Genomic DNA, 56,288 nt, shown 5'->3' on the forward strand with positions numbered 1-56,288 from the left:
AATATTCACTGAGAACGGATAATTTGAATGTCTCGCTGAACATTCTTCTGGGCTTTCTTTTTTTCATTTCTATACTTTTGTAAGACCCAAAAGGTGTCAAGCTATTTCAGTACAAGACATTACGGTTCAAACCCGGCAAAAACCGAATTGCTATATATAGAAAAACAGGCAATCATTGTATAAGTCAAAAATCATAAATCTTTTTACCTTTGCAGGCAATAAAGTAGAAAACTGAATGATCGATCAACCTACCATAGACCGGATATTGGATGCCGCAAACATTGTGGACGTTGTTTCCGAATTCGTTACCCTTCGGAAACGAGGCATAAACTATGTAGGATTGTGTCCTTTCCATAGCGACAAGTCGCCCTCTTTCTATGTGTCGCCGGCAAAGAATATCTGTAAATGCTTTGCCTGCGGCGAAGGTGGTACGGCTGTTCACTTCATTATGAAGCATGAGCAGCTTTCTTATTATGATGCGCTTCGCTTCCTTGCCAAAAAATACAACATCGAAATACAGGAGCGGGAACTGTCGGAACGCGAAAAACAGGTGCGCAGCGACCGCGAAAGCATGCTGATCGTCAATAGCTGGGCGCAGAAATACTTCACGACCCAGCTCTACGAACACCAGGAAGGCAAAGCCGCCGGCTTGCGCTACTTTGCCGAACGTGGTTTCCGGGAAGATACCATTCGCAAATTCCAGTTAGGCTATAGCCTCGACCAACGGGATGCCCTGTATAAAGCGGCTACAAAGAGCGGTTACAAAAAAGAATTTCTCGAAAAGACAGGTTTGGTGATCGCCTACGACAACGGCGGGGTAAACGACCGTTTTCGCGGGCGTGTCATTTTTCCGGTCCATACGCTCAGTGGAAAAGTCGTCGCTTTCGGAGGACGCGTCCTGAAGAAAGACGAAAAGACCGCCAAATATGTCAACTCGCCCGAAAGTGAGATTTACCATAAGAGTAACGAGCTTTACGGGATCTATTTCGCCAAACAGGCGATCGTAAAGGCTGACCGTTGCTTCTTGGTGGAAGGCTACACGGATGTGATTTCCATGCATCAGGCAGGGGTTGAGAACGTGGTCGCCTCATCGGGTACGGCCCTCACGCAAGGACAGATCCGCCTGATACACCGCTTCACCACTAATATAACGGTCTTGTATGACGGCGATGCAGCCGGTATCAAGGCGGCCTTGCGCGGTATCGATCTGCTGTTGGAAGACGGAATGAACGTGAAAGTGGTGCTTCTTCCAGACGGAGAAGATCCCGACTCCTTTGCCCGCAAACACAACGCGAGCCAGTTTGCCGAGTTTATCAGGCAGAACGAGACTGATTTCATCCGTTTCAAAACGCGCCTGCTAATGGACGACGCAGGAACGGACCCGATCAAACGGTCGGCGCTGATCTCCGACATTATCCGGACGGTGGCTATCATCCCCGACAATATCGCCCGCTCCCTTTATATCCGGGAATGCAGTGCTATGATGGAAATAGACGAGATGCTCCTGTTGAACGAAGTAAACAAAATCCGTCTCAACAAGGAAGAAAGGCAAGCGAACACTCCGTCCTCCCCCATCCCGGCTGCCCCCGTCAATATCCCCGAATATCCGGATATTCCCGGTTACCAGCCCTACCCGGAAGAGACGCTGGCAGAACAACCGCAGGAAAGCCCCCTGCCCCCTGACAATACGATTCCGCCACCGCCGCCGGAAGAATACGGCCCCGATGACGGAGGAAGTAGCATGCCACCGCCAGCACCTTTCACACCGCCGGTAAACATTCCGGTCGGGCCGAAGCGTTCGCCCTATGAGGCATACGAAGTTGCCCTGCTGCGCTACATCGTGCGTTACGGCGAGCGTATCCTATTCCAATATACGGACGAAGAGACGAACGAGGAAGTCGTGATCCGCCTTTCCGAATATATCCGTTCCGAGCTGGAACGTGACGACCTGACCTTTTATACACCGCTCTTCAAGAGTATGATGGATGAAGCAGCCGATCGCTGCCAGTCCGAAGGATTCATCGCGAGCCGGTATTTCCTTGCCCATCCCGATCCGAACGTGAGCCGCCTTGCCGCCAACCTGATCAGCGAAAAATATCAGCTAAGCAAGTATCACACCAAATATCGGGAACTGGAACAGGAAGAAGACAAACTCGACCAGTTGGTAATCCGGGAACTGTATGCTTTCAAAGATGCCTATGTACTCTCACAAATCAAAGAGATACAGGCACAGATCAAGAGTATGCAAAACAACGAAGACATGGATCAGGTTTTCGAGTTGATGAAAAAGCTCACACGCCTGAACGAAATAAAGAATGTATTAAGTAAAGAATTGGGAGAAAGAATCATATTAAAAATGTAATGCCTATGAATTTTTTAGAAACGGAAGACGTGGTAAAACAATATGCCAACCACCTCGCCCTCGACAAGGTCAGCATCCAAGTTCCCGAAGGGAAAGTCTTCGGCTTATTAGGGCCGAACGGAGCCGGCAAAACCACACTGATCCGTATCATCAACCGCATCACGGCCCCCGACAGCGGTCTTGTCCGTTTTAACGGACGTGAATTTCAGCCGGAAGATATCTACCAGATCGGTTACCTGCCGGAAGAACGCGGCCTGTATAAAAAAATGAAAGTCGGTGAACAAGCCATCTACCTGGCGCAGCTAAAAGGGCTCTCCTACCAGGAAGCCCGCACACGGTTGATACGCTGGTTCGAAAAATTCGATATCATGCCTTGGTGGAACAAGAAACTGGAAGAGCTGTCCAAAGGGATGCAGCAGAAAGTACAGTTCATCATCACCATCATCCACGAACCGAAACTGCTGATCTTCGACGAACCGTTCAGCGGATTCGACCCCGTGAATGCCGAACTGCTGAAAAAAGAAATCCTCGAACTGAAAGATGCCGGACACACGATTATCTTTTCCACACACAACATGTCGTCCGTTGAAGAGATTTGTGACAATATCGCCTTGATCAACCGTTCGCAGGTTGTGCTTTCCGGCAATGTGACAGAAGTGAAAAGCCGTTTTCGGACAAACAATTTCACCATCCGTTTCCATAGCGAATCAGGAAAGTTGCAGCCCATCCCGGAGATGTTCAGCCAGTTGACGGAAAAAGACCTGGCCGGAACAAGCGAAGTGCGCATCCACAAAGAGCCGGGCATTACCAACTCCGCCCTCCTTTCCGCACTGGCGGGACAGACCGAAATCATCTCCTTCACGGAGGAGATCCCTTCGATGAACGACATATTTATTAACACCGTCTCCGGTACAAATACTACGCAAGCATGAATAAGATAGGACTTATAATAAAAAGAGAATACCTCCGCCGTGTCAGCAAAAAATCGTTTCTGCTGCTGACTTTCCTGACGCCGTTCCTGTTTGCCGCCCTGGTATTCGTCCCGCTTTGGTTATCCACCATCAAAGGAGATGAAGCCAAGCAGGTAGCGATTATCGACGCGACAGGCAAATACGCCCCGCTGTTCAAAGACACGGAGGAATATGCCTTCATCGCCGAAAAAGGTTCCAGCCTGGAAGAATATCGTAAAAATCCGGACAAGGAGATATTTGCTTTCCTGAATATAACAGACGATTTGCTGCAAAATCCGACCGCCGCAACACTCTATTCGCAGAAGCAAATTCCTATGGGATTGAAAAACACAATCGACAAAACGCTGTCCGAATATCTGAAAGACGAGAAGCTCGCCTCTTACAATATCGACAACCTGAAACAAATCATTGAGGAGAGCAAGATCAATTTCAATATCAAGACCATCAAATGGGACGAAGACGGAAGCGAGAAAAGCACTTCGGCCGAGGTCGCCTCTATCTTAGGCATGATATTGACTTTCATCATCTATATGTTTATCATCATGTACGGCGGGATGGTCATGCAGGGAGTGATGGAAGAAAAGACGAACCGTATCATCGAAGTGATGATTTCGTCTGTCAAGCCGTTCGACCTGATGATGGGAAAAATCATCGGCATCGGTTTCGTCGGCCTGACACAGGTATTCCTGTGGGGAATCCTGACAACCGTATTGGTATCGGGAAGCCTTTTCTTTTTCGGTGGCAGCACGTCGCCTGAAGACATGATGACAGCACAGATGGCGGCACAAGGTGTAAGCGATGTGGCTGCCGGTTCTTCAAATATCAGCATCCAGGTGCAGGAAATCATCAATTCGATCAACTTCGGGATGATCGGTATCTGCTTCGTTCTTTATTTTATCGGAGGCTATTTATTGTATGCGGCTCTATTCGCAGCTATCGGAAGTGCCTTGGAACAGCAGGAAGACGCCCAGCAGTTCATGACTCCGATTATGCTTTTGATGGCGTTCAGCTTGTATGCCGGAATCTACAGCATGAATAATCCCGACGGCCCGCTGGCCTTCTGGTGCTCGATGATTCCGTTCACCTCTCCTATCGTGATGATGGTCCGCTTGCCGTTCGACATTCCGGTATGGGAATTGGCGCTCTCGTTCGCCTTGTTGTTTGCCACAGCCATACTTATCATCTGGTTCTCGGCCAAAATTTACCGTGTTGGTATTTTAATGTACGGAAAGAAACCGAGCATCAAAGAAATGATCAAATGGGTAAAATATAAATAAAACAGTCAGGGCGATTTTAACGATCGCCCTGGTATCGTAAAAGATATGTACAAAAAAAGCCTGTCACTCAAGAGAATGACAGGCTTTTTGTTGTTCAACCAGGGCTCGAACCTGGACTAACAGGACCAGAATCTGTTGTGCTACCATTACACCATTGAACAATTTCCGTTCAACAAAGATGACAATTCATTATTTTCGTTGTTCAACCAGGGCTCGAACCTGGACTAACAGGACCAGAATCTGTTGTGCTACCATTACACCATTGAACAATTTCAATCAAGCTTGTCAACTCTTTTGTTGTTAGCGAGTGCAAAAGTACATACTTTTTCAAAATAAACAAACGATACGGTAATTTTTTTTCATTAATAAACTTTTTTCTTTTCCTGCTTGTTTTGATTTTGCAAGTATATACATATATTAATAGAGGGAAATCACCCACATAATAAATATAAGAAGTATATTTGCGACTTCGAATATTACTCAATAAAAAATAGATGGATCAAACAGAAGCATTAGTTAAAACGATTGTAGAAGGCCTACAGGAAAAAAAAGGCAAAAACATTGTAACCGTAGACTTAACCCAATTATCCGGCTCGATCTGCCAATACATGATAATCTGCGAAGGAAGCACTCCTACCCAGGTTTCCGCATTGTCTGATTCGGCTTGGGATTTTGCCCATCGTGAGGCAGGTGAAAAACCGCTTTCGATAGACGGGGCACAGCGTGCCGAATGGATCGGGATGGACTATGGCACGGTTCTTGTACATATATTTTTACCGGAACTTCGCGAGTTTTATAACCTGGAAAATCTTTGGTCGGATGCCAAAGTGACTCAGATTGCCGACCTCGACTGATGGCCGATCTTACATAGTATAGAGATAATCACATATGGAAAATAAAAACGACATGTTTAACAAAGCGCCGAAGAATAATAAGCAAAAGATGTTCAAGTTCAATCTTTATTGGATGTACGGGCTCATCTTTATAATGCTTTTTGCATTGTATCTGACAAACGACTCTTCGGCATCTAAAGAATTAGGCTGGACCGAGTTCCAGAAATTAGCACAGGAAAATGTATTCGACCGGATGGTTGTCTACAACAAAAAGAACCTGGTTGAAGCAACCGTAAAAGACGGACAGAAAGGTTTGGTATTCAGAAAAGACAGTGCGGCATTGGGTACAAACCCGAAGGTGTATGTCAAAATACCGTCGGCCGACAAATTCTCGGACTTCTATGATAAGGCCGTTGCCGAAAATCATATCACTACGCAGGTCAGATTTGAAGAAGGCGACGATGCGATCTGGAATTTCCTTGTTTCGTTCGGTCCGATCCTGCTGATCATCGTCGTGTGGATCTTCCTGATGCGACGCATGTCAGGTGGCACAAGCGGCGGCCCAGGCGGAGTATTCAGTGTGGGAAAGGCAAAAGCACAGCTTTTCGACAAAGACAACGACCGGAAAGTGACATTCAAGGATGTCGCCGGACTTGCAGAGGCAAAACAGGAGGTGGAAGAGATCGTTTCCTTCTTGAAAAGCCCCGAAAAATATACGGAATTAGGAGGTAAAATACCTAAAGGCGCCTTACTCGTAGGCCCTCCCGGAACCGGTAAAACATTATTGGCCAAGGCTGTAGCCGGAGAGGCAGACGTTCCGTTCTTCTCCCTGTCCGGTTCGGACTTCGTAGAAATGTTCGTCGGCGTAGGTGCTTCCCGCGTACGTGACCTGTTCCGCCAGGCAAAAGAGAAAGCTCCTTGTATCGTGTTTATCGACGAAATCGATGCTGTCGGTCGTGCCCGTGGCAAAAATGTAAATATGAACAGCAACGACGAACGCGAAAACACGTTGAACCAGTTGCTTACGGAAATGGATGGTTTCGGCTCCAACAGCGGTGTTATCATCCTGGCGGCTACGAACCGTGCCGATATCCTGGACAAGGCGTTGCTTCGTGCCGGACGTTTCGACCGACAGATTCATGTGGAATTGCCCGACCTGAACGAGCGTAAGGATATATTCGGAGTGCATCTGCGTCCGATCAAAATCGACGAAAGCGTCGATGCCGAATTTCTGGCACGCCAGACTCCCGGTTTCTCCGGTGCCGACATCGCCAATGTCTGCAATGAAGCCGCTTTGATCGCTGCCCGTAATGGTAAAAAATTTGTCCAGAAGGAAGACTTCATGAATGCGGTCGACCGTATCGTCGGTGGCTTGGAGAAACGTACTAAAATAACGACTGCGGATGAACGTCAATGCATAGCTAACCACGAAGCAGGTCATGCCACTTTGAGCTGGCTGTTGGAACATGCCAATCCGTTGGTTAAGGTGACGATCGTTCCGCGAGGCAAGGCATTAGGCGCCGCCTGGTATCTGCCGGAAGAACGTCAGATTACTACCCGCGAACAATTGCTGGATGAAATGTGTGCAACTCTGGGCGGACGGGCTGCCGAAGAACTTTTCTTGGGAAAAATCTCTACCGGAGCATCCAATGACCTCGAACGGGTGACTAAACAGGCTTATGCGATGGTCGTCTATTTCGGCATGAGCGACCGCCTGCCGAACTTGAACTACTACGATTCAAGCGGACAGGACTGGGGCTTCACCAAACCGTACAGCGAGGAAACAGCCCGGATGATCGACCAGGAAGTACAGGCCATTATCAACGAACAATACAAACGGGCCAAAAGTATCCTGAAAGAACACACATCGGGACACAATATGCTGGCTCAGGTATTGCTGGAACGTGAAGTTATCTACACGGAAGATGTCGAACACATCTTCGGTAAGCGCGCCTGGGTTTCCCGCTCGGAAGAGATTCTGGAACTGCAAGAGAAAGCAAACGGTCAAAAAGCCGAAGAAGCGAAAGTTGCCGAAGCCGAAAAGCAAAAAGATGACACAAATGTCACGACATCCGACAGTAAGACAGTAAACGTATAACTGTCCGCACAATAAATAATAATTCCATGCCCACGAAATTTGAAACAGATGGGCATGGAATTTATTTTTTAATTATATTTGTACCTGAATAAATCAATAAAAAAACACTATCGTCTTGAAAAATTTGATTATACGGGCGTTAACCGGCATTATATTCGTCGTGGTACTGGTCAGTGCCATTTGCATCCATCCGATTTTTTTCCTTATTCTTTTTTGTATTATAACAGGATTGACGCTTTGGGAATTCGGAGGTCTGGTCAAGCATTATGAAAATGCGAATCTGCAACGGGCCGTGAATGTGCTCGGAGGAGTATATCTGTTTATCGCCACTTTCGTTTATGCCAACGGATTGACGGACGGAAAGATCTTCCTCCCCTATTTGCTGTTTATCATGTTGTCAATGATAGCCGAACTTTATTATAAGGCTCCGAACCCGATCAACAACTGGGCATTCACGCTCTTTGCCCAGGTTTATTGTGCCGGCTCCTTCTCCATGCTGAACTTTATCGGTGCAGAGCCGGGAACACCCGGAGTCATGAGCTACACGCCGCTCTTCATCATGGCAATCTTTATTTTTGTCTGGCTGGACGATACCGGAGCCTATCTGGTTGGCTCCCTGATCGGGAAAAGGAAATTATTTGAACGGATCTCTCCTAAGAAATCTTGGGAAGGCTTCTTTGGCGGGTTGATCCTCGTTTTGGCTTCCTCGCAGGCATTCGCCTGGTTCGCTCCGGAAATAAGCCGGCTTAATTGGCTGGGACTGGCAGCTACGGTCGTCCTGTTCGGGACTTGGGGAGACTTGATCGAATCCCTGCTGAAACGTACGCTCGGAGTAAAAGATTCCGGAAATGTATTGCCGGGTCACGGAGGAATGCTGGACCGCTTCGACAGTGTTATGCTGGCTGTTCCGGCCAGCTACATCTATATCGAACTCTTTATTCGAAATTAAAGGTGAGCGTCACCATCCGGGAAGTCGCTTTGGACAAGGAGTTCGGATATTTGATCAAATCCTGATCTGTCAGGTCACCCCGGTCTTTCTCCAGCAGGTCTACCAGACCGAAACTGAACTTAAGTTCCGGGCATAATTTAAAAAACGGAAGATAAATATCACATCCGATACCGAACTCAACACCGAAATCCGTTCCTTTCAACAGGATCGGATTCCCTTTTTTACGCCCCAGGTCGAGAGCGCCGTAAATACCGCCAATCAGATAAGGACGATAGTTATTCACACGGAAAGCACTGTACTTCACATCGAGCGGGAATGTCAGGTAGTTGGAACGGACAGAAGTGGAATACATGCTTACCACCGGATTTTCATCCGTACCCTCCACTCCTTCCATTTCGGGACGGCGAAACACAAATTTCTTATCCCCGAAATGGATAGTCGGCGTAAAACGCAGGTTGAAATAAGGATTCAGGTACATATCCCCGATAACCCCGACACTAAAACCAGGTGAATAACTCGGAATCTCGGCATACCAGGTTTCACCGTTTGTTGCGACACCGGTATTAGTCAATATCAAATCCTGTGCATGCAAACCCACATGAAATCCCAGATGAAACCATTTCAAATCCGCATAGGGCTGATTTTTCACCTTTTCTTTCTGTGCCACTACAGCAGTTACAGACAGAAAGAATACACATATAATAAATAGTAGACGTCTCAATTCTTTTCACAATTTTGAATTTATAACGGGAAAGGGCCCGACTTATTGCAAAAGAGCATTTATTTGTAAAAAAAAGAGGGAGTTCTTTTTTTAATTCAAAGAAAACTCTATTTTTGCACGAACTAATAGTTATCAATTTAAACGTTTAAAAAAATGGCTTACGTAATTAGTGACGATTGTATCGCTTGCGGTACTTGTATTGATGAATGTCCGGTAGGAGCAATTTCAGAAGGCGACAAATACAGCATCGACCCTGAAATGTGTACAGATTGTGGAACTTGCGCAGATGCTTGTCCTACTGAAGCAATTCATCCGGCATAATAAAACCGCAACACCGATAGGTTCCTTCAACAGGACCTATAAAGATAAGGGGCTGTTTCCTTTCGGAACAGCCCCTTATTATTTTCTCACTCTTTGCCGACTTCGTCAAAATTCGATATTCAGTTTGATCTCATCCGAGTCATCCTCCTGCCGATCTTCTTCCGACGCCGTCTCCGCCGGCCTTTCACCGGCTCTACATTGCTTAATGTAACTGATTACATCATTCATTCCATCCATGAACTTGTCAAAGTCCTCTTTGTACAGGAAAATCTTATGCTTTTCAAAAGAAACCTGCGTACCATTCTTCGGCTGCACCTTCTTACTTTCCGTCACAGCCAGAAATAAATCGTCCTTCAGATTCTTCTTTACATCCAGATAATAGATTCTTTTTCCTGCTTTAATGGTTTTAGAGTATAAAATCTCTTTATCACCACCTTCAACCTGCATTTTCTTCACCGAGTCTTCCATTATAGCAAACATTCGTTAAACACCCACCCATTTATCATAACTTGCTTCAAATATGTGCATTTTTTTTTAAACAACAACTATTTTAACGCATGAAAATGCGTATAAAGAATCGGAATATTATGAAATAATAAATAACACACATAAAATTAAGCGAAGCGGCTAACTTTTATCAAAAGAATGACTACCTTTGCAGCCAAATTTATAACAAGTAGTTCCTTCAAACGATGATCAACAGAATTTTAATCCGCATTAAAGTTTTACAGATAGTATATTCTTACTATCAAAACGGAAACAACGACCTCAAAGTAGCGGAAAACGAATTGCTATTCAGCCTTAGAAAGTCTTATGACTTATATCATTATTTCCTTCTCCTAATTGTCGACGTCACAAACTTACAAAGACGCATCCTGGATGCCCGTAAGAACAAGTATATGCCGACAGAAGCGGAATTGAACCCAAACACTCGCCTGATAGACAACCGTTTTGCTGCACAAATAGGCGAAAACGAGGTGCTTCGGAAGTATGTGGCCGAACAGGGCCTTTCATGGGACAACGACGAAGATTTCATCAAGATGGTGCTCGACCTGATCTTATCGTCCGAACAGTACGCCGAATATCTGAACAACGAAAACGATTCATACGAAACAGACAAGGAATTCTGGCGCATCGTATTCAAGAAACTGATCTGCGGCAACGAAGCGATCGACGACTACCTGCAAGACAAAAGCATTTACTGGAACGACGACATCTCCATCGTCGAAACATTTACGCTGAAAACGATCAAACAATTCGAAGAAGCAGCCGGAAGCAAACAAAAATTGTTGCCGATGTTTAAAGATCTCGAAGACCAGTCTTTCGCCATCAAATTATTCCGCCAATCTTTGATGAAAGGGAGCGAATTCCGTGAACGTATCAACAAGCATATGAAAAACTGGGAAACCGAACGCATAGCCAATATGGATCTTATTATCATGCAGGTTGCGCTGGCTGAAATCATGACGTTCCCGACTATCCCCATCAACGTGACGCTGAACGAATATATCGACACGGCTAAATATTACAGTACCCCGAAAAGCGGAACGTTTATCAACGGTATTTTAGATTCTGTAGTCAGCGAGTTAAAAAAAGAAAAGTTATTGCTCAAAGATTAATTATTATCCTTACATTTGTGTCAGTATCGAATTGATATTAACTTATTAATGTTTATAGTTATATGAGCTTACTTACTATTTTACTTCAGGCCGCCGGCGGAAGCCAGCAATGGTCTGGTATTTTGATGATGGTTGTTATTGTTGCGATCTTCTATTTCTTTATGATCCGTCCGCAACAAAAGAAACAAAAAGAAATTCAGAAAGCCCGTGAAGCCTTGAAAGCGGGAGACAAAGTGATCACAGCCGGAGGTATCTACGGAAAGATTAAAGAAATCGGTGACACATATATGTTGATTGAAATTTCTGATGGCGTACGCATCCGTGTAGACAAAACATCTGTGTTTGCATCTGCAGAGGACGCACAGCAAAAATAAACAACGGAACATATGTCACGACTTGGACAAATCAAACAAACATTCAAGTCTGTCCGGATAGAGATTAAGGCTTTTCTTCGCCGTCAACAGTGGAAAGAAGCCTTGATCTTTTTCTGTTTTATACTGTTGGCCTTCGGCTTCTGGCTCCTCCAGAGCCTGCAACAGGAGTATGAAATAGATATCAAGATTCCGGTCAAATACAAGAATGTGCCGCCGGATATATCTTTCACAGAAACGCCACCCGAAGCCATTACGGTCAAAGTGAAAGACAAAGGGAGCGTGTTGCTGAACTACTCCTTCGGTCGGTCGTTTGCCCCGATCGAGGCCAATATGAAAACACAGCCGGAAAAGGCCGGCAAACTGGTCATCAGCCGGAAAGATATCGAAAGCGATATTAAGAAACAGCTGATTGCGACTACTTCCCTGCTCGGCTTCGAGCCCCAGCATATCGACGCGGCCTACAGCAAACGCATCAAAAAGGAGATACCGGCCGTGTTCGAGGGAACCGTCCAGACGAAAGCCGGTTTCAAAGTGTCAGGCGACATATCCATTACTCCCCGTAATATCAGCGTTTACGCCAGCGATGTCGTTTTAGATACCTTGAAAGAGATAAAAACGGTTTATACCGAGATCAAGAAAGGGAGCAAAACCGTCACGCGCACCGTCCAACTGGAAAAAATCGACGGAGCCACTCTCGAACCGACAAGTGTGACCGTTACGGTCCCGATAGAAGAATATACGGAAAAGACGCTGGAAATACCGGTTATCTGTACCAACCTGCCGCGCCGTTATACCTTGCGCACATTCCCGTCTGTCGTGAAAGTGAGCTGTAGCGTTCCCCTTTCACGCTTCAAGGATGTCTCGGCAGATGATTTCGAGATACGGATCTCTTTTACCGACCTGGAACAAAATGCTTCGGGAACATTGTCTTTGCAACTGAACAAGAAACCGAGTTGGGTGGATGTCGCCACAATTTCACCGGACCGGATCGAATTTATACTGGAACAAACAAAATCAAATGATTAAGATAGGAATCACCGGAGGAATCGGAAGCGGCAAATCAGTGGTAGCCGCCTTGTTGGAGCTGTCGGGCATTCCCGTGTACATCGCCGATACGGAAAGCAAGCTCCTGACAGCCACATCGCCCGTTATCCGGGAAAAGCTGGTTGCCTTGTTCGGCGAGGAACTTTACACGGCTGACGGTTTGGATAAGAAACGCCTCGCCTCTCATATCTTCGGTAACCCGGAACGGCTTGGACAGGTAAATGCAATCATTCACCCGGAAGTAAACCGCCATTTTCTCGCTTGGGCGGAGAGGCAGAATGCTCCGGTATGCGCTATCGAATCCGCCATCCTTTTCGAATCGGGCTTTAACCGGGTTGTCGATACGACACTGATGGTCTATGCTCCAATGGAGATACGCATCAGGCGGGCGCTCGAACGCGATGCCGTTTCCCGCGAAGAGATCATACGCCGCATCGAAAGCCAGTTGCCGGACGAAGTGAAGAAAGAGAAATCGGACTACGTGATCTTCAACGACGGAGAACAGGCTTTGCTTCCGCAGATAACCGCATTTCTTGCCGGTCTACGTTCCAAATAAGGAAATATTAATTCACCATATCATGAAAAAGACCTATTTGCTGCTCACCGTAGCAGCCTTTTCCTCGTTAAGTATGGCTCCGCCCCCAAAAAGCATTTATCACAACGGGTGGATAGATTTCAACAAGAACGGAGTCAAAGATATCTATGAAGACCCGTCACAACCGGTCGAAAAACGGATCAAAGACCTGCTCGGACAGATGACGCTGGAGGAAAAGACCTGCCAGCTCGCCACCTTGTACGGATATAAGCGAGTGCTGAGAGACGAACTTCCCACACCGGAATGGAAAAATGCGATCTGGAAAGACGGAATCGCCAACATAGACGAACACCTGAACGGACTGAAAAAGACAGAATGGTCCTATCCATACAGCAAACACGCCGAAGCGATCAACATCGTACAACGCTGGTTCGTGGAAGAGACACGCCTCGGCATTCCGGTCGACTTTTCCAACGAAGGCATCCACGGGCTGAACCATGACAAGGCGACTCCCCTGCCCGCTCCGATCTCTATCGGAAGCACCTGGAACAAAGCATTGGTCCGCCAGGCGGGACAAATCGCCGGACGCGAAGCCAAAGCCCTGGGCTACACGAATGTCTACGCCCCGATCCTCGACGTGGCACGTGACCCGCGTTGGGGCCGCGTATTGGAATGCTACGGTGAAGACCCCTATCTCGTCACCGCCCTCGGACAACAGATGGTGGAAGGGATACAGGAAAACGGCGTCGCCTCGACACTGAAGCACTATGCCGTTTACAGTGTTCCCAAAGGCGGCAGGGACGGGAATGCGCGTACCGATCCGCATGTCGCCCCGCGTGAAATGCACGAACTTTACCTGTTTCCTTACCGGAAAATCGTACGCGAATCGCATCCGATGGGTGTAATGAGCAGCTACAACGATTACGATGGCGTGCCGGTCAGCGCAAGTTACTATTTCCTGACCGAACTGCTCCGCCAGCAATACGGTTTCCGGGGATATGTCGTTTCGGACAGTGAGGCCGTCGAGTTCGTCCATACGAAACACCGCGTTGCCGACACACCGAAAGAAGGAGTCCGCCAGGTAGTGGAGGCCGGCATGAACGTAAAAACCAATTTCACACCGCCTGAAGATTTTATCCTGCCTCTCCGCGAACTGGTCCGGGAAGGGAAAGTATCGCAAGAGACCCTCGACCGGAACGTTGCCAACGTGCTCCGTGTAAAATTCCAGTTAGGACTGTTCGATTCTCCCTATGTGAAAGACACGAAGGCCGCCGACAAGATCGTGGCATCTCCCGATACGAAAGAATTTGTCAGGCAGATGGCACGCGAATCGCTTGTCCTGCTGAAGAACGAGAACCAGCTCCTGCCGCTGAAACTGAACAGCTTGAAACGCATTCTCGTAACAGGCCCGTTAGCGATCGACACGACCGCCTATGTCAGCCGTTACGGCCCCCAGCACATCGAAGTAACCAACGTACTGGAAGGAATCCGGGATTATGCAGGCAAACAGTCGGAAGTCACCTATGTGAAAGGATGCGAAGTGATAGACGCCACCTGGCCGGAAAGCGAAATCATCCCGACCCCGCTCACAGACACCGAAAAAGCATCTATCGCCGAGGCAGTGGAGCAGGCCAAGCAATCAGATGTCGTGATCGCCGTATTAGGTGAAGACGAAGCCCGTTGCGGGGAAAGCAAAAGCCGCACGGGACTGGGACTTCCGGGCCGCCAGTTGCAACTTTTGCAGGCTTTGCAGGAAACAGGCAAGCCGGTCGTCCTGATCCTCATCAACGGACAGCCGCTCACGATCAACTGGGAGAACCGTTATATCCCGGCGATCCTTGAAGCCTGGTTCCCGAATGCCGAAGGAGGGCACGCCATTGCCGAAACCCTGTTCGGTGGCTACAATCCGGGAGGAAAACTGACTGTCACGTTCCCGAAAACGATCGGGCAGATCGAGTTGAACTTCCCGTTCAAGCCCGGTTCGCACGCCGGACAGCCGGGAGACGGCCCGAACGGATATGGAAAAACAGCCGTTTACGGCGCGCTTTATCCTTTCGGATACGGTCTCAGCTATACGACCTTCGGCTATTCGAACTTAATTGTCAAACCGGAGACAGGCCGTACACAAGGGAACATACAAGTGTCTGTAGATGTCAGCAACACAGGATCTTTAGCCGGAGACGAGGTCGTCCAGCTCTATATGAAAGACCTCTACAGCAGCGTGACGGTCTACGAATCCCAACTGAGAGGATTCGAACGGGTCCATTTGGAACCGGGAGAAACAAAAACCGTCCGCTTCACCTTGAAACCGTCCGATCTGGAGCTTTTGAACAAAAACATGGAATGGGTAGTCGAACCCGGTGATTTTCAAATCTGTATAGGCAGCAGCTCCGAAGATATCCGGTTGAAAGAGATGTTTACGCTTAGTGAATAATCATTAGAAACAAGAAAATATGCTCAAAACTGCCGGAAATTCCCGGCAGTTATACTACATTTGCAGCACAAAAGTTAAACACTATTAGAAAAACAAAGTATTATGTTGAAGACGATTTTGTCTATCTCGGGTAAACCGGGATTGTTTAAATTGGTTTCCCACGGGAAAAACATGCTGATTGTAGAGTCGTTAGCAGACCAGAAAAGAGTTCCTGCATACGCAAAAGATAAAGTAATTTCTCTGGGAGACATCGCTATCTACACAGATGAAGCAGAAGTTCCCTTGCACGAAGTTCTGACCAGCGTCAAAAATAAAGAAAACGGACAGCAAGCATCTGTTTCCACATCCGCCAAACCGGACGAACTGCGTGCTTATTTTGCAGAGATTCTTCCTAATTTCGACCGCGAACGCGTATATCCGAGCGACATCAAGAAATTGATCTCCTGGTATAACATCCTGATCGGCGCCGGCATCACAGACTTCACTCCCGAAGAACCGGCAACAGAAGAGGCGCCGGCTGAAGAAACGAAAGAAGAGGCTTAATCGATTACAGTCGAATCAGTATAATAAAAAAGAGATGTACGGGACTATCCGGTACATCTCTTTTTTTATTAATTAAACTGCCTCCTGCCCAGACAGAAATACAACAAACGATCCCTGCCTGAACTATCTTTGCAAGCTTCATATTTTCAGCTTCACCAGCCATTATTTTGTAATCGGCGCCGCTGATTATAAAATCACCGGCGGCAATTATATAATCAGCGGCGCCGATTACATAATTGCCGGCAGTGATTACAAAATAGTAAGGCTATAAAATACTTTTATATGCGGTAAGAGAATATTATTCAGAAGCGATGGCAAGAAAAATCCCTGTAAAGGTGATTCCGACTCCGGTACATCACCATTACAGGGATTATATGTAGAAAAACGTTTTTATCTTTAGAACAACGGATTAGCCACCTTTTCCTTCAACAAGGCCAGATCGACCACCTGGCGGATATCATCCACATAGTGGAAAGTCAGTCCTTTCAGGTAGTCGGGCTTGATCTCTTCGATATCTTTCTTATTCTCCTTGCAGAGGATCAGTTCCTTGATTCCGGCACGCTTGGCCGCCAGTATCTTTTCCTTGATGCCACCCACCGGAAGGACTTTGCCGCGCAGCGTGATCTCGCCGGTCATGGCCAGGTTGCTGCGCACCTTACGTTGCGTAAAGGCAGACACTAATGAAGTGACCATCGTGATACCGGCACTCGGACCGTCTTTCGGAATCGCTCCCTCAGGCACATGGATATGGACATTCCAGTTTTCAAACATGCCTTCGTCGATACCGAACAGCCCGGCATGCGAATGAATGTATTCGAGTGCCAACATGGCAGATTCTTTCATCACGTCACCCAAGTTACCTGTCAAAGTGAGCTTCGAACCTTTTCCCTTGCTCAAACTGGATTCCACAAACAGGATCTCACCGCCGACAGCCGTCCAGGCAAGTCCGGTCACGACACCCGCATAGTCATTTCCCTGATATTTATCACGGGTATATTCGACAGCTCCCAGGTAATCGTGCAGATCTTCGGGACGTATCTGTGCTGGAAGCACCTCGTCGGACGCTAACTTGCGGGCCAGCTTACGCATGATCTTGGCAATCTTTTTGTCCAACTCACGCACACCGCTCTCGCGGGTATAGGATTCGATAATCGCTTGCAACGTCTTTTTCGGGAACTTCACCTTACCTTTCGGCAGACCGTGAATCTCCAACTGTTTCGGGACCAGATGGCGGGCTGCGATTTCCACCTTCTCTTCCATGATATAGCCACTCACCTCGATCAGTTCCATACGGTCCAGCAACGGTTGGGAAATCGTATTCAGGTTATTGGCGGTCGCAATAAACATAACTTTGCTCAAGTCATAATCTATGTCCAGGTAATTATCATGGAAAGCATTGTTCTGCTCCGGGTCCAACACCTCAAGCAAGGCGGAGGCGGGATCGCCCTTGAAATCATTCGTCACCTTGTCGATCTCGTCAAGGATAAACACCGGATTTGAAGTTCCGGCCTTCTGGAGGTTCTGGATGATACGTCCGGACATCGCACCGATATAGGTACGACGATGGCCGCGTATCTCCGCCTCGTCATGCAGGCCCCCCAACGAAACCCGTACATACTTGCGATGCAAGGCTTCTGCCACCGATTTACCCAGCGAAGTCTTACCGACTCCCGGAGGTCCGTACAGGCAGACGATGGGCGACTTCATGTCCCCTTTCAGTTTCAGCACCGCCAAGTGTTCGATGATACGCTCTTTCACCTTCTCCAGTCCGTAGTGATCGCGATCCAGGACTTTCTGGGCATGGGCAAGATTGAAATTATCCTTGCTGCATTCGTTCCAGGGCAGATTGATGATCGTCTGCACATACTGCGTCTGGATGGAGAAGTCCGGAGATTGCGGATGCAGGCGTTCCAGCTTGCGCACCTCTTTCTCAAACGTTTCGGCCACGGCCGGCGACCATTTTTTCTTGGCTGCTTTCTCGCGCAGTTCCTTTATCTCCAACTCATTGATATTGCCTCCCAGTTCTTCCTGGATTGTCTTGATCTGCTGTTGGAGGAAGTATTCCTTCTGCTGCTGGTTAATATCCTCGTGCGTCTTCATCTGGATGGACGTTTTCAGTTCCACCAACTGATACTCCCGGTTCAGGATGAACAAAAGACGGTACGCACGGTCTTTCAGGTTGCCGATCAACAATAAATCTTGTTTTTCAGACGATCCGTTGGGGACATTGCTACAAGAGAAGTTGATCAGGTAAAGGATATTTTTATTATTCCTTATTGAAAATATCAAGTCGCGGGGCGGCTCGGAGGCGGCTCCGAGCATCTTGATCGTCAAATCCTTGATAGTCGAGACAAGCGCTTCGAACTCACGGTCGGACTTGTCCGGCATGACGTCTTCGAGCAATTTGATCTTTCCGGTCAGGTAAGGATCGTCTGCAGAAAGCTCTTCCAACTGGAAGCGCTTCTTGCCTTGCAGGATCACGGTTGTCGTTCCGTCCGGCATTTCGAGCACGCGGACAATATCGGCTACGACTCCTGTCGTGTACAGGTCTTCCAACTTCGGATCTTCCGTATTCATATCCTTCTGGCAAACCACTCCGATCAGACTTTTCTTATGGGCAGCCTCCTTGATCAGGCGCATAGATTTAGGGCGGCCTATCATGACCGGCATAGCTACGCCCGGAAACAACACCATGTTCCGGAGCGGAAGAATGGGCAATTCCTCTCCCACTCTCTCTATCCCTTCGGTAAAGTCTTCATCAACATCACAATCTGTGAGGATAGGCATTACAATACCAATATTATCATCCAAGTCGTTGTACGACTCCTCGGCAAACATCGTTACTTTATCTTTCTTCATATATTCTTTGTCATAGTTGCGGAATATTCCTTTTATCGCCCGCAATTCTATTTTATACAATAAACGTGCCAAAGTTACTATTTTTAACTCAAATCTGACTACTTTTGCACTAAACAATCTATTTTCAATTTATAGTTGCCATGTCAAATCCCTTTTTCCAATTCAAACAGTTTACCATCCGTCATGATAAATGTGCGATGAAAGTAGGAACCGACGGTGTTCTGCTCGGCGCATGGGCCGGAACAGAATCGTGCAACCGCATACTGGACATCGGGACAGGAACCGGACTGATCGCCCTGATGCTGGCACAACGCAGCAAGGCGGTTATCGACGCCATCGATATAGATGCCGATGCCTGTCTTCAGGCACAGGAAAATGCAGAATCCTCCCCTTTTGCCGGACGGATAAATGTCCGGCATTGCGCCTTGGCTGATTTCGCACAAGCCACCACGAACCTATATGACCTGATTGTATCCAATCCTCCTTATTTCGTCGATTCATTGAAATGTCCCGACCGGCAACGGAACACGGCGCGCCACACCGATACGCTGACATTGGAAGATTTGTTGCAGGACAGCCGCAAGCTGCTTGCCCCGCAGGGACGCATCGCCCTCATCCTGCCCTACGACCAGAAAGAGCGTCTTGCGGATTGTATCCGAACGCAAAACCTGTTTCTTTCGAAAGAAATCTCCGTCATACCCGTGCCCGGCGCCGAACCGAAACGGCTGTTGGCCGAACTAACGGCAGAACCACCCGCTTCTCCCGCATTCACCGGCCAGTTGACCATCGAGATTGCAAGACATCAATACACTGACGAATATATCAGCCTGACCAAAGATTTTTATCTGAAAATGTAAGGGAGTTTCTTATCGAAGAAACGGGTTACTTCGCCAAACAGGTTCTGCACCTCTTCCGTAAAAGAAACAGTTTCCGGTGTCAACACGTTCAATGATTTAGGAAGAACGGAGATTTCGATCCGGCTGTCCGCCATGACCGGCTCGCCGTCCAGGTGCATGACTCCCGGCTTCTGGCGGATGATCGTCACCTCTTTCCCCTTGAATGTCTTGATCTTGCTGTTACGGTCGATCTGCTTCGTAAACAACTGGATAGCCAACGGCGCGATATCCAGCGGACCGAAAGGGGAAAGGATCGTAATATCCATTTTGCCGTCCTGGATATTGGCATGGGGAGCGATAAACGCATTGTTCCCATACTGGGAAGCATTCCCGCAAGCCACCAAAAACGCCTTTTCCTTGACCGTCTGGTTGTCGATCAAGAGTTCATAAGGTTCGGGCTGGTAGCTCAGATATTCCTCCACCGTGTTTTTTATATAAGTAAGCGACCCGCGACGTTTCTCCCCGGCAAACTTCTGGCTGACCGCCGCATCAAAACCGACTCCGCAGGTACAGAAAAAGATACGTCCGTTCGCCTTGCAACAGTCGATTGTCGAGACGTGCCCCTTTATGATCAGGTCGATCGCCCGGCGTACGTCCATCGGAATATGCAATTCACGCGCCAGGCCGTTGCCGGAACCTTTCGGGATAATCCCCAGCACGGCATCCGAACGGAGCATGGCGCGGGCAATCTCGTTCACAGTCCCGTCTCCTCCGACGGCAATCACGCAATTGGCTCCTTTATCGAGGGCTTGCCGCGTCAGTTCGCTGGCATGTCCGGGATATTCCGTGAAAGAAATTTCCACACAACAATTTCCGCCCGCAAAGGCGCTTTCAATCATTTTCGGAATCTTTCTTTTCGAACCGACACCCGAAATAGGATTTATAATGACCTGTATGTTGATTGTTTGTCCCTCCATTCTTACTGCTACTTACTTTGAGAGGACAAAAATAATGCTTTTGTAAAACTTTTAAAGCATTTCGGCTACTATAAGTTATTTTTTTACTACTTTTGCGGCTGTATTTGCCGAGACATAGATATTATGTAGTAAGCAAATCTGGGTTCTTTTAGAATAACAACGTAGCGAGAAAATCATTCTCTGTTAATTATAATATGAAACTTTTACAAGAGAAACTATCAAAGTACGATGCACCTCAGCGGGCTATGGCCGCAGGAATTTATCCATACTTCAGAATGATTGAAAGTGATCAGGATACGGAAGTAATGATCAGTGGTAAAAAAGTCCTGATGTTTGGTTCTAACGCCTATTTAGGCCTGACAAACCATCCGAAAGTAAAAGAGGCGGCAATTGATGCCATTAAGAAATATGGTACGGGTTGTGCCGGTTCGCGTTTCCTGAACGGAACGCTGGATTTGCACATTCAGTTGGAAAAACGTCTGGCCGAATTTGTCGGAAAAGAAGATGCCATTGTTTATTCTACGGGATTTCAGGTAAACTTAGGTGTCGTATCCTGCCTGACAGGACGTGAAGACTATATCATCTGGGACGAACTGGACCATGCATCTATCATAGAAGGACACCGTCTTTCCTTCTCTACCAAACTGAAATACAAGCATAACGATATGGAGTCCTTAGAAAAGCAGCTCCAGAAATGCGAACCCGACAAGGTGAAGCTGATCGTTATCGACGGCGTGTTCAGTATGGAAGGCGACATTGCCAAATTACCGGAAATCGTTGCGTTAGCCAAGAAGTATAATGCAAGCGTAATGGTAGACGAAGCCCACGGCCTGGGTGTTTTAGGCGATCACGGTCGCGGGACCTGCAACCATTTCGGCGTGACTGACGATGTAGACCTGATCATGGGTACATTCAGCAAGTCGCTTGCTTCTATCGGCGGTTTCATCGCTTCGGATAAGGAGACGATCAACTATCTCCGCCACAACTCCCGCTCTTATATATTCAGTGCGAGTAATACTCCCGCCGCTACAGCAGCAGCCGGCGCAGCACTCGATATCATGCTGAGCGAACCGGAACGTATCGAGCATCTGTGGAAACTGACTCACTATGCATTGGACGGATTCCGTAACATGGGTTGTGAAATCGGCCATACCGCAACACCGATCATTCCGTTGTTTATCCGCGACAACGACTTGACATTCCTGATCGTAAAAGAATTGTTCGAAGCCGGTATCTTCGTAAATCCGGTCGTATCTCCGGCTGTTGCGCCTGAAGATACACTGATCCGCTTCTCGCTGATGGCGACCCACACGATCGAACAGCTCGACTACGCACTGGAAGCAATCCACAAAGTATTTAAAAATCACGGTCTGGTTAAGTAAATCAGCACGGACAACGATATCGAAAAGGGCAAAACGGAGCATTCTGTTTTGCCCTTTCTCTTTATAATTCATTCTTCATTTGCTACGAACCAAATATTTTGACTATTTTTGCGTAATTGTACGCACTATAAATACATTATATATACCTGACAAATGGATTTTAAATTAAATACAGGAAGTTGCTGCATGGGTAAAAAAGGATGCAGCAAGATACAAAATAATAAACTGAACACCTATGACTGGCTTTGCGACGTGCCCGATTCGGCAAACGCAACCGATTACGTGGAAGTGCAGTTTAAAAACACCCGTAAAGGGTATTACCTCAACAGTTCCAAGATACCTCTGGAAAAAGGAGATTTAGTCGCAGTGGAAGCCAGCCCCGGACATGACATCGGGACTGTGACACTGACCGGCAAGCTGGTCCTTCTCCAGATGAAAAAGAACAATGTCCGCACCGGCGAAGGCAACGAGCCTAAAAAAGTATATCGCAAAGCCAAACCGACCGATATCGAGAAATACGAAGAGGCGAAAGCTAAGGAACATGCCACGATGATCCGTTCGCGCCAGATTGCTGCCGACCTGGGACTGAATATGAAGATCGGGGATGTGGAATACCAGGGTGACGGCAATAAGGCTATCTTTTATTACATTGCCGACGAGCGTGTCGACTTCCGCCAACTGATCAAAGTGCTCGCCGAAGCCTTCCGGGTCCGTATCGAAATGAAGCAGATCGGAGCCCGCCAGGAAGCCGGGCGTATCGGAGGTATCGGCCCTTGCGGACGCGAATTATGCTGTTCAAGCTGGATGACGAGCTTCGTATCGGTGGCCACCGGAGCCGCCCGCTATCAGGATATATCCATGAATCCCCAGAAGTTGGCCGGCCAATGCGCCAAGCTGAAATGTTGCATCAACTACGAAGTGGATGCCTATGTGGAAGCACAAAAGCGCTTGCCGTCCCGCGAAGTGGTGCTGGAAACAAAAGAGAATACCTATTATCACTTTAAAACGGATATCTTCAAACGGGAGATCACCTACTCTACCGATAAATCGTTCGCAGCCAATCTGGTTACGATCTCTGCCAACCGTGCCTTCGATGTGATCAACATGAACAAGAAAGGCATGAAGCCCGTTACGCTCGAAGCAGATACCAAACCGCAGCCGCCCAAACGCGATGCGCAGGATATCCTGGGCCAGGACAGCGTTACCCGTTTCGATTCTTCCCTGAAAAAGAAGAAAAAGAAACGCAATGGAAACGGCAACAAAGAAAATAACGGCAACAAGGAAAACCAGCCGAAAGAAGCCGCAGCCAACGCCGGCAGCGAAGGAAGCAGCAAACCTTCCAACGGAGAAAAAGCGAACGGCAACAACGGCAACGAAAATAAAAACGGAAAAGGAAACGGTAACAAGAACGGAAACCGCAACCGCAACAACGGGAACCGGGAGAATAACAACCGGGAGAACAACCGCGAACGGGAGAACCGTGACAACAACCGCGAAAATAACCGGGAGAACAACCGTAACAGACCGCGTCCGAACCGAGTAAATAACGATAAGCAACCGAATAATGACAAACCTCAGCAACAAGCCAAGCCTGCTGCCAAACCGGACTCCAAGCCGGAAAGCAAGCCGGACACAAAGCCGGAAGCTTAAAGGAATCATTGCCGCACTGACTTGTTCCCTGTTCTTTTCCTGCGAAACCCCGGCCTTATACGACCAGTATCAGGCGATCAACAATATCACGTGGGAAAAGGACAAGGAATACTATTTTACCTTCGAGGTGAAAGATATATCCGTTCCTTACGACCTGACACTGGAAGTAAGGAACAATAACTTGTACCCCTATCAGAACTTATGGCTTTTCTGTAGCGAAGAGCAGCCGATCGGCCCGCTTCGCCGGGACACCATCGAATGTATGCTTGCCGACGAATTCGGCAAATGGCACGGACATGGCATTTCCTTATATCAAAGCAGTTTTCCCATTCATTCGCAATATAAGTTTCCACATGCCGGACAATATACGTTCAGTTTCCGCCAGGGGATGCGTGACGATGCTCTGAAAGGAATACAGGAAATAGGCTTCTCGGTCCGTCCGGCCAAGTGAGCCTACCGTTCCCTTCTGGAGGCATCTAAGCGAAGAAAGATAAAAAGCAGGATCGTGAATCCCCAAAGGGAAGAGCCACCATAGCTAAAGAAAGGCAGCGGAATGCCGATCACAGGTGTAAGCCCCGTCACCATCCCGATATTAATGGCCAAATGGAAGAAAAAGATAGAAGCGACACTATAGCCGTACACCCGGTTGAAAGTGGAACTTTGCCGCTCCGCCAGCACGATCAGGCGCAGGATCAGGAATCCGAACAACAACAGGACTACCGAGGCTCCGATGAACCCTTGTTCTTCACCTACCGTACAAAAAATAAAGTCGGTATCTTGCTCAGGTACATACTTCAGCTTGGTCTGCGTACCGTTCAGAAAGCCTTTTCCGGTGAGCCCGCCCGAACCGATCGCGATCTTCGACTGGTTCACATTATAGCCGGCACCGCTCGGATCGTCTTCCAATCCCAATGAAACCTTGATGCGTATCTGTTGATGCGGTTCTAAGATATCGGTAAACACATAATCCACCGAATACATAAAAGCCAGCGATCCCAATGCAAAGACAGCTATCAACACATAATGCCACACCCAGTTGCGGACAGAAAGGAAAATCAGATAGCAGGCGGACAGCAATACCAACCCGATCGATATCAGGGAATAATCGACCGGCATAAAGAAAGAAGCGGCATACCCTCCTAAATAGGCAACACCTGCAGCACCCAATATCACCTGTATCGCACGGGTATCTTTCCTTTCGATCCGTATCAGGATAAGCGTGATCAACAGGATCAAAGAAGAAACAAGCAACTCTCCCATCGCCGTAGCTTCCGCCGTTACATCCGAGAACTTCATGCTGACGACAAAAAAGACAACTGCACAGACTCCCGACAAAAGAATATATCCCGACATCCCCTCCCGGTATAACATCAGGAAGAAAGCCAGGTAAACCAGCGCCGATCCAGTCTCCTGCTGCAACAGGATGCAAACCATCGGCAGGAATATCAGCAACAAGACGAGCATGAAGTTTTTAGGAGTAGTCAACTTGAAACCATACGTATTCATCAGCTTCGCAACAGCAAGCGCCGTTGCGAACTTGGCAAACTCCGCCGGCTGCAACCTGACAGGCCCCAATACGAGCCACGAATGGGAACCTTTGATATTAGGAGCTAAGAAGATCGTAGCGATCAGCAACACAATGACACCGGCATATATCAGATAGGCAAAAACATCAAAAAACTCACTCTCCAACATCAGGATCACAAAGATCAACCCTACAGACAATCCCATCCACATCAACTGCGAACCGGGACGGCCCGACGGGTCGAACAGCCCCACGTTATCAAATTCATAACTGGCACCGCAGATGCTGAACCAACCGGCAACGATCAACACCACATAAAGGATGATCGTCAACCAGTCAACTGTCTTCCATATTTCTGTCTTCCTATAACTCACGATTCGGTAAAGATAAAACGTTTGGCGATACAACCGCATTCGACATGGTCTCTTCCAGCAACTTATTCTCTTCCGAGATCTCGCCCTTCAGATACTTCTCCATCATCAACTTGCCGATCGGCACACCGTAGGTCGCACCGAAACCGCCATTCTCCACATACACGCAGATGGCCACCTTCGGATTCTGATAAGGAGCAAAACCGATAAAAGCCGAGTGGTCTTTCCCATGCGGATTTTCGGCCGTACCAGTCTTGCCGCAGACTTCGATACCCGGAATAGCCGCCCCCCGGCAAGTCCCGCCTATAACGGCATTCCGCATACCTTCGGCTACGATTTCATAATTTTTGCGCTCCACCATCGTGTACCGTTTATCCGTATAAAGGGAATCCAACGGGGTGTCCTGCACTTCCTTCACGACATGCGGAGTAATAAAATATCCCCGGTTGGCAATGGTCGCCGCCAAATTGCAAATCTGCAAAGGCGTAGCTAACACTTCACCCTGCCCGATCGCGATAGAGATGATGGTACTCGAACTCCAACGCCTACCATGATATTTGCTATAATACTCGCTGTTCGGAAGGAAACCTCTATTTTCCCCAGGCAAGTCAATCCCCAACTTATAGCCATACCCCATTGACACCAGATAGTTCTTCCAGACTTCAAACGCCTCTTCCACACTCGAATAACGCCTGCGGCTATCGATCATATCACGCAAACCCCAACAAAAAAAAGAGTTGCAGGAAGTTGCCAACGCATAGATCACATTTAAAGGAGAAGCATGGCCGTGGCAGGCCGGTTTACCGTTCCGGGCTCCTGTATATCCATGTGCACAGGTGTACATGGTCTCTGTCGTAATCACCCCCTCCTGAAGGAAAGTCAATGCCTGCGTCGGCTTGAATGTCGAACCCGGAGGATAACGGCCCATGATGGCACGGTCCAACAAAGGTTTATCCGAATTTTTCGACAGCATGATATGGTTCTTCCCCCGCTGGCGGCCAACCAACAAGTTCGGATCGTAAGAAGGCGAAGAAACCATGCACAGAACCTCCCCTGTTTCCGGCTCGATCATGACAATACTGCCCCTCTTGTTCTGCATCAGCTTCTCACCCAATGCCTGTAAATCCATATCGATCGAAAGCGTCAGGTTCTTGCCGGACACGGGAGCCACATCGTGACGGCCTTCTTCATACCGTCCTTTTATACGTCCATGCGCATCACGCAACAGGATCTCCACGCCTTTCACACCGCGTAAAGCCTCTTCGTAAGACAACTCCACGCCTGAACGTCCGGCATTATCTCCCTGCACATAGTAGGGATCTTTTTCTATATCCCCCCGGTTGACCTCCCCGATATTACCCAACAGATGGGCGCCATAGGGATATTCATATTCCCGTATCGTACGGTTCTGAATATAAAAGCCGGGGAATTTATACAACTTTTCCTGCAAAACGCCGCATTCCTGTGCAGAGAGGTGATTCATAAACACCTGCGGGACATAGGAAGAATAGCCGGGATTCAACCGCCTGTTCTTAATTTCGGCTATACGTTTCACAAACAGTTCTTTTGTAATGCCGAGGATATTGCAGAAGTCGAGCGTATCGAACGGTTGAATCTCGCGCATGATCAGCATGACCTCATAAGAAGGCTGGTTATAGACCAGCAATTTCCCGTTGCGGTCATAAATGATACCCCTGGAAGGGATCAATGTCTTTTTCTGAAACGCATTGCTGTCAGCCCACGCTTTATAGTCGCTGTCCACCACTTGCAGGAAGAACAGACGAATGATAAAGATGAGAACCAGCAGAACAACGGCGCCGCCAATCACGAAACGCCTGTTCTCAAGAGTATACTTCGTATTAATCTCCACTTTTCTGGGACTCTATATTGAATGCTTCTATTGTACAAATTAATAAAGTCGTAGTCACCACGCTTGCCGCAATGCGGATCGCCAGGAACAGCGGGTCGAAAAGCGTCAGCGACTCGATCAAAAACAACGCTACATGATGAATCACGACAAAGAGCAGCGTATAGCGGAAGAAACCGCCATATCCGAACGTTTTATAAGAAGGATAAATTCCTTCCGGCAGGTCTTTTCCCATCAACAACTGAATCAACGGGTGACGGATAAAACCGGCCAGCGTGCAGGCAAACGCATGCATTCCGGGCGTATTTGAAAATATATCGATCACCAACCCGATCAGAAAAGAGAAAAACACCACATTCGTGCGGGATATTCCTACCGCCAACTTCAGTATGAAATAAAGATACAAGAACGGCGTGGCCACACGCAGGAAATGGATATTGTTCAGGATCAAGACCTGGGCCAACACCAGCACCACAAAATAGATGAAGCCTCGCAGTATACTGTTAATCATTCTTTTTTGCCTCCCGCTCTGTATTTTTTTGCTCCGCCTGACGGTAATTCTTTATGATACGCACATTGTTCAAAGCTTGGAAATCAGTAGCCAGTTCCACTTCAAGCGAATAGAAGTTATCATCATGCTGTTTCTCGAAATTCACAACTTTACCCACAATAATCCCGGACGGGAAAATAGCGGAATAACCGCTCGTCACGATCGTATCCCCTTTCTCAAACTCCACATGGCGCGGCAATTCGTCCAGATTGGCAAAACGCGCGTTACGCCCGTTCCAGCTCAATGTTCCGAAATAACTGCTCCCCAACACCTTGCAACTCAGTTTAAACTTCGGGTTCAACAGCGGGATTACAACGGAAAAATGGTCGGAAACCGTCGACACGATTCCCACGACACCCCGTTCGGACACAACCCCCATATCCGGCTCCACTCCATCCTTACGGCCTTTGTTTACCGTGATATAATTGGATAAATGCGTAACACTGTTGTTCACGACATCCGCCGTCACAAAACTATACGGGAACTGTTCGGTCGAGTCGGATGCAAAACCGGCAAACAATGCCGTGTCGGCCCGCATCATCTCCAACTGGTCCTGCAATTCGAGCAACTCCATTTCAAGTTGCCCGTTACGTTCCAGGAGCTCCCGGTTTATGTCACGCAGGTTCAGGTAGGAAGTCACAAAGCCGGAGACAGAAGCAATATGTCCGGTTATCACATTTGCCGAACTGAACATGATGTTCCGTTGATACGCATTATTGCGATAAACCAGTGTCAACGATATGACCTCAAGCAAAATGAATAAGAACCAATGCCTCTTTCTGACTAAAAAATCCAGGAGTTTACGCATAATCAGTTGAAAATTGAAAGTTGAAAGTTGAAAGTTGAATAATCGGCAAGTGTGCCACCCGTTTACATTCAACTTTCAACTCTCAACTTTCAACTTATATTTACCGGATAAGGAAATTAAATTTGTCGATATTCTTCAACGCAATCCCCGTACCTCTGGCAACAGCATGCAAAGGATCGTCCGCCACATGGAATTCGATACCCATCTTGTCGCGCAGACGTTTGTCGATGCCACGCAGCAAAGCGCCGCCACCGGCCAGATAGATGCCGTTTTTCACGATATCGGCATACAATTCGGGAGGCGTCTGTTCCAACGCGCTCAGAACGGCTGCTTCAATCTTGGAGATCGACTTGTCCAGACAATGCGCGATCTCCTGGTAGGAAACAGGCACTTTCATCGGCAGAGCCGTCATCTGGTTCGGACCGCATACTTCAAAATCTTCGGGAGCGTCTTCGAGGATACTCAAAGCGGAGCCGACATTGATCTTGATACGTTCCGCCATACGTTCGCTGACGCGTATATTATGCTGGCGGCGCATATATTCCACGATATCGTTCGTCAGGTCATCGCCCGCCATCTTGATAGACTTGTTGGAAACGATACCACCCAGCGAAATCACTGCGATCTCGGTCGTACCGCCACCTATGTCGACAATCATGTTTCCTTCCGGAGCAAGCACATCCATGCCGACCCCGATAGCGGCAGCCATCGGTTCGAAAACCATATATACTTCACGGCCACCGGCGTGTTCGGCAGAGTCGCGTACGGCACGGATTTCAACTTCCGTACTACCTGACGGGATACCGATCACCATACGTAGCGAAGGAGCGAACCAACGTTTGCGTCCGCTGGCCATTTTGATCAATCCACGCATCATCTGCTCGGCAGCGTAGAAGTCAGCAATGACGCCTTCGCGGAGCGGACGGATCGTACGAATATTCGGATTGGTCTTTTCGTACATCTCACGTGCCTGGCGTCCTACCGCCAGCACCTTTTCCGAACGAGCATCCAGAGCGATTACGGAAGGCTCATCCACTACCATCTTATCATTGCAGGTAATAATGGTATTGGCAGTCCCCAGGTCCATTGCCAATTCTTGTGTAAAAGAAAATAATCCCATTTTAATTAATGTTTAAAGTGACGAATACCCGTCTTGACCATAGCCAAGCCATGTTCGTTGCAATAATCAACGGATAGCTTGTCGTTAATAGAACCTCCCGGCTGAATAACGGCAGTGATACCGGCCTTGTCGGCTATTTCCACACAGTCGGCAAACGGGAAAAACGCATCCGAAGCCATAACGGCGCCATTCAGGTCGAAATTGAATGAAGCGGCCTTCTCAATAGCTTGTTTCAGAGAGTCCACACGTGAAGTCTGTCCGATACCGCTTGCACAAAGCTGTTTGTTCTTCACTAACGTGATAGCGTTAGACTTGCTGTTCTTCACGATCTTGTTGGCGAACAACAGGTCTTCCACTTCCTGAGCCGTCGGTTTCTTTTCCGTCATCGGTTCCAGATCGGCTTCACCCTGAATGCTAAGGTCTTTTTCCTGCATCAGCACGCCGTTCAGCAACGAACGGAACTGCATCGGACAAGTCTTGCATTCCTTGCGGACCAATATGATACGGTTTTTCTTTTGTTTCAGTACTTCAAGTGCATCGGCATCATAAGCCGGAGCGATGATCACTTCGAAGAAAATCTTATTGATCTCTTCCGCCACTTCCTTGTTTACGGTCGTATTCGTGATCAGGATTCCGCCGAAAGCAGATACCGGGTCGCCGGCCAAAGCATCTTTCCATGCTTCGACCACGTTGCCACGAGATGCGATACCGCAGGCATTGTTATGCTTCAGGATGGCGAACGTCAGTTCGTCGAACTCGTCAATCAGATTTACAGCAGAGTCGATGTCGAGCAGGTTGTTATAAGAGATTTCCTTACCATGCAACTGGTCGAACATATTATTGAACTTGCCATAGAACTTGGCAGCCTGGTGCGGGTTTTCACCGTAGCGCAGGTGCATCGGATCGTCTACGGCAGCACGGAAATGCGAACCCTGGCGATCGTCGAAGTAGTTGAAGATAGCAGAATCGTAGCCTGAAGAAACGGCAAACGCTTCTTTGGCAAACCATTTGCGGTCTTCGATAGAAGTTTCCGCACCTTTTTCGTTCAGCAACTGCATCAACGGCTGATACTGGGCTTTGGATGCTACGATCACTACATCTTTGAAGTTCTTTGCGGCGGCACGGATAAGAGAAATACCGCCTATATCTATCTTTTCGATAATTGCCTGTTCTTCCGCACCGGAAGCGACTGTTTCCTCAAACGGATACAGGTCGACAATCACCAAGTCTATTTCAGGAATTTCATATTGGACGATCTGGGCCTGATCGCCTTCGTTGTCACGACGGTTCAAAATGCCGCCGAACACTTTCGGGTGAAGCGTCTTCACACGTCCGCCCAGGATAGAGGGATAGCCGGTCAGGTCCTCTACCGCATCGCACGGGAGTCCTAAGTCTTCTATAAACTTCTGAGTACCACCTGTCGACACAAAACTAACACCTTCGCGGTGGAGCTTCTTTAAAATTTCATCTAATCCATCTTTATGGTATACCGATACCAATGCACGTTTAATACGTTTTGTTGCAGCCATCTTCGTTGGGTTTATTTTAATGTTTTAGAGCACAAAAGTAGGGATTTATTTTCAATATGTATATAAGGTATGAAAATAATTTCCCGTCACCAACTATTAAAGAGTGCTACATAAAGCGAAAACCCGGCTGTCCGCAAACTTACGAAACAGCCGGGAACAAATTACTTATCCTGAGACGTTTTCAACGATTCTTCGATAATCTTCTCGTTTTCATCCGCCTTTTCAATCGTTTCGTCCAATTTGGTTACATCATGAGCCGTGTAATCATCGGACAAGACCGGACGCGGGGTAAGTGTTTCATCTTCCAGTTCAGAACTTTCGTCCCACAAAGTGTTCATTATTCCAGCCATAATTATCTGTGTTTTATTTGTTAATACGGAGATAGAACAAACTGGAAGACTAAATTGTTGAACCCGAACGCGACAAGTCTTTCTTTTCATCATACTCGGAAAACTGCCTCAACAAATATCTGACATTCTGATAATGACGATTATAAGTCATAACCAACGAGGCCAAAACATCTTTGTTTACCAATATATTGGAAACACCTTGCATGGTTTGCACCACCATCTTACCTGTAACCAGACGGTTTTCACCTGAAACAGAATCGGCTACCATCAACGGCAGACAAGCTGCTTGCAAATCAATCATTGTTTCGCTCCACGGGAACTGAGTTAGTTTGGAAAGGAATTGCAAAATCTTTTTCTGCTTTTTCAAAAGGATGTTCAGTAACTCGAATTCGGTACGGTTGGGCGTGCAGGCATGGCGGTCTGTCAAATAAGCTTCTTTCAGATAGTAGGCTTTCATCTCTTCGTCCGAAATATTAAACGCAGGGATTGTCACACACTCCATACCTCCGACTGCCGGGAAATTACTTTGATTTGTCTCCATAATAGATAAATTTAATGGTGAATACTATGGGAACAGTTTGGAAGAGCAAATATAAAAGCGATTCCGCCTGTCCCGTTGCTATTCACCAAAAGGTATTGGGTGCATTAACACTCCATACGGGGGTGCGGAACCGCCATATGAAGTGTATCACAAACAGACATAAAAATGGCCGTCGTGAAAAAATAATGGCAGGATTCCCTACCTTTTGGTAAAAATAGCATTGCAAATATACGATTAATATCGGAATATATTGCCAACTGGAACAATTATTTAAGGCAACCACCCAAATTCACATTCAACATTGCCAAAAGATGAGTCTGATAGACGCAAATATAATTTTGACGCGGATTTCGCGAATAACGCGGATAAGAAATATGTATCAGGTGTTTAATTCGCCTTATCCGCGAAATCCGCGTCAAAAAATCCTGTTTATTTATTTTAATCTGCGTCTATCAGACTCAAACCTCGTATGTGAAGTTGTTCCTATAGATGCCTGTCGCTTCCCGAAAAGGTCGGTATCGGTTGCCGAATGGATGCCTACCTTTTTCCTGCTACCCTATAGGCTTTTCCCGGACAGGCTAAAGGCTGTATTTTTTAGCCTATAACCTATATTTTATGGGACAGGAAGCAATCAGATCCCTTATATAATAAAACTGAAAACAGGGTTCACAGCCGGTAAAAGAACTGATGGACAGCGACTTGTTGTGAAGGCAGTGAACCCTGTTTACGATCAGCCGATCCTATCGGTCAATCCCGCCTTTTTTTATCCAGCATTCACAGGGTTCACAGCAACATGCTGATCTACAGCTTTTTTCAAACAGTGTGAACCCTAATTAAATAAAAACAATCAGGGAGTATTTAGAGGATAATCCTTATCCTAAAGAATGATGCCAAACAAGATTAAAGATGTAACTGCAATCCCAAAGAAACAGGATGCACTTTCGGGCCTTTATCTTTTTCGAACAGGCCGAAAGGAGAATATTTGGCATAGAAACCGATGCAACCGACACCTGCCTGAAAAAGAAAATCCATTGTTACCGGACGAAGGTTCATGCCCCGGTCCATCTTTTTCTTACGTTTTTCGCCATCCGCATCATGATAGACGATTTTGGAAGAAGAAATGGTTTTAATCACACCTACGACACCACCGGAGACAAAAAAACGCGGAGACTTGCGGCGATGTTTCGGCGACTGCCATTCAAGCAGAACAGGGATCGTCAGGCTGGTGATATTCAACTTGCTGGCATTATAGACGATACCTTCGGGAGCGGGGACCAACTGCGTCACGCCGTCCACTTCCTGAAAATGTGCATTCATATCCAGCCGATAACGGCTCCAGCGCATACCGGCCCCAGTCACGACCGCCCATCTATGACGGGAGAAGGGGAAACTGAACTCCATAAAATTCAAATTATATTCCAATGAATTACCGCTACGAAGCGAAACACCGTCCACATCGTTGATCCCGTCGCTACCGGAAAAGTTGGCGAAGCCCATGCCAAAGCCGGCCCAGTGCGGGTCGAAATCCTTGTCCCAGGAAGGGATCGGGATATTGATCGACTTGATATGTTTGCGCCGTTCGTAACTCTGTCCGTCCCGGTAATGCCCCTCGAAGACCATTTCACTGTCTATCGAATCACCTTCTTCGGTCAGTTCATACACCTTCACTTTCATCCGTTCGCCGTTGTCCTTCACTACGATACGTTTGTTTTCCAACCGGATGACCGTATCGGTCGGCATCGGTTCAACATCTGCAGCCAGCAATCCGATGGCAGGAAAGCATGCGGCTATGATCAGTAGAAATCTTTTCATATCATTTCTTGTTTATCAGTTTATAAATCTTTTTTGGTAAATAAAAGAGTGATCAGGTCGTCACTGTCCAACTCGCCTTCGATGTAGACCAGCGTGATCGTTCCTTTGGAGTTGACTTTGAACAGGACAAAGCGGTTCACGTCTGGGTCTTTGCCCGGAAGCTGGTAATAAGCGGAAACCACTCCCCCGTCGTCCGTCACCTCCTTGATCTTGCGTGCTCCCCGTTGATCGGCTTCCAGGCATTGGCGGGTAAAGCGAAGAGCTTCCGGATCGTTCTTGATCGTAATGCTCTTATAACGCGTCATACTGTATGTTTCCAGCATTTCATTGGAAAGCTCCACCATCGTGACATTCTTCTTTTTCCCGTAGCGGGTAAAGACATCCTGTATCTTCAGGTCTTTCTGCGCTTCGGCAGCTCCCAGACCGGCCGGCAACAACATCAAGGCTGCCAACATTATTAATAATCTATATCTCAACTGTTTCATCTTGATATTCTTTTATTCGTCCTCACTAAAAAGACTACCTAATTCTTTTAATTGATTATCTATTATTCGGCGGTCCGCCTCATCCTTATCCATCTCCGGGAAGTAATCATCGGCAGGAGTGGCCACCTCCTGCAACGCTTCGATCGCCAGTGAACGGACTTTATGGATATCGGTATAGCAACGGCCGTTTATCACGACATAGTTGTCGGAACAGAAACAGGGATCGGCGGGATACAGCAGACGGGTAAGACTCAACAGAGCCAGCACGCAGGCAGCCACGCCGGAAAGGATGTAAAGGGCTGCGCGTTTCCTGTTCTCTGGGCGGAGCGGAACAGATACCGGTTCGGATTCCAAATCCGGTTTGTCACCTCGCGCTTCCGCGTTACGTCCTATTTCTTCGTCAAAATAGGCGAACAGGGGAGCATAGGCGGCCAGATGCTCCGGCACTTCCCCCGAAGCAAAAAAGGCACGGATCAGCTTTTCTTCCGCGGCAGAAGTCTCACCTTCGAAATACCGTTCCAGCAGCTCTTCTATCATATGTAGATTCCTCTTTTCCATAAACCTTTAATTATAAATCACATTTCCTTCATCAACTGTTCCCGTATCTTTTTCCGGGCTCTCGAAAGATTCACCCGGACCGCTTCGACCTGAGTGCCTGTTATCTCCGCTATCTCCGCCAACTCATATCCTTCGACGTCTTTCATCCGGATAATGGTTTGCTGGAGCGAGGGCAGCTTACTTATCAGCCAACGGATACGGTCAACCGTATCGTGCTGTTCCAACTCTTCCGCCGGGTTCCTTGTTCCCGAATCGAGCGAAAGCAAGGCGACATCCGTCCCTTCCGGCCGGTGCTGTTTCAGTTTGTCCAGCGCCAGGTTCTTAGCCACCTGTACAGCCAGCGCCTCGACACTGTTATAGCCGTCCAGCTTCTCGCGGATCTGCCACAATTTCAGAAAAGTCTCCTGCACGATATCCTCTGCATCTGACCTGTCCTCCATCATCCGCCAGGAAATATTGATCAACTTCTCCCGGAGCGGCAGCACGGTTATTTTAAACGTTTCGAGTTCCATTTCTGCTATTATGACGACAAAGAAACGAAAACATAACATGGGAAACCCGGAAAAAATAAAAAAGGCCGGAAAAAACTTCCGACCTTTCTTGTTTCTTAGAATGTGCATCCGGCCTTTATCGCCTTTTGTTGCATTTGCTCCAGAGACTTCGCGTATGTCTTGTTCAGTCGATCCGAGCTATGGATTACCCGATAATCGCTTGCACTCGCCCCGTCGGCCAAATCCGGTGAAATCGAATGGGCTTTATTCATACCTGCCGCACGTCCTTTTCGTCCTGCATTCGCCTCGGTTCCATGTGCCAGGCGGGAAGAAAGCCGTTTGATTTCGGAACGATAGAAAGCACAGTTGTTTCCGCCTCCACCTGAATTTCCCCCACTACTATAATCAGCTCCGGCATAACCTCCACCGTCATTTGCATGCGCGGCCAACGACATATTGCTCGTTGCCGACACATAACCGGCAACATCGCCTGACGCTAAACTATTCACCGCCTGTCCGATCGAAGCGGCATCACCGCCGCCGTTCTTCACGGCATCTACAGCCAATGCCGTTCCCGCAGCAACCCCGATAATGTTTGCCGCAGTCATAAAACCTTGTTCAACACGGTTCCATCGACGTTCGCGCCGGTCTTTCTTGGCTTGTTTCAGATTGGCTTCTATCTCTTTGTTCTCTGGGTCCAGTTTATTGGCAATCTTTAAACGGTTCATTCCTTCTTTAAAACTTTCCCCTTCAATATCCATAATCCCCAGATTATTATGGACCATTGCATAAGTCGGATCGATACACAGTATTTTCTTATATTGCACACGTGCTTCCGAATGCAAACCTGCTTCATCGTACACAACGGCTTTGGCAAACGCCCGATCCAGCAAATCATCCATTACCAGACCATCGGCTCCGATCTGCCCGTGCTCGAAATTGATCCACCCGACAGAAGTCCCGCCAACAAAAGGTTCTATCCGGTCATAACTCGGAGGAACAAGCAACGCTCCGGTCCGACTATACAGCCCGACTGACTCATCCTTATAAACAGCAAACATCTCGCTGTCCGGCATATATTCGATCATATCAAACGAACAAGAGATTACCAGGCGTCCATAGTGATCCACTACGCCCCATTTGTCGTCCTGTGCAACCAAAGCAAAGCCATCGCCCACACGTGCAATTTCTTCATAGCGCATGGGGACGGACCAAAGCGAATCAGCCGGAACGGAAGTACGGTAGAGGCTGTCCAAAATCAATGCGTCAGAGGCTTTCCCGGCCTCGTCTATTTTAACCAGCAGTTCGTCATACACTCCATTATCCCGGTCAGACTTTACTTTTTTAGCGGTTTCCTTATATAGTTTATTTGAAGTAGGAAGCTTCGTCATCATCTCCTTCAGCTTGTATTTACAGGGAACGACAATTTTACCTTTCAGGTCGATCGCCCCGATCTTGCCGTCCATCTTCACAGCCGCCAGATCATTTTCCTCAAAATTCTCCGCCCACTCGAATTTAGGAGGGATCACAAATCGCCCTGATTTATCGATAAACCCGTACATCCCGTCTTTCTTAACCACCGCCAGTCCCCGGCTGAATCCTTCTAACTTGTCGACCGGTTCAAACTGCGGCTCGATGATAAAACGGTTATACCGGTCGATAAAACCGACCCTCCCGTTCAACTGCACGCCCGCAAGGTTCTCTCCAAACCGTTTGGCTACTTTTTCATACTGAACAGGAATCGCCCATTCCGTCTCATAACCGACATGTAAGATATCATCCAACTGGTTTCCAAACGAAATCCCTGTACCCAAAATCCCGTTATTGGAAAGCGTAGCCGCTTTCTGCCACCAACCGCTTTTCTCCCCTTTGTTCTCATATCCCCACCTCTTGTTCTCACCCGCCTTAGCAGACAGACCGGAGCCGTCGGCTTGGGCAAAACCCAAAACCGGAATTGCCCAAGCTAAAATGATAGCCCATTTAACCCCATTTGTCCAATACCTTTTCATACACACTATATTTATTATTTGTACACCACCGTACCCTACTCTGCTTGCAATCTCTTTTCTATAAACAAACCTAAATATAGCTTTCAAATATATAAAAACACATTCTTTCAGGCAAGCAGTTTTTTTTCTAAAATCAGACAAGTTGCAGATTTTGCTGTTATGCGGAAGAAAACAACTAATAAGTGGAAACAAAAAAAGCACCTCGGCTTCTCTTGTCGAAGAGTTCATTATAAAAAATTTTTACCCGCCGGATAAATGAAAAAACAATTAGGATATCCGGATTTGTTATATAATCTCCAATAGTTCTTTCACCTTCCCGTAATACCGGCGCGAAGCGACCAGTTCGATATCATTGAAAGGGGGATAAAGGTGGCATTCGAGTGTTTTGTTTTCGATCGAACATAAATAATCTATATTGACAATACAGTTCTGGCTGATCTGGACAAACGAAACACTCATGTTCAAAAGGTCACGGGCAGAAAGGCTCATTCGTAGTTTATACTCCGTACGGTTGGCAAGATAAAGTTGCCAACAACGATACATATCGGAAAAGCGGAACATCAGGACATCACTACGCTTCAAAAACAACAAGCCGGTCACCGTCTGAATGGCAAACTTGCAATCGTCCGCCAGCAAACGACGCATGGACTGTTCCATATTCACTTTATTCCGGTAGAAAACGCACCGAAAACGTTCGATGACAGCATCCAGTTCTTCCGGAAGATAAGGCTTCAGCAAATAATCAAAGGCAGATGCCCTCAAAGCCTCCAAAACATATTTATCATAGGCGGTGTAAAACACGACACGCATATCCGCATGGACATCCGCACGAATACTCTGGCAGAGGTCGAAACCCGACATCTTCGGCATCTCCACATCCAGGAAAAGCAAGTCGGGCTGCTGACGAACAATTATTTTGCGCGCCTTCTCCGCCGATGTTGTCGTTTCCAGAATCCGGATGTCGTCATAGGCTGCCAAGTCATTGCTTAGATTACGGATCGAAGCCGCTTCGTCATCTACAATTACAACAGAAATTTCATCATTCATAACTCAAATGTATAATCAAACGGGACTATTATCGAAACTAAAGTGCCGTGGCCATCCGGTTCAAGGTGACTACGGTCATTTATAATAAAGCTCATTTTATTCTTATTCCGACTGTTCAGGATATCGACAGTCTGACGTAAAATTTCCAACCCGTATCCGGTCCCCTGCTCTTCCTGCCGGGGATTTCCGGAAACAGAGAGGCCGATGCCATTGTCTTCGATATCGATATAAAGAGATTGTCGTTTCTCCATTATCCGTATTTGTATAGAGGCATTCTCGTCTTCCGGATCAAAAGCATATTTCACTGCGTTCTCGACCGGTATCTGGATCGACATGGAAGGGATCAGCCAGGTATCCGGTATGACGGAAGGCAAATCCCAGCCAATCCTGATCCGGGACGGATCACCCAGCAACCGCAATTGCAAATACTCTTTGACCAACTGTATTTCATCCTTTAGAGGGACGGCAATCTGTTCCGAGAATACCAGATTTCCTCTCAGGACTTTTATCAGCAGGCGGATCGGTTTATCCAGCCCCTCATATTGCCGGAAAGTCGGCAATATGATATTTAATGCATTAAATATCATATTGCCGGAAAGTCGGCAATATGATATTTAATGCATTAAATATGAAGTGAGGGGAAATACGATTCCGGACTACTGCCATACGCAGGCGGTTCACGGTTGCCTTCTGTGTCCAATACTGCTTTTCCTGCTTCCTCCTCTTATACAAGATCCAGCAAAAAGAGGCTGAGAAAAACAAAAGGAACAACAAGACGCTATAAAGGGCAATTGTTTTCCAACGGGCCATCTCACTGCTTACTCCCATTAGCTGGAGATCTTTCTTCAATAAAGTAGTATCCTGCCTGTAACGGAAGTCGATTTCCGCCAGGCTGTTCTTCACTTTCACATTCCGCAACGAATCGTTAAACAAATCTGCTTTCGCCTTAAATTCATAGGCTTTACGAAAATCTTTTTTCTTATAGTACAATTCTTGCATCCGGCGATTATTATAATAGGTATAAAGCGGATTGACCAAATGCAAATCATACGTACGGGACAGCAATTGTTCCGCCTTCGGGAGATCGTTCTCCAACAATGCCAATGAAACATACAAACCATCCATATAATAACGTAAAGACGGTTGTTCGTAAGCCTCCCCGAACAGCCGCCGTGCATCATCGAGATAGTAGCGAGCCGAATCCGGCTGTTTGTCCAATATAAATATTTCCCCCATGTTCCCCCGGACAATCGCCTTATAAAGCGGTTGAGGGAAATTATCCGTAATGCTGTCCGCTTTTTTGAACCAATCGAGGGCTTTTTCATATTCTTTGGTGTTATAATAATAATTCCCTCGTGTATTGCAAAAGAAATATCGTTCATAAGGTGTGCACAAACTGTCTGCCTGCTCTGCCAGAGTGAAATAAGCATCGGCTTCGGGATAGTTTTCCAAATCCAGATACAGTTTAGCCAGACCTGAATAAATGGCAAAATGATCGCGAACGCCTGTTCCCAGCGAATCTGCCACAAGAAGAGCTTTCCGGTAATAGAAACCGCACCGGGAAAAATCGCTGTTATGCAGGTAACAATCAGCCAAATTCATATAAACGGAAGGAAGCACGCTCCTGTTTTTTGTCGATTGCAAAATCGCGACAGCCGATTTCAATACGGAGATAGCCGAATCGCGCTCACTTTGTTCCTGCCAGTAAACGCCTTGGTTATTATATGTTTCAGCCAATAAGTACAGATGATCGTCAGAAGAAGGATTATTACGGCAAAAATCGATTACCCGTGCATTTATGCGCATGGCGTCTTCCATCCGGTTCAAATAATAATAGCATTTGGATTCATGCGACAACAACATATTAATACACAAACTATCCTGCAGGCGCGACCGCATTCCGGAAAAGGCATCTATTGCCCTCTGCGGCGATCCGGCCATTGAATCCTGGTAAACAGCCAAGATCGAATCTGTCAGGATTCTTTCCGTATCGGATTCTCCGGACTGCTTATAGGAACAACTGCCTGACACCCACAAAACGGCCAATCCACAGAAACATATTTTCAGCAAATCTTTTATCATCATTCATCCTCTCTAAAAATTATCTTAAAGAAACTGTTTTTTTATGAAACCCGCAAATAAAAAACAGAGGATAAACAGACAAACAACCGATTATACAGATATGCGGCAATATTTCATGTTTTATTGAAATACTTTCACATCTATATGCCAGGATGCTTTTTCATTTATGAGGACAACCTTGCCTACAAGAGATTTGTTTATATCGAGACAGAGTTCAATCGGGAACTCGCCACGAATAGTAACAATAAAAAAACAACAAGTCATGAAAACTAAATTATCCATCTTGCTACTTTGTTTATGCAGCCTCACTTTATTCGCCGCATGCAACAACAGCCGGCAAAAACAAAAAGCACCTGCCGAGAACGTCGCAACTCCCATCCTGAATTTCCTGAAACAGAAGTATCCGACTGCAACAATTCTGAAATCTGAAAAAGAAGCTAACGGGACGGAAGTGGATATACAAGAAAAGAATGTACACAAAGAAGTATGGTTCGACTCAAAAGACCAATGGGTGTCCACACACTGGGAAATCAGCGGGCGGGACGTGCCTGTAGCGGTTATGGATGCGTTGCAGAGTTCGGCCTACAACCAATATGACGTAGAAGACGTCACAGTAATCGAACGGCCGGACGGTTTGTTTTACGATTTCGAACTGAAACAGAATAACAACGAGATACATGTCGTACTCGACTCCAAAGCACAGGTTGTCACCAAAAGTGCGATGCTTGCCCCCGGATATGATTGGTAAATTGACAGGTCGCTTACTTAAAATGGGACTTTTCCCAGGTATAAACTTTAGGTTCATTCTTTAAGAAAGGTTCCACCTGCTTACGTTCGGCTTTCGTCAGGTATCGGGGTGTCGTATATTCGACTGTCAACGTCTGGTCGTCGGGACTAAGCGAGTATTTCCGCAAGTCCATATCCAGACGGGCAGTCGCTTCGATAAAGGCGGTACGGTTCTTGTCGGCATCATCTTCAATAAACCATTCTGCCGGGACCGGGGTGTACAAATCGGTAACATCCAGCGGCTTCCAGTCTGTCGTAAAAAACTCGACCTGGCTGTCGGGAACGGGGCCGTACACGGTCGTGACCATACAAACGACATAGGTATCGTTGACCAGCGGCAGGAGTTTCATCTCCACCGTGCTGCGATCCGTCACCTGCAACAACAGGTAATCATCCGTCAGCTTCTTCAGGGTAGAAAAACCGTTCATGGTGTTTTTCAACTTCGCTTCCTTTCCTGAATTATACAAGTCTATCAAATCTTTACGCCAGGCATTTTCCAGCTGGGGAACATATTGGTCAGGCATGGCGACAAAAACCGCATCCATATCCTGCGCCTTCATCCCCCACACAAACACACAAAGCAATATAGAAAGAAATAATCGTTTCATATCTTAAATTGAATTTACAGTGACAAAGATAAAAATAAAATATCTACCTTTGCCATAAGTAATCGTAAAAGGTAACGTATATGAAAACAGTAGGAGATAAAATATTAATTTCCCCTGATCTTACCCACTTGCCAAATTGGATAGAAGGGACAATTATCGAAGTGGAAAACAACCCATTCGTGGGTGTCGTCATCTCTGCTGAGACCGAAGACTTGTTCAAACCTCAAAACCAAAAAGTATGTTTGCCATAAGTTTTGACATGTCGGTTTCCGTACTTGAAGAAAAACGGTTTTGAGTGGATTCAAGGAAGTACTTACCTTACTGCAAGTGATGATTTGGGAAACCTCTTCAGAGCTATAGAGGCCCTGAAAAAGATCCAGTGGTTCTGCGAATCAGTCCGTGACATCAGAGGCTATAAAGTTGAAAACTGGTCAAACTTTACAGATATAGTAAAAAACATTTAGTGTTTTAGCGCGTACCGAGATACAGGAATATCATTCCTAATAATACTAAAAACAGGTCGATCGCCTTGCTTTTCAGGTTCTTTTCATGGAAGAACAAAGCACCGGCGATGAAGGTGACCAGCACATTGCTGCGACGCACCATCGAGACGATGGAAATCATCGAACCAGGGAAGGTCAGGGCATAAAAGTAAATCCAGTCCGCCACGCAGAGGAAGACGGAGATAAAAATAATGTTCCAGTGCCAGACAAACGGCGTCGTGCTTTTCCGGCGCGGATACCAGAGGAACAGGAGGATCGGCAACATCATCAGGCATTGATAGACATTGAACCAGACCTGCACCGTCATCACATCCAGGCTTCCCATCAGGTGCTTGTCGTACAAACCGCTCGCCGCTCCGGTGAGGATGGACAAGACGGTAAAGAAGATCCATTTATTGTGCGTAAAACGGATGCCCTCTTTTTTCCCGGATGAAGAAAGGAGGTAGAAAGAAGCAATGGAAAGAATCACCCCGATCCATTGATACACGTTCAGCCGTTCGCCAAAGATCAGCATGGCCCCAACCAGCGTCACGACCGGCTGCGTCGCCTTGATCGGCCCGGTAATGGTCAGCGGCAAATGCTTCAGGGCAAAATAACCGAATATCCAAGACGACAAGACGATCACGGCTTTTATAAACACTGCCACATGTGTCTCAAAAGGGACACGCGGCACATACAACATCGTCCCGTCGAGCACATCCGTAAAGAACGAAAGAAAAATAAAAGGGACGAAGATAAGACTGCTTATCAATGTATTGAAAAACAAAACCGGAATAACGGCATTGCCATCCAACGAAATCTTTTTATTTACTTCATAACAGCCTAAAAGGAAGGCGGAGATGAAGGCTAATCCGAGCCACATAACAGTTGAAAGTTGAGAATTGAAAGTTGAAAGTTTCTGAATAATATTTTTTCCCCTAAAAAAGGCACAACTGTCAACTTTCAACTTTCAACTGAAAAAGTTCTTCGGGGTAGGTGACGTCGACCAGATAGAGAGCGTGTCCGGGGGCGGAGGTTCCGGCGCGGGCACGGTCTTTGGCTTCGATTACTTGGCGGAAACCGTCGACGGAGAGCTTGCCTCGTCCCACTTCTAAAAGTGTCCCGACTATGGCACGCACCATATTACGCAGGAAACGGTCCGCCTGTATGGTAAAAACCCATACATCACCTTCCTTCTCCCAACCGGCTTTATAGATGCGGCAGTTGTTCGTCTTCACGTCCGTGTGCAGCTTGCTGAAACTGGTGAAGTCTATATAGTCGAATAGAACCGGACAAGCACTGTTCATCGCTTCGAAATCGAGCTTTCCCGGAATCTTATAGACCAGTTCGTAATTGAACGGGTCTTTCCGGGTCGTGATATAATATTTATAGGTACGGGAAGTAGCGTCGAACCGGGCATGCGCGTCGGGACGCACCGGCACGATCCGGTAGACCGCGATATCTTTGGGAAGCAGGCGGTTCAGCTTCTCCGCCAGAAAAGCGAGGTCGGCAATCGGTTCCTGCCAGTCGAAATGAGCCACCATCAGGCGGGCATGTACGCCGGCATCCGTCCGCCCGGCTCCCACGATCGGGACCGGCTGGCGCAACAAGGTCGCCAGTGCTTCTTCGATGGATTGCTGTACTGTGATTCCATTCGGCTGTATCTGCCAGCCACAAAACTTTTTGCCGTTATAACCTAAATATATAAAGTATCTGTTCACGTCCGGATATCCTTGCTTCTGTTTAATTTCGGATGCAAAGGTAACAGAAATCTCGCCAGGAGATTGTCTATGCGGACAGAAAAGTGTAATTTTGCAAACATAAATCTTCACAACAAAACTATTTGACATGTTTGAAACATTGCTTCAATCGTCTTATTTTGCCTTGTTCCTGATTATCGCCTTAGGGTTCATGTTGGGCAGAATACAGATCAAAGGTCTCTCTCTCGATGTATCAGCCGTTATCTTTATCGCTCTCCTGTTCGGGCATTTCGGGGTAATCATTCCTAAGGAACTGGGAAATTTCGGTTTGGTATTGTTCATTTTCACCATTGGCATACAAGCGGGCCCCGGATTCTTCGGTTCCTTTCGCTCGAAAGGGAAGACGTTGATTATATTGACGCTGTTGATTGTCGGTTCCGCCAGTCTTACAGGTTTGATACTTAAATATGTAGTAGGAGTCGACACACCGAGCCTCGTGGGTCTGATCGCCGGAGCACTGACCAGTACGCCGGGTCTTGCCGTCGCGATCGACAGCACGCATTCATCTTCCGCTTCCATCGCCTACGGTATCGCTTATCCGTTCGGAGTGATCGGGGTGATCCTCTTCATCAAGCTACTGCCGAAAATGTTGCGCAAGGATATTGTTGCCGAGGCGAAAGCGCTCGAAACGCAGCGGAAGGGGAAATATCCTCCTTTGCACACGGCTACTTTCCGCATAACGAATGCACATATATTCGGGAAGACGCTTGCCGAACTGCAACTCCGTTCCATGACAGGAGCCGTTGTCTCCCGCGTGAAACATAAGGACAAGACAAGCATACCGGTTGCGCAGACAGTCCTGCACGAAGGAGACCTGATCAAGGCTGTCGGCAACGACAAGTCACTGGAACAGATGGCCCTTCTCGTCGGGGAACGGGTGGAGAACGACCTTCCTTTCGGCAGCACCCAGGAATTGCAATCGCTGTTGGTGACGAATAAGAATGTCATCAATAAAAGCTTAGGCTACCTGAACCTGCAACGCACGTTCAACTGTACCGTCACCCGCGTGCGCCGAAGCGGGATCGACCTCTCGCCCGAACCGGATCTGTTGCTGAAATTCGGTGATAAGCTGATGGTTGCCGGAGAAAAAGAAGACATCAAGGAATTGGGACAGGTATTCGGGAATGACGAAAAGAAACTGTCCGACACGGACTTCTTCCCGATTGCTGCCGGTATCGTCCTCGGAGTCCTGTTCGGGAAACTGAATATATCCTTTTCGGACTCTTTTTCTTTCTCACCGGGATTGACAGGCGGCATCCTGATTGTCGCGCTTATCCTGAGCGCAATCGGAAAGACCGGGCCGATCATCTGGTCCATGTCCGGTTCTGCCAACCAGTTGCTTCGCCAGATCGGGCTGTTGCTGTTCCTTGCCGAGGTCGGAACATCTGCCGGCGTCAACTTAGTATCGACTTTCCAGGAAAGCGGGTGGACATTGTTCGGGGTCGGTCTGGCCATCACGATAGTCCCGATGATCGTGGCTGTCCTGTTCGGACATTTTGTTTTCAAAATACATCTCTTGGATCTGATCGGAACGATTGCCGGAGGTATGACCAGCACGCCGGGACTTGCAGCAGCCGACTCTATGACTGACAACTCCGCTCCCAGCATCGCCTATGCGACCGTTTATCCGATTGCGATGGTGTTCCTGATCCTCTTTATACAGTTCATTGCGGCTTTGGTTGTATAAGAAACATGTTTCCCCGGCAGGAAAATAAGTTTTCCATAGCGTGAAAATTTATTTTCTTGCCAGTGAAAATTTATTTTCTTGCCAGTGAAAATTTATTTTCTTGCCAGTGAAAATTTATTTTCTTGCCAGTGAAAATTTATTTTCACCGAAATGAAAATGCTGAAAATATTCAGTCATTAGACTTCTTTGCTGTGTAAAACAACCGTTTTCCCTCTAATATATTGGCGATTCTAATATTTTTCCTAATTTTGTAAGAACTAACAATATTACAAAATCGCCATGCAAACAAACCAACAGTTTGACCTCGCCTTCAACTTACTGCAGAACACCGGAACCAACCTCTTTCTGACAGGAAAAGCCGGAACGGGCAAGACTACCTTTTTAAAAAGGCTTAAAGAGGTTTCTCCTAAACGAATGATCGTTGTAGCGCCAACCGGGGTAGCTGCCATTAATGCAGGGGGTGTCACTATCCACTCCTTTTTCCAATTGCCGTTCGGCCCTTATATTCCGTCTTCGCCGGAATATCGGGGAGGCAAACCAGATTTCAAGAACCAATTCCGCAAGGACAAGATCAATATCATCCGAAGCATGGACCTGCTGGTGATCGATGAAGTCAGTATGGTGCGGGCAGACCTGCTGGACGCCATCAGTGACGTCCTGCGCCGCTATAAAGATCGCAGCAAACCTTTCGGCGGCGTCCAGCTATTGCTCATCGGGGACTTGCAACAATTAGCGCCTGTCGCCAAAGATGATGAATGGAATCTGCTGAAAGAGCACTATCCCTCCACTTTCTTTTTCGACAGCAAAGCCCTGTCTGAAAGTAATTATTTCTGTATTGAACTGACACATGTCTATCGCCAGAGCGACGCGAATTTTATCAACCTGCTGAATAATATCCGTGAGAACCGCTTCGACGACGAGACCCTGCAACGGCTGAACCAGCGGTACATCCCCAACTTCAGACCGGACGAAAGATCGGGCTACATCACGCTCACGACGCACAACTACCAGGCACAGCAGATCAACAACCGGAAACTGGCGGAACTTCCCGGACAGCCTTATACTTTTTCGGCCGAGATCAATAACGATTTCCCGGAATATTCTTTTCCGACCGACGACAAGCTTATCCTGAAATGTGGCGCGCAAGTCATGTTCGTCAAAAACGACTCGTCTTCCGAAAAGCGGTATTACAACGGGAAGATCGGAAAAATCGTATTTATCAATTCTAACAAGATAACCGTAGTCGACCAGGAAGGAAACGAGATCGTCGTCGAAAAGGAAACCTGGAACAATGTGAAATACACGATCGATCCCGAAACACAGGAAATCACCGAAACCATTTCCGGAACCTTCAGCCAGTATCCGCTGAAAACTGCTTGGGCAATCACTATCCACAAGAGCCAGGGATTGACTTTCGAGCATGCCATTATTGATGCTTCGGCCGCTTTCTCGCATGGACAGGTGTATGTCGCTCTTAGCCGTTGCAAGACATTGGAAGGCCTCGTACTGAGCAGCCAGATCACCCGCAACGCCATGATCAACGATTACCGGATACAGGAATTCACTTCATCGGTCGAAAGCCGCCAACCGCGTGAAGAGCAAATGCAGGTTGCACAGCAGCTCTATTTCACGGAACTGATCTGTGAACTGTTCGACTTCAACAACCTCCAGCAGCGCATACAATATGCCGCCTTTGTCGTGTACGGGAACCTGCAAAAACTATATCCGGAATTGAGCGTACAGTATTCCAACACCCGCGATGTGTTCCGTTCCACGATCACAGATGTCGGAGAACGATTCATCCAGCAACTGAAACGGCTGATAGCAGGCAACACTGATTATCTGAAAGACGAAACGATACAGGAGCGCGTCCGCAAAGGCGTAGCTTATTTCCTGGAGCAAATAGAGCGGCTCTGTACCCCGCTACAGGAAGCATCGAACGTGGAAATCGACAATAAAGAGACACGCAAAACAGTCAAAAACGCACTGGACAAGTGGAACGAAGACCTTCGTATCAAGCTGTCAACCTTGCAAGGTTGTCAAGAGGGATTCACGATTCCCGGCTATCTGTCGGCCAAGGCCAAAGCAAGCATCGAACAACCGCCTGCTCCAACCGCACGCAAACGCTCCGAAAAATCATCGGAGCCGGCCAAGCTGGAAATATCGGCCGACATCAAACACCCGGAACTATATGCCAGCCTGAAGCATTGGCGCTATGAAGTGGCAACCGAAAAAGGCCTTCCACCTTATACGATCCTGCAACAAAAAGCCTTGATCGGCGTAGTCAACACCTTGCCTGCCAGCGGGCGCGATCTTCTCAAAATCCCCGGTATCGGAAAAAAGATCGTCGAATACTATGGTGCAAAGCTATTGGAAATCGTTGACGAATACAGGAAGAAGCAATAATATGCCAATAGAACAATGTACTAATATGCCAATGTATGATACGAATCAGAATCGGCATTCTCACATTGGCATATTGGCACATTGACTTATTATCACATTATCATTTTTTAAGCTCGAAGCCCATCATCATCCCATCATACTGGCTTGCGAGCTTGTTGAGCGTTTGCAAAGTCGTATTTTTGGAGACGGCAGACAGTTTTGTCAGGAAGTCCAGTAATTTATCGGCATTGAAGAGCAAAGAGAGTTGGTCGTTGGTGACAACGACGTGAGCCGTCATCGTCGTCAGTTTCGATTTGCCGATCTTGCCATAATGCAGTTCCATCGTCTTATCGTCCGGATTAAAAGAATAAGAGCCTTTCAAAGTACGGCCTTTCAAAACACTCGTAAACGTGCTGTCAGTATTGAAAGTATAATTGAATGCCCCCTCGATGATCCCGACTTTCGCGCAATATTCCTTCAGCTTCTTTTCCATCTCGGAAGAGGCCACGCTTGCCGCCACATTCTTCAAAGCATTATCACCTTCCAACTGGATAGCTGGATTCACATACGTCCAAGTGCCGGACAGATTTTCCACCGTCAGCTTTTTGCCTCCGGTAACAGCAGTTACAGCGTCTTTCACGGCAGCAGAATTCAAGATGTCTTTAATCGATTGTCCATACGCTGCATCCGATACGGACAATATACCGCAAACGGCAACCCCCAAAATCCAATTTTTTTTCATTTTCATCTATTCTTACTCATGTTTACAGTAGGCAAAGATACGAATATTATCCCTACATTTGTATCCGGACGATTATCCCAATGCTTGGATATTCTAATATACATTAATATAATAACTATGGTGAAACTAACTAAACACATCTGCCTTATGCTGGTTTGCACACTCGCTTGTTTAAGCGGTCACGCAGAGATCAATCCGACCGTCGTCCAATCGACGATCCGGTCACTTGTCGCAAAAGACAGCCGTAACAAGGTTGCCATCGAGAAAGGAGTCCGCCAAGCCGGCCGTCTCTGGCAGGATTCCGACGGAAGCGCGGAAGAGTTCAAAGCATTCTGCGAAAAGAACTACATCACCGATCCCGCCGAAAAAGAACAGGTTTTCCTGAAAATCAGCGATTATATGGAAGGGATCAACGGTTACTTCAACGAGATGTCCCTCCGCCTGATGAAGAACCTGCATCAACCGACCGGGCCGCTTCACGCGATCGACGAAAAGTTCGGCTCCTACAGTCCGGGCACGCACCTGCAAGACGACTTCTACCAAAACAAGATCGCATTCATCGTCATGCTGAATTTTCCGCATTATACATTGGAAGAAAAAGGCAAGTTAGGTACGGACCGGAAAGCCTGGGCATATGCCCGCCTCGGCGACCTGTTCACCGAGCGCATCCCGGCAAGCGCCTTGCAAGCCGCCGGAAATGCAGAGAGCGACGCCGACATCTATATCTCCGACTACAATATTTATATGGGACACGTCGAGAACAAAAAAGGGGAACATTTGTTTCCTAAAGACATGATCTTGCTTTCACACTGGAACCTGCGCGACGAGATCAAAGCCAACTACAACAAAGGGAAAGAAGGCCTCGACAAACAGCGCACGGTCTACGAAGTAATGAAACGGATCATTGCACAGGACATTCCGGTCGAAGTCATCAACTCCGGCAAATACGAATGGAACCCGTATAAGAACGAAATCAGCCTGGACGGCAAGCAGGTGCAGGGAACGCCCGAATCGACCACCCGCTACCAGAAGATGCTGAACAACTTCAAGGCAATGCAGGAAATAGACAAGTACACGGGAAATACTTACATCGACCGGAAGTTCTCGGAAGACATGGAAGTTTCGCTGGACGACGTGGAAAAACTTTTCGACGAGTTTCTTTCCGCTCCCGAACTGAAAGCCGTCGGTAATATGATCGCCAAACGCCTCGGCCGCAAACTGGAAGCCTACGACATCTGGTATGACGGCTTCAAGGCACGCAGCAATCTCGACGAAACGAAGCTGAACGAAAAGACGCGCGCGCTCTATCCGAATGCGGAAGCGTTGGACAAAGACCTGCCGAACATCCTGGTCAAAGCCGGCTTCACGCCGGAACGCGCCCGATACCTGGCCGACAAGATTACGGTCGATGCCGCCCGCGGTTCCGGCCATGCCTGGGGAGCAGCCATGAAGGGACAACAATCCCACCTGCGCACCCGCATACCGGAAGCCGGCATGGATTATAAGGGCTACAACATTGCCATCCACGAATTCGGGCACAATGTGGAACAGACCTTGTCCATGTATGATGTGGATTATTACATGTTGAACGGCGTGCCCAACACGGCTTTTACCGAAGCCCTGGCCTTCGTCTTCCAGAAACGCGATCTGGAGCTGTTAGGGATCGAGGACAACAATCCGGATAAAAAAGCGATGGAAGTTCTGGACAAGATATGGACAATGTACGAAATATGCGGCGTCTCCATGTTGGACATCTCGGTCTGGAAATGGATGTATGCACATCCCGATGCCACAGCCGGGGAACTGAAAGATGCAACGATCTCCCTGTCCAAAGAGATCTGGAATAAATATTACGCCCCCGTTTTCGGTGTGAAAGACGAAACGGTTCTGGCTGTCTACTCGCACATGATCAGCTATCCGCTATACCTGTCGGCCTATGCCTTCGGACAGATCATCGAGTTCCAGTTGGACCAGTATCTGGAAGGAAAAGATTTCGCGACCGAAGTCGAACGTATTTTCTGCCAGGGACGCCTGACACCTAACGAGTGGATGCAGGAAGCTACCGGTAGCCCGCTGACAGTCGAACCGATGCTGGAAGCCGTACGGGAAGTGATTAATTAAAACTAAATAAATGATATCAGCCAATCGTGCAACAACTGTAAATAAAACCGACGGACTGCCGTTGCCCAAACGCTATTGGGCGATACTCGCCACCGCTTTGGGTGTCGGCATGTCCGTCATAGACGGAACCATCGCCAATGTCGCCCTGCCGACTATCGCACGCGATTTGGGAACGGAACCGTCTGTCACCATCTGGGTTGTGAACGCTTACCAGTTGGCCATCACGATTTCGCTCCTCTCCTTCTCCTCCCTGGGAGATATCTATGGTTACAGACGCATCTACCTGTCGGGAATTGCAGTGTTCAGCGTCACCTCCCTGATCTGCGCCCTTTCCGATTCCTTCTGGACCCTGACGGCAGCCCGCATCATGCAGGGCTTCGGAGCGGCAGCCATCACCAGCGTGAACACGGCTCTGCTACGTATCATCTATCCGAAAAAGTTTCTGGGGAGAGGAATGGGGATAAACGCCCTTGTCGTGGCAGTCTCGATCGCTGCCGGACCGACCATCGCGTCGGCTATCCTGTCGCTCGGCTCGTGGCACTGGCTGTTTGCCATCAATGTCCCGTTCGGCATCGCCGCCCTGGTGATCGGCATCTCCCACCTGCCCGGCAACCCGGTGAAAGTCTATGGCAGGCGCTTCGACAAAGTCAGTTGCCTGATGAACGCGCTGACCTTCGGACTGCTGATCTTCTCGTTGGAAGGGATCGCCCATAAACAAAGCGTCGTCCTCGTCATAGGCGGAATCGTAGCGTTGGGCATAATCGGATATTTCTTTGTCCGCCGGCAATTGCGCCAACGCTTCCCGTTGCTTCCCGTCGACCTGATGCGAATACCGATCTTCTCGCTCTCCATCGGAACCTCGATCAGTTCCTTCACTGCGCAGATGCTGGCGATGATCTCCCTGCCCTTCTTCCTCCAAAATACATTAGGTCGAAGCGATGTCGCCACCGGGTTATTATTAACACCCTGGCCTCTGGCAACCATGATTATGGCTCCGACGGCCGGACGCCTGGTCGAAAAGATACACCCAGGAATATTAGGCGGAATCGGCATGGGCATATTCGCAACCGGACTGTTCCTGCTCGCCACATTGCCGGTCCATCCCACCGATATGGACATTATCTGGCGTTTGTTTGTCTGCGGGGCAGGCTTCGGCTTGTTTCAGACACCCAACAACAGCACGATTATTTCCTCCGCCCCGACCAACCGCAGCGGCGGTGCAAGCGGCATGCTCGGCACGGCGCGGTTATTAGGACAGACATTGGGAGCGACATTAGTAGCGATGATATTTAACCTGATGCCGAGCAACAGTACTCACGCTTGCTTATATCTTGCTACCGGATTTGCAGTAATAGCCGCCATAGTCAGTTGTTTGAGGATTTCGCAGCCCAGACCGTTGAAAGGAACTGAATGCCAGGAAAGTTCCGCCACCGATTTACAAAAGCGTAAATCTTCTGGATAACAGATCGGAGACCTCTTTTTTCAGCTTCGAGCTATTGATCGGTTTTGCCATATAGCCATCAAAACCATTTTCCAGGACACGCTGTTCGTCGGATGCGTAAGCAAAAGCCGTAACGGCAATAATCGGAACTTCTGTAGAATGTTTTCTTATTTCGGCTGCGGCCTCATAGCCGTCCATTACAGGCATATTGATATCCATCAATATAATATGCGGCCGATGTTCGGCATACATCTCCACCGCTTCTTTTCCGTTCCAGGCATGCAGGAGGTTGTAATCGTTGCGGAGAACAGAGTTGAACAAACGGTAATTACTATCATTATCCTCTGCGATCAAAATCGTCAACCTGTCTTTCTTCACTGTGATCTGCGGATGGAGCGACTCAGCCTTCAGCTGGGCCTTGGCAGGAACATAAGGTATCGTAAACCAGAAAGTCGATCCCACTCCCTCCTTCGAATCGACACCTATTTCGCCTCCCATCGTCTGAACAATCGTTTGACAGATCGATAATCCCAGTCCTGTCCCCTGGGCGAAGTTATCCAACTTGACAAAACGTTCGAATACCTTGTCGATCTTGTCTTCCCGTATACCGCACCCGGTATCGGCTACATAAAAATACAACTGATCTCCACGCAGCTCGTAACCAAAAGTTATACGTCCTTCTTTCGTAAACTTGATCGCATTCGTCAGCAGATTGATAATCAACTGCGAAACACGATTCTTCTCCGTATTCACATAACAATCTTTCATGCCGGGAACAAAGCATAGTTCCACCTGATCGGTATGAAGCCGCAGACGCATAGAATTTTCAAGTGCAGACATCGTATCGTTCAAGTCGATATCCGTGTAGACAAATTCCAACGTACCGGCCTCGATCTTTGAAAGATCGAGAATATCACTGATCAGTTGCAACAAAAGATTATTATTATTTTCAATGATGCTGACATACTCCTGTTTTTCATTCTCTTCCTGAGTTGAAGCCAAGATACCGGAAAAACCGACGATTGCGTTCAAAGGCGTGCGTATCTCATGGCTCATATTTGCCAGGAAAGCCGATTTCAGACGATTCGATTCTTCTGCACGGTCTTTAGCCGAAACCAAATCTTTCTCCATATTCTTACGCTCCGTTATATTCAGAGAAGAACCGATCAAAGTTAATGGTTTGCCGTCTTTATCACGACAGTCGACGACAGCCTGGGCTTCTATCCAATCAATCCGGTATCCACTTCTTCCCCGGCTGACTACCCTGTACTCTTCTTTCACCTTCTCGGTCTTGCCTTCTATCAAGTTACGGTAAGCTTGGCTAACCCGCTCACGGTCATCTTTATGTATTTTAGCAAAATACTCGCTTTCAGGAACAGTCAACTGATCTTCGTCGACTGCCTCCAATGAACTCTTTGTCAGTTCCAGCGGTCGATTCACATCGCACAAAATAGTTTTATCAACCAAATTCCATTTCCAAGGCACGACATTGGCAACCTCCAGCGCCATACTCAACTTATGGTTGGTATCGTCCAGCAAACGTTGCGTACGATGCAGCTCTGTCGTATTGACTGCAAAAATATCCAATACGCCGGGTTGCGACGTGTTGGTCACAAGAATATCGAATATTATATCCTTATCTTTAAAATAATAAGAGAACGATACCGAACGATGTTCCGTCACAACGATTTGCATAAAATAAATAAGTTCTTCACGCGCCTCCTTGAAGAATTCCGTTGCAGACCTTCCAATCAATTCTTCTCTTTTCCAGAATATTTTTTCAAATGCCTTATTTACATCTTCGCAAACAGAAGTTACAAATTTACCGTTTTCATCCACAGTCACCTTTTCCCGCGAATAAAGGATCGGCATACTGTTGATCAGATTCATATATTTTTTGTATTGCTCCCTTTCCCTCTCGTCTGCATCCCGTGTTTTGGTAAGGATACGAATACGCATGATCAGAAGCATAACCCAAATAGCCGAAATAAAAATAGAGGCAAAAATCATAAGAGCGACACGGTACTTTTCCCAAAAAGTAGGAGGCCTGTTTATAAAAACAGTTCCTATGGGAGCGTTATCCACAGATAAGTTTTTTCTTTTCATTGCAGCATAATCCAATACGACATGCGAGTCCGGATCGTAAACGGGTATGTCACGCGGAGCTTTGCCTTTCGTTACCTGATGTAAAACCGATAATAAGCGTTTGATGTAGGCATCGGCATCATAATAATATCCGCCCACCATATCACCTTCCTCTATATAAGATTCATATAATGAGAATAAAGGCACATTCAGATAAGAGATCAATCGATAATCACTTATTTTTAAAACTTCCCGCCCATACATATTGGTCGTTAAATAGAACCAGGTAGAAAAAAGAACGCCCGTTTTATTATCTATATTATATAACTTGTCAAATAGATCTTTCGTTTCTATTTGTCCCGCTGTCACTCGTTCATATTCCATTCCGGGATATTTTTCCTGCAAATGCTTCAACAAGTTCGCTTCAACTATCCGGTTCGAATACAAGGAATCTGCACAAAACAGCAATTTATGCATACCCGGTATAACCTGGGCCATCATATCGACAGTATTTTCCACATAGACAGGAGCACGCAACACGGTTACATTATAATCCTCTTTCATCTCCGATATCGGCTTATAGGGCAAGGTTGATATATTATTCTTCCTGGAAAAATAAGCCGTATCAGGCAACATCCGTAAATTTTCGCCGCAGACGATGATTGGAATATCTCCCCATTCTTCTTTTATCCGCTCACGAAAAGAAAAAGCTGCATTTCCTACTGCAATAAAATAATCCGGCTTTAAGTCTCCCGAATATTTTTTAAATAAGTTTCCTACATATAAATCCAAAGAAGATTCGTCGGTCATCATCAACATAGTCATATGCTCCACATAGGCATCCACGCCTGGGATCATACTGACTTCTTTCAGAACGGGCATAATAATACTATTACTCCATGGAGCAGCTTCATGGTATGTATTAACGAGCAGAATTACTTTATTCTTCGATTTTACCCTTTCCTCATTTGTAGCCTCTACCGATAGTGTTCCCAGTGTACAAAAAACAAGAATAAGCCCCAGAAGATTCTTCATTGGCCTAACAATTTCGATCATTCGATTGTATCTAATCAGATTATAAAATCATATTTTCTGCAAACTTAGGGAAAATTTATGATTTACAAGCGTTATTAAAAGAAAAAGAGGGTGTGTCAAAACCGACACATCCTCTTTTTATATCGTTTCCTCCTTTTCCCGATATAGTATTTTTCTATGCCGCAATTTTCCGAGTTGTATAAGTAATAATTGCCATTTTCGTTCT

At 47.2% G+C, this 56,288-nt stretch carries 48 protein-coding genes, 2 tRNA genes and 1 pseudogene; 24 read left to right on the forward strand and 27 right to left on the reverse strand.

The window, feature by feature from the left end:
* Positions 1–235: 235 nt before the first annotated feature.
* Genes dnaG through H8S65_RS16675 form a run of 3 tightly spaced genes read left to right on the forward strand, consistent with a single transcriptional unit; the run spans position 236 to position 4,610 of the window.
* Positions 236–2,362, forward strand: a complete 2,127-nt coding sequence (dnaG, locus tag H8S65_RS16665; RefSeq protein WP_186930994.1) for a DNA primase — start codon at positions 236–238, stop codon at positions 2,360–2,362.
* A gap of 5 nt (positions 2,363–2,367) precedes the next feature.
* Complete coding sequence (locus H8S65_RS16670) at positions 2,368–3,294, forward strand: ABC transporter ATP-binding protein (RefSeq protein ID WP_186930995.1); 927 nt, start codon at positions 2,368–2,370, stop codon at positions 3,292–3,294.
* Positions 3,291–4,610: an ABC transporter permease gene (locus H8S65_RS16675; RefSeq protein ID WP_186930996.1), complete on the forward strand. Its 1,320-nt coding sequence runs from the start codon at positions 3,291–3,293 to the stop codon at positions 4,608–4,610. The genes H8S65_RS16670 and H8S65_RS16675 overlap by 4 nt, the downstream gene beginning before the upstream one ends.
* A 90-nt stretch (positions 4,611–4,700) precedes the next feature.
* Here the strand turns inward: H8S65_RS16675 and H8S65_RS16680 are convergent.
* A tRNA-Gln gene (locus tag H8S65_RS16680) sits at positions 4,701–4,771 on the reverse strand.
* A gap of 37 nt (positions 4,772–4,808) precedes the next feature.
* Positions 4,809–4,879: transfer RNA gene (locus H8S65_RS16685), tRNA-Gln, on the reverse strand.
* Between the two features lie 225 nt (positions 4,880–5,104).
* Between H8S65_RS16685 and rsfS the strand changes: the two genes are divergently transcribed.
* The 3 genes from rsfS to H8S65_RS16700 all read left to right on the forward strand — a co-directional run bounded on the left by rsfS (position 5,105) and on the right by H8S65_RS16700 (position 8,490).
* Positions 5,105–5,464 carry a ribosome silencing factor gene (rsfS, locus tag H8S65_RS16690; protein WP_186930997.1) on the forward strand — a complete coding sequence of 120 codons (360 nt, stop codon included), beginning with the start codon at positions 5,105–5,107 and terminating at the stop codon, positions 5,462–5,464.
* 34 nt (positions 5,465–5,498) lie between these two features.
* Complete coding sequence (gene ftsH / locus H8S65_RS16695; protein WP_186930998.1) at positions 5,499–7,541, forward strand: ATP-dependent zinc metalloprotease FtsH; 2,043 nt, start codon at positions 5,499–5,501, stop codon at positions 7,539–7,541.
* A gap of 115 nt (positions 7,542–7,656) precedes the next feature.
* On the forward strand, positions 7,657–8,490 hold the full coding sequence (locus H8S65_RS16700; protein ID WP_186930999.1) for a phosphatidate cytidylyltransferase: 834 nt from the start codon (positions 7,657–7,659) through the stop codon (positions 8,488–8,490).
* Here H8S65_RS16700 and porT read toward each other — a convergent pair.
* Complete coding sequence (gene porT / locus H8S65_RS16705; RefSeq protein WP_186931000.1) at positions 8,477–9,211, reverse strand: type IX secretion/gliding motility protein PorT/SprT; 735 nt, start codon at positions 9,209–9,211, stop codon at positions 8,477–8,479. The genes H8S65_RS16700 and porT overlap by 14 nt on opposite strands.
* A gap of 153 nt (positions 9,212–9,364) precedes the next feature.
* On the opposite strand from porT, the gene fdxA reads away from it, so the two are divergent.
* Positions 9,365–9,532, forward strand: coding sequence for a 4Fe-4S ferredoxin (gene fdxA, locus H8S65_RS16710; RefSeq protein WP_186931001.1), 168 nt, complete (start codon positions 9,365–9,367; stop codon positions 9,530–9,532).
* Positions 9,533–9,637: 105 nt separating this feature from the next.
* On the opposite strand, the gene H8S65_RS16715 is transcribed toward fdxA, so the two are convergent.
* Positions 9,638–10,000, reverse strand: a complete 363-nt coding sequence (locus H8S65_RS16715; protein ID WP_186931038.1) for a DUF3276 family protein — start codon at positions 9,998–10,000, stop codon at positions 9,638–9,640.
* 224 nt (positions 10,001–10,224) lie between these two features.
* Between H8S65_RS16715 and nusB the strand changes: the two genes are divergently transcribed.
* The 6 genes from nusB to H8S65_RS16745 all read left to right on the forward strand — a co-directional run bounded on the left by nusB (position 10,225) and on the right by H8S65_RS16745 (position 16,081).
* Positions 10,225–11,151 carry a transcription antitermination factor NusB gene (nusB, locus tag H8S65_RS16720; protein ID WP_186931002.1) on the forward strand — a complete coding sequence of 309 codons (927 nt, stop codon included), beginning with the start codon at positions 10,225–10,227 and terminating at the stop codon, positions 11,149–11,151.
* Positions 11,152–11,213: 62 nt separating this feature from the next.
* Positions 11,214–11,525 (forward strand): preprotein translocase subunit YajC, encoded by a 312-nt coding sequence (yajC, locus tag H8S65_RS16725; RefSeq protein ID WP_005647768.1) that lies wholly within the window; start codon positions 11,214–11,216, stop codon positions 11,523–11,525.
* A 12-nt stretch (positions 11,526–11,537) separates the two neighbouring features.
* Complete coding sequence (locus H8S65_RS16730) at positions 11,538–12,551, forward strand: YbbR-like domain-containing protein (RefSeq protein WP_186931003.1); 1,014 nt, start codon at positions 11,538–11,540, stop codon at positions 12,549–12,551.
* A complete protein-coding gene (gene coaE / locus H8S65_RS16735; RefSeq protein ID WP_186931004.1) occupies positions 12,544–13,125 on the forward strand; it encodes a dephospho-CoA kinase in 582 nt (193 codons plus the stop codon). Before H8S65_RS16730 ends, coaE begins: the two co-directional genes overlap by 8 nt.
* A 22-nt stretch (positions 13,126–13,147) precedes the next feature.
* Positions 13,148–15,538 (forward strand): glycoside hydrolase family 3 N-terminal domain-containing protein, encoded by a 2,391-nt coding sequence (locus H8S65_RS16740; RefSeq protein ID WP_186931005.1) that lies wholly within the window; start codon positions 13,148–13,150, stop codon positions 15,536–15,538.
* Positions 15,539–15,640: 102 nt separating this feature from the next.
* Positions 15,641–16,081, forward strand: a complete 441-nt coding sequence (locus H8S65_RS16745; RefSeq protein ID WP_186931006.1) for a DUF5606 family protein — start codon at positions 15,641–15,643, stop codon at positions 16,079–16,081.
* A 396-nt stretch (positions 16,082–16,477) separates the two neighbouring features.
* Here the strand turns inward: H8S65_RS16745 and lon are convergent, their stop codons facing one another.
* The gene (lon, locus tag H8S65_RS16750) at positions 16,478–18,940 is read right to left on the reverse strand and encodes an endopeptidase La (protein ID WP_186931039.1); all 2,463 of its coding nucleotides are present in this window, start codon (positions 18,938–18,940) and stop codon (positions 16,478–16,480) included.
* A gap of 140 nt (positions 18,941–19,080) precedes the next feature.
* Between lon and H8S65_RS16755 the strand changes: the two genes are divergently transcribed.
* A complete protein-coding gene (locus H8S65_RS16755) occupies positions 19,081–19,797 on the forward strand; it encodes a tRNA1(Val) (adenine(37)-N6)-methyltransferase (protein ID WP_186931007.1) in 717 nt (238 codons plus the stop codon).
* Here H8S65_RS16755 and H8S65_RS16760 read toward each other — a convergent pair.
* The gene (locus H8S65_RS16760) at positions 19,782–20,753 is read right to left on the reverse strand and encodes a diacylglycerol/lipid kinase family protein (protein WP_186931008.1); all 972 of its coding nucleotides are present in this window, start codon (positions 20,751–20,753) and stop codon (positions 19,782–19,784) included. The genes H8S65_RS16755 and H8S65_RS16760 overlap by 16 nt on opposite strands.
* 194 nt (positions 20,754–20,947) lie before the next feature.
* Here H8S65_RS16760 and spt point away from each other — a divergent pair, with 194 nt between their 5' ends.
* The 3 genes from spt to H8S65_RS16775 all read left to right on the forward strand — a co-directional run bounded on the left by spt (position 20,948) and on the right by H8S65_RS16775 (position 24,236).
* Positions 20,948–22,135, forward strand: coding sequence for a serine palmitoyltransferase (gene spt / locus H8S65_RS16765; protein ID WP_186931009.1), 1,188 nt, complete (start codon positions 20,948–20,950; stop codon positions 22,133–22,135).
* Positions 22,136–22,288: 153 nt separating this feature from the next.
* A complete protein-coding gene (locus H8S65_RS16770; RefSeq protein ID WP_186931010.1) occupies positions 22,289–23,785 on the forward strand; it encodes a PSP1 domain-containing protein in 1,497 nt (498 codons plus the stop codon).
* Positions 23,700–24,236 (forward strand): gliding motility lipoprotein GldH, encoded by a 537-nt coding sequence (locus H8S65_RS16775; RefSeq protein WP_186931011.1) that lies wholly within the window; start codon positions 23,700–23,702, stop codon positions 24,234–24,236. The genes H8S65_RS16770 and H8S65_RS16775 overlap by 86 nt, the downstream gene beginning before the upstream one ends.
* Before the next feature lie 2 nt (positions 24,237–24,238).
* Here H8S65_RS16775 and rodA read toward each other — a convergent pair whose 3' ends face one another.
* From rodA to H8S65_RS16855, 16 genes are all read right to left on the reverse strand, one after another.
* Complete coding sequence (gene rodA, locus H8S65_RS16780) at positions 24,239–25,684, reverse strand: rod shape-determining protein RodA (protein WP_436277885.1); 1,446 nt, start codon at positions 25,682–25,684, stop codon at positions 24,239–24,241.
* Positions 25,674–27,551: a penicillin-binding protein 2 gene (gene mrdA, locus H8S65_RS16785; protein WP_186931013.1), complete on the reverse strand. Its 1,878-nt coding sequence runs from the start codon at positions 27,549–27,551 to the stop codon at positions 25,674–25,676. The genes rodA and mrdA overlap by 11 nt, the downstream gene beginning before the upstream one ends.
* Positions 27,541–28,059 (reverse strand): rod shape-determining protein MreD, encoded by a 519-nt coding sequence (gene mreD, locus H8S65_RS16790; protein ID WP_186931014.1) that lies wholly within the window; start codon positions 28,057–28,059, stop codon positions 27,541–27,543. The genes mrdA and mreD overlap by 11 nt, the downstream gene beginning before the upstream one ends.
* Entirely contained in the window at positions 28,052–28,906 is an 855-nt protein-coding gene (mreC, locus tag H8S65_RS16795) for a rod shape-determining protein MreC (RefSeq protein ID WP_186931015.1), read from the reverse strand. Before mreC ends, mreD begins: the two co-directional genes overlap by 8 nt.
* Positions 28,907–29,006: 100 nt before the next feature.
* Positions 29,007–30,026 carry a rod shape-determining protein gene (locus tag H8S65_RS16800; protein ID WP_005640987.1) on the reverse strand — a complete coding sequence of 340 codons (1,020 nt, stop codon included), beginning with the start codon at positions 30,024–30,026 and terminating at the stop codon, positions 29,007–29,009.
* A 5-nt stretch (positions 30,027–30,031) separates the two neighbouring features.
* On the reverse strand, positions 30,032–31,555 hold the full coding sequence (gene purH, locus H8S65_RS16805) for a bifunctional phosphoribosylaminoimidazolecarboxamide formyltransferase/IMP cyclohydrolase (protein ID WP_186931016.1): 1,524 nt from the start codon (positions 31,553–31,555) through the stop codon (positions 30,032–30,034).
* A 161-nt stretch (positions 31,556–31,716) separates the two neighbouring features.
* Positions 31,717–31,905: a hypothetical protein gene (locus H8S65_RS16810; RefSeq protein WP_186931017.1), complete on the reverse strand. Its 189-nt coding sequence runs from the start codon at positions 31,903–31,905 to the stop codon at positions 31,717–31,719.
* Positions 31,906–31,954: 49 nt separating this feature from the next.
* Positions 31,955–32,446 carry a hypothetical protein gene (locus H8S65_RS16815; protein ID WP_186931018.1) on the reverse strand — a complete coding sequence of 164 codons (492 nt, stop codon included), beginning with the start codon at positions 32,444–32,446 and terminating at the stop codon, positions 31,955–31,957.
* Between the two features lie 900 nt (positions 32,447–33,346).
* On the reverse strand, positions 33,347–34,258 hold the full coding sequence (locus H8S65_RS16820; RefSeq protein ID WP_186931019.1) for a porin family protein: 912 nt from the start codon (positions 34,256–34,258) through the stop codon (positions 33,347–33,349).
* A 20-nt stretch (positions 34,259–34,278) separates the two neighbouring features.
* Complete coding sequence (locus H8S65_RS16825) at positions 34,279–34,743, reverse strand: DUF6108 family protein (protein WP_186931020.1); 465 nt, start codon at positions 34,741–34,743, stop codon at positions 34,279–34,281.
* A gap of 12 nt (positions 34,744–34,755) precedes the next feature.
* Positions 34,756–35,301: a PG0215 family putative anti-sigma factor gene (locus H8S65_RS16830; protein ID WP_186931021.1), complete on the reverse strand. Its 546-nt coding sequence runs from the start codon at positions 35,299–35,301 to the stop codon at positions 34,756–34,758.
* A 17-nt stretch (positions 35,302–35,318) separates the two neighbouring features.
* On the reverse strand, positions 35,319–35,813 hold the full coding sequence (locus tag H8S65_RS16835; RefSeq protein ID WP_186931022.1) for a GFO_1088 family ECF-type sigma factor: 495 nt from the start codon (positions 35,811–35,813) through the stop codon (positions 35,319–35,321).
* A gap of 95 nt (positions 35,814–35,908) precedes the next feature.
* Positions 35,909–37,801: a WG repeat-containing protein gene (locus tag H8S65_RS16840; RefSeq protein WP_186931023.1), complete on the reverse strand. Its 1,893-nt coding sequence runs from the start codon at positions 37,799–37,801 to the stop codon at positions 35,909–35,911.
* Positions 37,802–38,086: 285 nt separating this feature from the next.
* Positions 38,087–38,848 (reverse strand): LytR/AlgR family response regulator transcription factor, encoded by a 762-nt coding sequence (locus tag H8S65_RS16845; protein WP_186931024.1) that lies wholly within the window; start codon positions 38,846–38,848, stop codon positions 38,087–38,089.
* A complete protein-coding gene (locus H8S65_RS16850) occupies positions 38,845–39,435 on the reverse strand; it encodes an ATP-binding protein (protein ID WP_186931025.1) in 591 nt (196 codons plus the stop codon). The genes H8S65_RS16845 and H8S65_RS16850 overlap by 4 nt, the downstream gene beginning before the upstream one ends.
* Complete coding sequence (locus tag H8S65_RS16855; RefSeq protein WP_186931026.1) at positions 39,425–40,933, reverse strand: tetratricopeptide repeat protein; 1,509 nt, start codon at positions 40,931–40,933, stop codon at positions 39,425–39,427. The genes H8S65_RS16850 and H8S65_RS16855 overlap by 11 nt, the downstream gene beginning before the upstream one ends.
* A 259-nt stretch (positions 40,934–41,192) precedes the next feature.
* Between H8S65_RS16855 and H8S65_RS16860 the strand changes: the two genes are divergently transcribed.
* Positions 41,193–41,678 carry a PepSY-like domain-containing protein gene (locus H8S65_RS16860; protein ID WP_186931027.1) on the forward strand — a complete coding sequence of 162 codons (486 nt, stop codon included), beginning with the start codon at positions 41,193–41,195 and terminating at the stop codon, positions 41,676–41,678.
* A 13-nt stretch (positions 41,679–41,691) separates the two neighbouring features.
* Here the strand turns inward: H8S65_RS16860 and H8S65_RS16865 are convergent, their stop codons facing one another.
* The gene (locus H8S65_RS16865) at positions 41,692–42,324 is read right to left on the reverse strand and encodes a DUF3256 family protein (RefSeq protein ID WP_186931028.1); all 633 of its coding nucleotides are present in this window, start codon (positions 42,322–42,324) and stop codon (positions 41,692–41,694) included.
* 80 nt (positions 42,325–42,404) lie between these two features.
* Here H8S65_RS16865 and H8S65_RS16870 point away from each other — a divergent pair, with 80 nt between their 5' ends.
* On the forward strand, positions 42,405–42,575 hold the full coding sequence (locus tag H8S65_RS16870; RefSeq protein ID WP_186931029.1) for a transcriptional regulator: 171 nt from the start codon (positions 42,405–42,407) through the stop codon (positions 42,573–42,575).
* Positions 42,563–42,788: pseudogene (locus H8S65_RS16875) on the forward strand (virulence protein). Before H8S65_RS16870 ends, H8S65_RS16875 begins: the two are co-directional and overlap by 13 nt.
* 4 nt (positions 42,789–42,792) lie before the next feature.
* On the opposite strand, the gene H8S65_RS16880 reads toward H8S65_RS16875, so the two are convergent.
* Both H8S65_RS16880 and truA read right to left on the reverse strand, forming a co-directional pair.
* Positions 42,793–43,689 carry a DMT family transporter gene (locus tag H8S65_RS16880; protein WP_186931031.1) on the reverse strand — a complete coding sequence of 299 codons (897 nt, stop codon included), beginning with the start codon at positions 43,687–43,689 and terminating at the stop codon, positions 42,793–42,795.
* 73 nt (positions 43,690–43,762) lie between these two features.
* A complete protein-coding gene (gene truA / locus H8S65_RS16885; RefSeq protein WP_186931032.1) occupies positions 43,763–44,527 on the reverse strand; it encodes a tRNA pseudouridine(38-40) synthase TruA in 765 nt (254 codons plus the stop codon).
* 127 nt (positions 44,528–44,654) lie between these two features.
* On the opposite strand from truA, the gene H8S65_RS16890 reads away from it, so the two are divergent.
* Together H8S65_RS16890 and H8S65_RS16895 are read left to right on the forward strand one after the other, a co-directional pair.
* A complete protein-coding gene (locus H8S65_RS16890; RefSeq protein WP_186931033.1) occupies positions 44,655–46,253 on the forward strand; it encodes an aspartate:alanine exchanger family transporter in 1,599 nt (532 codons plus the stop codon).
* Positions 46,254–46,532: 279 nt separating this feature from the next.
* Positions 46,533–48,659, forward strand: coding sequence for an HRDC domain-containing protein (locus H8S65_RS16895; RefSeq protein ID WP_186931034.1), 2,127 nt, complete (start codon positions 46,533–46,535; stop codon positions 48,657–48,659).
* A gap of 100 nt (positions 48,660–48,759) precedes the next feature.
* On the opposite strand, the gene H8S65_RS16900 is transcribed toward H8S65_RS16895, so the two are convergent.
* Positions 48,760–49,380 carry a DUF4923 family protein gene (locus tag H8S65_RS16900; protein WP_186931035.1) on the reverse strand — a complete coding sequence of 207 codons (621 nt, stop codon included), beginning with the start codon at positions 49,378–49,380 and terminating at the stop codon, positions 48,760–48,762.
* A gap of 147 nt (positions 49,381–49,527) precedes the next feature.
* Here H8S65_RS16900 and H8S65_RS16905 point away from each other — a divergent pair, with 147 nt between their 5' ends.
* Positions 49,528–51,501, forward strand: a complete 1,974-nt coding sequence (locus H8S65_RS16905) for a hypothetical protein (RefSeq protein WP_186931040.1) — start codon at positions 49,528–49,530, stop codon at positions 51,499–51,501.
* Between the two features lie 10 nt (positions 51,502–51,511).
* Positions 51,512–52,963, forward strand: coding sequence for an MFS transporter (locus H8S65_RS16910; protein WP_186931036.1), 1,452 nt, complete (start codon positions 51,512–51,514; stop codon positions 52,961–52,963).
* Here H8S65_RS16910 and H8S65_RS16915 read toward each other — a convergent pair.
* Positions 52,937–56,062: an ATP-binding protein gene (locus H8S65_RS16915; protein ID WP_186931037.1), complete on the reverse strand. Its 3,126-nt coding sequence runs from the start codon at positions 56,060–56,062 to the stop codon at positions 52,937–52,939. The two genes, H8S65_RS16910 and H8S65_RS16915, sit on opposite strands and share 27 nt — an antisense overlap.
* Between the last annotated feature and the right edge of the window lie 226 nt (positions 56,063–56,288).

Origin of the sequence: Parabacteroides hominis, assembly GCF_014287585.1 — a bacterium.
Lineage (GTDB): Bacteria > Bacteroidota > Bacteroidia > Bacteroidales > Tannerellaceae > Parabacteroides > Parabacteroides hominis.

What these genes read in the sequence shown, in the direction of transcription:
- fdxA (WP_186931001.1), top strand. Translation starts at nt 9,365, where the DNA reads ATGGCTTACGTAATTAGTGACGATTGTATCGCTTGCGGTACTTGTATT.
- purH (WP_186931016.1), bottom strand. Translation starts at nt 31,555, where the DNA reads ATGGCTGCAACAAAACGTATTAAACGTGCATTGGTATCGGTATACCAT.
- H8S65_RS16880 (WP_186931031.1), bottom strand. Translation starts at nt 43,689, where the DNA reads ATGTGGCTCGGATTAGCCTTCATCTCCGCCTTCCTTTTAGGCTGTTAT.
- H8S65_RS16850 (WP_186931025.1), bottom strand. Translation starts at nt 39,435, where the DNA reads ATGATATTTAATGCATTAAATATCATATTGCCGACTTTCCGGCAATAT.
- H8S65_RS16870 (WP_186931029.1), top strand. Translation starts at nt 42,405, where the DNA reads ATGAAAACAGTAGGAGATAAAATATTAATTTCCCCTGATCTTACCCAC.
- yajC (WP_005647768.1), top strand. Translation starts at nt 11,214, where the DNA reads ATGAGCTTACTTACTATTTTACTTCAGGCCGCCGGCGGAAGCCAGCAA.
- mreD (WP_186931014.1), bottom strand. Translation starts at nt 28,059, where the DNA reads ATGATTAACAGTATACTGCGAGGCTTCATCTATTTTGTGGTGCTGGTG.
- rsfS (WP_186930997.1), top strand. Translation starts at nt 5,105, where the DNA reads ATGGATCAAACAGAAGCATTAGTTAAAACGATTGTAGAAGGCCTACAG.
- H8S65_RS16770 (WP_186931010.1), top strand. Translation starts at nt 22,289, where the DNA reads ATGGATTTTAAATTAAATACAGGAAGTTGCTGCATGGGTAAAAAAGGA.
- H8S65_RS16835 (WP_186931022.1), bottom strand. Translation starts at nt 35,813, where the DNA reads ATGGAACTCGAAACGTTTAAAATAACCGTGCTGCCGCTCCGGGAGAAG.
- spt (WP_186931009.1), top strand. Translation starts at nt 20,948, where the DNA reads ATGAAACTTTTACAAGAGAAACTATCAAAGTACGATGCACCTCAGCGG.
- H8S65_RS16820 (WP_186931019.1), bottom strand. Translation starts at nt 34,258, where the DNA reads ATGAAAAGATTTCTACTGATCATAGCCGCATGCTTTCCTGCCATCGGA.
- dnaG (WP_186930994.1), top strand. Translation starts at nt 236, where the DNA reads ATGATCGATCAACCTACCATAGACCGGATATTGGATGCCGCAAACATT.
- H8S65_RS16860 (WP_186931027.1), top strand. Translation starts at nt 41,193, where the DNA reads ATGAAAACTAAATTATCCATCTTGCTACTTTGTTTATGCAGCCTCACT.
- H8S65_RS16730 (WP_186931003.1), top strand. Translation starts at nt 11,538, where the DNA reads ATGTCACGACTTGGACAAATCAAACAAACATTCAAGTCTGTCCGGATA.
- H8S65_RS16905 (WP_186931040.1), top strand. Translation starts at nt 49,528, where the DNA reads ATGCTGGTTTGCACACTCGCTTGTTTAAGCGGTCACGCAGAGATCAAT.
- H8S65_RS16745 (WP_186931006.1), top strand. Translation starts at nt 15,641, where the DNA reads ATGTTGAAGACGATTTTGTCTATCTCGGGTAAACCGGGATTGTTTAAA.
- H8S65_RS16760 (WP_186931008.1), bottom strand. Translation starts at nt 20,753, where the DNA reads ATGGAGGGACAAACAATCAACATACAGGTCATTATAAATCCTATTTCG.
- coaE (WP_186931004.1), top strand. Translation starts at nt 12,544, where the DNA reads ATGATTAAGATAGGAATCACCGGAGGAATCGGAAGCGGCAAATCAGTG.
- mreC (WP_186931015.1), bottom strand. Translation starts at nt 28,906, where the DNA reads ATGCGTAAACTCCTGGATTTTTTAGTCAGAAAGAGGCATTGGTTCTTA.
- H8S65_RS16715 (WP_186931038.1), bottom strand. Translation starts at nt 10,000, where the DNA reads ATGGAAGACTCGGTGAAGAAAATGCAGGTTGAAGGTGGTGATAAAGAG.
- H8S65_RS16755 (WP_186931007.1), top strand. Translation starts at nt 19,081, where the DNA reads ATGTCAAATCCCTTTTTCCAATTCAAACAGTTTACCATCCGTCATGAT.
- H8S65_RS16775 (WP_186931011.1), top strand. Translation starts at nt 23,700, where the DNA reads ATGACAAACCTCAGCAACAAGCCAAGCCTGCTGCCAAACCGGACTCCA.
- H8S65_RS16810 (WP_186931017.1), bottom strand. Translation starts at nt 31,905, where the DNA reads ATGGCTGGAATAATGAACACTTTGTGGGACGAAAGTTCTGAACTGGAA.
- H8S65_RS16675 (WP_186930996.1), top strand. Translation starts at nt 3,291, where the DNA reads ATGAATAAGATAGGACTTATAATAAAAAGAGAATACCTCCGCCGTGTC.
- nusB (WP_186931002.1), top strand. Translation starts at nt 10,225, where the DNA reads ATGATCAACAGAATTTTAATCCGCATTAAAGTTTTACAGATAGTATAT.
- H8S65_RS16915 (WP_186931037.1), bottom strand. Translation starts at nt 56,062, where the DNA reads ATGAAGAATCTTCTGGGGCTTATTCTTGTTTTTTGTACACTGGGAACA.
- H8S65_RS16845 (WP_186931024.1), bottom strand. Translation starts at nt 38,848, where the DNA reads ATGAATGATGAAATTTCTGTTGTAATTGTAGATGACGAAGCGGCTTCG.
- H8S65_RS16895 (WP_186931034.1), top strand. Translation starts at nt 46,533, where the DNA reads ATGCAAACAAACCAACAGTTTGACCTCGCCTTCAACTTACTGCAGAAC.
- H8S65_RS16815 (WP_186931018.1), bottom strand. Translation starts at nt 32,446, where the DNA reads ATGGAGACAAATCAAAGTAATTTCCCGGCAGTCGGAGGTATGGAGTGT.
- ftsH (WP_186930998.1), top strand. Translation starts at nt 5,499, where the DNA reads ATGGAAAATAAAAACGACATGTTTAACAAAGCGCCGAAGAATAATAAG.
- H8S65_RS16910 (WP_186931036.1), top strand. Translation starts at nt 51,512, where the DNA reads ATGATATCAGCCAATCGTGCAACAACTGTAAATAAAACCGACGGACTG.
- H8S65_RS16825 (WP_186931020.1), bottom strand. Translation starts at nt 34,743, where the DNA reads ATGAAACAGTTGAGATATAGATTATTAATAATGTTGGCAGCCTTGATG.
- H8S65_RS16855 (WP_186931026.1), bottom strand. Translation starts at nt 40,933, where the DNA reads ATGATGATAAAAGATTTGCTGAAAATATGTTTCTGTGGATTGGCCGTT.
- H8S65_RS16900 (WP_186931035.1), bottom strand. Translation starts at nt 49,380, where the DNA reads ATGAAAAAAAATTGGATTTTGGGGGTTGCCGTTTGCGGTATATTGTCC.
- H8S65_RS16865 (WP_186931028.1), bottom strand. Translation starts at nt 42,324, where the DNA reads ATGAAACGATTATTTCTTTCTATATTGCTTTGTGTGTTTGTGTGGGGG.
- lon (WP_186931039.1), bottom strand. Translation starts at nt 18,940, where the DNA reads ATGAAGAAAGATAAAGTAACGATGTTTGCCGAGGAGTCGTACAACGAC.
- H8S65_RS16830 (WP_186931021.1), bottom strand. Translation starts at nt 35,301, where the DNA reads ATGGAAAAGAGGAATCTACATATGATAGAAGAGCTGCTGGAACGGTAT.
- H8S65_RS16800 (WP_005640987.1), bottom strand. Translation starts at nt 30,026, where the DNA reads ATGGGATTATTTTCTTTTACACAAGAATTGGCAATGGACCTGGGGACT.
- H8S65_RS16740 (WP_186931005.1), top strand. Translation starts at nt 13,148, where the DNA reads ATGAAAAAGACCTATTTGCTGCTCACCGTAGCAGCCTTTTCCTCGTTA.
- H8S65_RS16670 (WP_186930995.1), top strand. Translation starts at nt 2,368, where the DNA reads ATGAATTTTTTAGAAACGGAAGACGTGGTAAAACAATATGCCAACCAC.
- H8S65_RS16890 (WP_186931033.1), top strand. Translation starts at nt 44,655, where the DNA reads ATGTTTGAAACATTGCTTCAATCGTCTTATTTTGCCTTGTTCCTGATT.
- H8S65_RS16840 (WP_186931023.1), bottom strand. Translation starts at nt 37,801, where the DNA reads ATGAAAAGGTATTGGACAAATGGGGTTAAATGGGCTATCATTTTAGCT.